This window comes from Candidatus Contendobacter odensis Run_B_J11, from assembly GCF_000531125.1.
In the GTDB taxonomy this organism is placed as follows: domain Bacteria; phylum Pseudomonadota; class Gammaproteobacteria; order Competibacterales; family Competibacteraceae; genus Contendibacter; species Contendibacter odensensis.
The window spans coordinates 1-46,888 of the sequence record NZ_CBTK010000077.1 but is presented as its reverse complement, the minus strand read 5'-3'; the positions used below and the strand labels follow the sequence as shown (position 1 = coordinate 46,888).

The window sequence follows — 46,888 nt, the reverse complement described above, 5'->3', positions numbered from 1 at the left end:
ACCCGAGCGTTTGAGAAACAGGTGTTGTTAGCCTGTGTCAATAGTACGGTTTGGGATGTCCGTATTAAAGAGGGAATGGGCTATGAAGCGGTACGAGGAATTATTGATCGCTCTATTGCTAATGGTGTTGATTGGCAGGCGATTAAACATCTTAAAATTATGGTTCTTCGAGGGGTCTTGTGGAGAAGGTCTCTCAAAGACGGATGGTGACCCGCTGCGCCGGCTCGTGGTGGGGTTAATAGCGATGAAAATCAATCTATTATTGATGAGCAATCCGCCGAAAGTCTTATTGATGAGACACTAAGAGATTGTCTAAAAACTAAGACATTGAATTTTAGTATGTTTTTTGCAAAAATAAGGGGTGAAAGTGGGGCGGAAATAAAAAAATTATTTTAAGCGTAACCATTTTATTCGAGGTGATGTATGCCATGGCCAAAAGAAGTCCCTGCCAAAAGGTATCCCAGTGATCTCACTGATGAAGAATGGCAGCTCCTAGAACCTGTTTTTGAAGAAGTGGAGCCTTATACCACCGGACGCCCTAGAGAAAAGGATTTGCGGGAGATTGTCAATGCGATTTTTTATTTGAACAAGACGAGAAGGTGATTTCTTCATGACAGAACAATACCGGATGATTTTGGTTTCAAAAGCTTAAAGTAAGACCAATAGGAAGCTTTTATAATACATTGATTGTAAAAGACTTTTCAAGAGACCGGGAATTGCTGCTCATGTTGTATGTGGGGGAAAGTGCCCCGCTAAACCCCTCGAATCGCCGCCATGCATGAACTTTCGCTCTGTGAAGGCATCATCGAAACCATTACCACCCAAGTCCATCAGCGCGGATTCAAACGGGTGCTGCGGGTGTGGCTGGAAATCGGCGAACTGGCTAATGTCGAACCGGAGTCCTTGCGCTTCGCCTTTGCAGCGATCCGCTGCGATACCATTGCGGCAACAGCGGAATTGGAGATCATTACTTTGCCGGGGCGCGCCCATTGTCTGGATTGCGCGCAAACCGTGGCGGTACAACAGCATTTTGATCCCTGTCCACTCTGCGGCGGTTATCAATGGCGACTGCTGAGCGGTACGGAAATGCGAATTAAAGAACTGGAGGTTGAGTAAATGTGCAGCGTATGCGGTTGCGGTAACGGTGAAATTAGCATTAACGCCGATCATCACGCCCATGATCACTCTCACGATCACAGTCATGATCATGATCACACTCACGGGCATGGCGCTGATGTACTTTCCCACAGCCCCATGACCGAGAGTCGCCTGGTCGCGATTGAGCAGGATATTCTGGCGAAAAACGATGGATACGCGGCGGGCAACCGGCGACTGTTTGCGGCGCGGAGTGTGTTTGCATTGAATTTGGTCTCCAGCCCCGGTTCTGGCAAAACCACGCTGCTTAGCCGCACAGTTCAGGTGTTGCGTGATGAATTTCCAGTGGCGGTGATCGGCGGCGATCAGCAAACCGCCCACGATGCCGAGCGCATCCGTGCCGCCGGAGCGCCCGCGCTACAAATCAACACCGGTAAAGGTTGCCACCTTGATGCTCACAGTATCGGTCACGCCCTGGAGCAATTGCCATTACCCGAAGGCGGAACCTTGTTTATCGAAAATGTCGGTAACTTGGTCTGTCCCGCTGATTTTGATTTGGGCGAAGCCTGCAAGGTGGTGATTTTGTCGGTAACCGAGGGTGAGGACAAACCGCTGAAATACGCCAACATGTTCGCCGCTGCCCGGTTGATGCTGCTCAATAAAATCGATTTGCTGCCTTATGTGGAGTTCGATGTGGCCCGCTGTCTAGAATACGCCCGGCGGGTCAATCCCGATCTCCAAATTCTGCAACTGTCGGCTCGCACCGGCGAAGGGATGGGCGCTTGGCTGGACTGGGTGCGCCAAGGGCAACAAACCGCAGTGGCGCAGCAGATTGAGGTGTTGGAAACGGAGTTAGCCGCCGCCCGAGCGCGGTTGGCGCGCAGTAGCAGTTAACGCTGCTTATTCCCAGCCACGCCCACACTCCTATCGAGATTCTTAAGGTCCCGCCTGCTGTCTACGCTGCACGATTTCCTCCGGTAAATTTTCCGGCATCGAGTTGGAATGGGTATCAGCTCGTCGAGGCAAGCGGCCTGAAGGTGATGCGGGGACTTGGAGCGTGCAATTTGCGGCCCTCGGATTCGACCCGTGGCGTCAAGGTCTGGTGCCTGTTCAACAACTCGCAGTAACCGTCCCGTTCCGCTGCCAGCCATTCGATCCAGTCGGCCACGCCGGCTCCGGATCGGGCGGACAGATGCAGCGTGGGCACCATCGAAGCCAGATGGCGCAAACACCGCTCGGCTCGATCCGGCGAGAATTCAGGCAGATAAGGCAAGAGGTCGGTCTTGCTGATCAGCATGAGATCGGCGGCCCGGAACATGACCGGGTATTTGGCAGGCTTGTCGTCGCCCTCGGTCACCGACAGCAGGATCACGTTGCGGTGATGACCCAGATCGAAACTGGCAGGACACACCAGATTACCGACATTCTCGATAAACAGAATATCGAGCTGCGCCAGATCGAGCTGATCGAGGGCGCCATGAATCAGGTGCGCGTCCAGATGACAGGCGGTACCGGTGGTGATCTGGTGGGCGGGAACTCCCAGGGCGCGGATTCGGTCGGCGTCGTTCTCAGTCTCCAGATCGCCCTCGATGACGCCGATCCGAAGCCTGCCCTCCAGGACACGGATGGTCGCCTCCAACAGCGACGTTTTGCCGGAACCGGGCGAAGACATCAGGTTGATGGTCAGGACGCCCTGCGCATCAAGCCGGGCCCGATTGATCCGGGCCTGGCGGTCATTGTGTTCCAGCAGGCCGTTCAGAATCTTCTCCGGGGTGGAACCCGATGCCCCGCGATTCAGGGGAGGACTGAGCAGGTGACGATTACCGTCGCTAAGGTTACATCCACAGGTATTGCACATATCAATCGGTCTTTATTGGGTTGACGAACTACAGGGTTAACGGCTCATTTTTGACCAGTTCAACCCGCGCGAGGATCAGTTCATGCCCACGGATCAGTTGGGTATCGAAGCTATCGCAGGCGAGGCAACATAGGTTATTGGGCGGGGTGTCGGATTCGGCACCGCACCAGCGGCAGGACACTCGGGGTGTCGTCACCTCGGTGATCAGTTCCGCCGCATCGGCGACGGTTCCGGCTCTGGCTAAGGTAAAGGCGCTTTGCAGCAGTTGCGCCTCAACCCCGGAAAGTACCCCGACCTGGACCTCAACCCGCGCCACGGCGACCGCATGATGGGTGTTGGTCAGGTCGGTGAGCTGATCGATTAAATTCTGGCAGAGCGAGAGTTCATGCACTCACTGCATCCCCGGCCAGTATCTGATCGAATAGCTCCCAGGACTCCCGCGCCTCCTCAGCACTGATTTTTTGCAGGGCGTAACCGGCGTTGATCAGCACCCAGTCTCCCACTCCGACCGGCTCGTCCTGCAACATGAAGAGGCTGACATCGCGCCCAGCGCCTTTGGCCGAACAGCGGGCATCAAAACCGTTGATGTGAGTGATCTGCATCGGAATAGCAAGGCACATGATCGGAGTATCCCAAGGTCAGTGGACAAAGGTTTATGCGCCGACGAGGAGATAAAGGCCGGTCGCGGCGATAGCTGCCCCGCCAACCCGCGTCAGAATCCGCATCCGGCTCGCGGATATGCCCAGCCCGACGCCAATCAGATGCAGGCACCCGGTCGCCAGCACGAATCCGGCCCCGTAAGCCAGTGGAGCGCCCGCCTGCGGCATTTCCAGTCCATGCGCATAACCATGAAACAGCGCAAATGCCGATACCACGATCACGCTCACTGAGGGGGGCAACTTGATCGAACCCGCAATCATCAGCCCCAGAAATATCACTGAGGCTGCAATCATGGCTTCGACCAGCGAAGCGTCAATCCCGATGTTCGCAATTAAGGCGCCGCCGGCCATCATCGCGACAAACGCCAGAGGCACCTGCCACAAGGCTTTTCCGCCCAGTTGCGCGGCCCAGAAACCCACCGCGATCATGGCTAACAGATGGTCAATTCCCAGGAGGGGATGCGCCAGTCCCTCGCCAAATCCGGCACCATGAGCGCCAAAAGTGTGTGCGGAAACGCTATTGGCAAACAGGAATCCGATACCGGCGACGCCGGATAAAAGCAGTGTTCTCGTTTTCATGACAATGACCTGTAGCTGTGGTTGACCTCTACTTGAACCAGGGGCTGGCCTTCTGAATCCACGATATGGACGGCGCAGCCGATGCAGGGATCGAAACTATGGATCGTGCGCAGGACTTCCAGCGGTTTTTTGACATCGGCCAGGACATGACCGACTAACGCATGTTCGTAGGGACCTTCGATGCCTTTGGCATCGCGGGGACCGGCATTCCATTGGCTGGCAACGATACACTGATAGTTATCGATCATGTAGGTGGTGGGATTTATTTTTACCCAGTGTCCAAGCGCGCCCCGCGGTGCCTCGGTGAAACCGAATCCGACGCTCTTGGGCCACGATTTGGGCTGCGTCAGGCGGGTAAAGGTGTTGGGATTCCAATAAGCGCCCGCCTTGTTGGCTTCATAGCGTTGATACCAGTTCGCCATTTGGTCGGCGATGATCTTGGTTTCCAGCATACGGCAGAAGATTCGGCCCAGAGTTGAATTGAGCTGATCGAAACCAAGTTTCAACGCGCCAGTCCAGTATTGCGCGACGCCGGTGCGTACTTGTTTGTCGGTATCCAACGTGTTCCGCGCATGCATCATCAGGATATGGGCCAGAGGCCCGACTTCCATCGGTTGACCGTTGTAGCGCGGCGACTTGATCCAGGAATACCGCTTTGATTCATCGAGCATGTAGCTCGCGCTATCGGGAGCCGGCCCGGTGTAGTTGAGTACCGTCGAACCCACTGAAGGGTGTGCGCCAGCATCCGAACCGCTATACCAGGCATGAGCGACATTCTCAGTCACCTTGGACTCGTCGAAGGGAAACAACCCATTGAGATTATTCGCCCAAATAACCCCAGGTGGAAATACATAACCGGCTGGATAATCAATAGCGCCATCCACAAACTCTTTTTTAACGAGTGCTGGATCCGGGAACTCACCAAAACACAGAAAGTTTCCTTCGGTTGCGCCGTAATCCGCCCACTCCTTGTATTTTGTCGCCACCAAAACCACGTCGGGGAGATAAACCTGGTCAACAAAGGTTTTCATCGTATCAACCGACTTCTTGATAATCGCTAACCCTGCGGTGTTGAGCGAAGTTCCACCTTTATCCTCACTGACAGGACCGGTGTTGCTGCTCAGGGTACAGGGCATGCCACCGACTACCAGATTAGGGTGCGGGTCTTTGCCGCCAAAGATCGTATGAAGCTTTACCACTTCCCGCGCCCAGCCGAGTGCTTCCAGGTAATGGGAAACCAGTAACAGGTTCTCTTCCGGGCTTAGCTTGTAAGCGGAATGACCCCAATAGCCATTGGCGAATAAACCGAGTTGCCCCCGGTTTACCAAGCCATTCAACCGGTCCAGAACATTCTGGAAATAAATGGCATCGGGAAGCTTGCCATTATTAGGCTTGTAGTTAGGATTATTTTTTGCGGACAAACTGGCGGTGTTAGCGGGAATAGCTTTCAGGGCACTCACCACATCCACCCAATCCAAGGCATGGAGATGGTAGAAGTGCATAACGTGATCGTGAACATATTGAGCGCCGATCATCATGTTACGGATGTAGTCGGCATTTTTCGATACTTTGATGCCGATAGCGTTTTCCACGGCGCGTACTGAGGTCAACCCATGCACCACGGTGCATACCCCGCAAATCCGTTGGGTAAACGCCCAGGCGTCTCGCGGATCGCGGCCTTTGAGGATTTGCTCGACTCCCCGCACCATCGTACTTGCACTGAGGCCGGGATCTTTAATCGTGCCCCCTCCCTTGCCGTCGGGTATGGCGTAAGCCTGTATCCGCAAGTGACCCTCAATACGAGTCACGGGATCGATGATGACATTCGGTGTAGCCATTTTCGTTCTCCTAGCCTTCTATTTTTGCAGGTGTGCGCAGTACAAATCACGGAATCAATTTGGCCGAAACCCACTCAATCATCGTCGCCACCATGAGCTAATTGAACGTAAAAGCCCTTTTTGCCATTCAAGTTAATGCGATCCCAGAAGTCCGGCTCCGCGCAACCGATACAGCCATGTCCTGACATCATCGGAAAACTGGTGCCCTGGTTCCACTTAATCGTCGAACAGGCGTTATGAGTGGCCGGACCTTTACAACCCAGCTTAAACAGGCATCCGCCTTTTCGGGCATTGGCATCGTCAAAAGTCAGGGCAAAAGGCCCATCCTCGAAAGACTCTTCGCGATAACATTCATCGTGAACCGTTTTCTCATAGAACATCGTGGGTCGGTAGAGACTATCCAGACTTGGCATTCCGCTGGCCAGGTAATACAGGATGACGCCGGTAATCACCTCTGGAATTGGCGGGCATCCGGGTACGTTAATCAAAGGCTTCCTGATGCCAAGACTCGCCATTAACTCGCTGATCGAAACAGCGCCGGTCGGGTTAGGATCAGCTTTGGGTAGCCCACCGAAACTCGCGCAAGTCCCCACCGCGATAATTAAGCCTGCATTTTTTGCCGCATCGCGGAATCGGGCGACCCCGCTTCTACCCCCGCTAACGAAATAACCGCTATCCCATTTGGCAGGAATCGATCCGTCCACCACCAGCACATAACCTGGCTTGCTGGTGACGGTCTTGAGCAAATCTTCCGCCTGATAACCGGCCGCTGCCATCAGGGTTTCCTGATAATCCAGCGAAATCATGTTGAGAATCAGATTGTCAATGGTGGTGCCGCCCCGAAAGGCGAACGAGTTCACCAGCGACTCCAGACAGCCGGTGCATTCCTGAAACGACATGTAGACGACCGATGGTTTTGTCGGAGCGGTCGCCGCTGCTGCCAGCTTCGGTATCATGGCTTGCGGCAAAACCATCAGCGACGCCATGCCGGTGCAGAACGACAAAAAACCCCGCCGGCTGATGCCGAGTTCGAGTAATCGGCTCACGGTGGCTTCGTCGAGAATGGTGTCCTCGGCCAAATTCACCGGGGCCTTCGATCTTTCGGGCAGATCCAGATCTTTATTCATTACCGTAACTCCTCGTGGTTGCTTACTCGGCTCCAGGATGGTTCAGCTACATCAATCCTAGATCAATATGAGTCTAGTTCAACGTCGTCGGCGATTCTTCATGCGATGTAAAGTCTGCCAAAATTTGGTCAAACCGTTTCAAACCAGCACGCATGTCGGCAATATGAGGCTTCAGAATTTCCGGGATTTCGGTGATTTCGATGATTTCGGTAACGATAGCCCCCTGCTCGTTAAGGTGAGTCAACCACCACACGCCGGGATATCGCGTTTCCCTAACCTCGACTTTTACCGCAGCATCAACTACGGCGGTCACCTCGCCCGAAGACAACGCATCCTTGAGATATTGATAGGTTTCCGCCCGCATCCGTGGCCGTTGTCTCAAATCTATCGCGCCGGTCTTCCCTGAATTAATCAGTTGCGCGATCAATGCCCTAATCTCGTTCAGAACCGTTTTAGCAATGGCAAGATTGCTCTCTTTGTTGTCGTTAAGATCAACACAAACTGGAATGTCGCTTAAATGGGGCATTGCGTACTCACTCCGTACCATTTCGATACTATATGAATAATTTTATCGCTCGCTTTAGCCACACTTTGAGCCAACGAAGGCGATAATTCGGTTTCCCAGTCGATTATCGAGGGCTGGATTCCTACCAGCGCTCGGTGCCGGGGCATTTGCCCCATCAAGGTCATCATCTGCACCAAATCCACCAAGCCCACTTCGTGTACGCTCGAGGTCTGATTCTGGCTGAGGAACCCATCCATTTCCTTGTTCAAAAAGAGCTGAACCTCACCGGCACTTTTCCCGATGTTGGCCGCATCCACCACGATCAACGCATCCGTTCCGGCCAGACGATCAATGAGCAGATAGCCCAAGGTTCCTCCATCCAGGATTTCGATAGTTCCCCCCGTGAACGCGAGAGCAGCAGGCTTGGCCAGCAAGTCGCGTATCACATGGATGCCCACTCCATCATCTCCCATCAATGGATTGCCGATGCCCAATATCACACAGCGATGGACATGGGTTAATAAATCCTCAGAGTCCATAGCTGGATCTACATCATTCATTTTTGGGAACCTCAAAAAACTTTGTTTTAATTAAAAGTTGTTTTAAGTCAATTAGTTAATTATAATCATACTCGGATTCCTTAACTTTTAAGGAATGTTTATACTGCGTGAACCTTAACTCAAACTGAATTTTGCCAGGTCACCCCCTTTTGCAATGGAACCGCACTTTAATGAGTGAAAGACAGAATCAGTGTCAACCCCATATATATGGCAATCCTATTTGAGTTGCGGAAACATGGCACGGGCTTCCGGCTCGTGAACAGAACACCAGTGATCTAAGCTTAGGGGAGCGCGGTGCGGGCACCATGTCCGCGCCTCCTTTCACCATCACACGCCGTCTTTCTGGAGAGCCATTGCTCATGTGCCTCGCTATTCCCGCCCAAGTCATTGAAGTTGTTGATGCTGAACACGCCGTAGTGGATACCGGTGGTGTACGCAAACTGATTTCCACCGCGTTAGTGGACGATCTCACCGTCGGCGAATACGTCATCGTCCATGTCGGTTATGCCCTCAACCGTTTGGACCCGGAGGAAGCCGCTGAAACGCTGCGCCTGTTCACGGAATTTGCCGCAGTGGCGGATCCGGCCTGACGCTCCGCCATGAAATATATTGATGAATTTCGTGATGGTCGCTTGGCGCAAGGTCTCGCCGCCCGCATTCGCCAGGAAGTGAATCCAGAGCGCGGCTATGCGCTGATGGAATTTTGCGGCGGTCACACTCACGCTATTTGCCGCTACGGCATCGAGGATTTGCTACCGTCGAATGTGCGGTTGATTCATGGCCCCGGTTGTCCGGTGTGCGTGTTGCCAAGTGGACGCTTGCAAGCCGTAATCGAATTGGCCGAACGGGAGCGAGTGATTTTGTGCAGTTACGGCGATTTATTACGGGTGCCCGGCGCGCAAGGTGACACTCTGCTTCAAGCCAAGGCGCGGGGGGTAGATGTGCGCATGGTTTATTCGGTCAGCGATGCGCTGGATATTGCCCGCGCTCATCCTGATCAGCCGGTAGTGTTTTTCGCTATTGGCTTTGAAACCACCACGCCGCCAACCGCTGTTGCCATTCTGCACGCCAAGGCTGAAGGGCTGCACAATTTCAGCGCCTATTGCAATCACGTTCTCACTCCACCGGCATTACGGGCCATTCTGGCGACGCATCATACGGCTGAATCGCCTGCGCCAATTCAACTGGATGGCTGTATCGGCCCGGCTCATGTCAGTACCATTATCGGCAGCGATCCCTATCAATTCGTTGCCACTGAATATCACCGCCCGCTGGTCATTGCCGGCTTCGAGCCGCTGGACGTGTTGCAGGCGATTTTATTACTGATTCGCCAGGTGAATGCGGGTGAGGCCCGGATCGAGAACGAATACACCCGCGCTGTTAGCCCGGAAGGCAATCGCAAGGCGCAAAGCATCGTCGCCGAAGTGTTTACCTTGCGACCGAGTTTTGAATGGCGCGGCTTGGGCGAGTTACCGAATAGCGCGCTGACGATCCGGCCCGAATATGCCGAATGGGATACCGAACGCCGCTTTATCGTGCCGGTGGTGGCGACCACCGACCACAAAGCCTGCGCCTGCGCCGAAGTGCTGCGCGGGGTCAAGCGCCCGGAACAGTGCAAAGTGTTTGCTACCGTCTGTACCCCCGATCATCCGCTTGGGTCCTGCATGGTATCGGCGGAAGGCGCCTGCGCTGCCCATTACCACTATGGCCGCTTCCGCACCCCATCACCCGGCGTATCTGCATGATCCCTTCGCGCAAGTTATTCACCCGCAAACTCGATTTTATTCACGGCAGCGTCGAACTCAGTCATGGCGGCGGGGGTCGGGCCATGGCGCAATTGATTGAGGAAGTGTTCCTGACGGCTTTTGATAATGAATGGTTGCGGACTCAGGATGATTGCGCCCAATTCAATGTTCCCGCTGGGCGGCTGGTAATGGCGACTGACAGCCATGTGGTATCGCCGCTGTTCTTTCCCGGCGGTGACATTGGCTGTCTGTCGGTTCACGGCACGATTAACGATGTGGCCATGGCTGGAGCGCAACCGCTATATCTCGCTGCCAGTTTCATTCTCGAAGAAGGCTTTCCGCTGGCGGATTTGCAGCGCATTGTCGATTCAATGGCGCAGGCAGCGCGGCAAGCGGGAGTGCCGATAGTGACCGGCGATACCAAAGTGGTCGAGCGTGGCAAGGGCGACGGGGTGTTTATTACCACTACCGGCGTTGGTGTGGTTCCGCCTGGAGTGAATATTTCCGCCAGCCGGGCGCAACCGGGCGACGCCATTTTGCTTAGTGGTTCGCTGGGCGATCACGGCATGGCGGTGATGGCGCAACGGGAAAATCTGAGTTTCGACGCGCCGATTGTGTCCGATACTGCCGCGTTGCATGGTTTGGTGGCGACAATGGTGGCGGTTGCGCCAGAACTGCATTGTCTGCGCGATCCCACTCGCGGCGGTTTGGGCAGCGCCCTGAATGAAATCGCCCAACAATCCGGGGTCGGAATGCGATTGCACGAGGCCGCGATTCCGGTGCATGAACCGGTGCGCGCCCTGTGTGAATTTCTGGGATTGGACCCGCTTTATGTCGCCAATGAGGGCAAATTATTGGCGATTTGTCCGGCGGAATGCGCCGATCCGTTATTAGCGGTGATGCGGGCGCATTCATTGGGGCAGGAAGCGGCAATCATTGGATCGGTAGTAACGGATGCGCACGGCTTCGTGGAGATGGAAACCGTATTTGGCGGGCGACGCTTGGTGGATTGGCTGAGCGGAGAGCAATTACCAAGGATTTGTTAAAAGATGAGCATGAACGAAACCGACGATTTAGTAGCGTTTGCCAATTGCGGCGGTGGTTTGCTGATTATTGGGGCCAGTAATCTGGGCGAAGTGCAAGGGTTAAGCGCCGCTGATATTAGCCGATTGAATCAATTACTCTATTATTCATCGCTATAACAGAACTCTGTCTATCGCAACGTGACACATCACTACTTTTTACAGGACTACCCAAGCGAGGTCTCCGCACGCTTCGGCGGCGGGTCCAGATGCAACAACCCTTACCGCCCTTCTATCGCGTCTGTCCCGTCATGAGAAACTGATAGGTGCTGAGGCAGGCGCTAGACGCGACGGCGGCGGACCGCGAAAGCTAACGAGGCAATTCCAGTCAGAAATAGCGTAAGCGCCCCCGGCTCACTGACACTTTGCCCTGATCCGGTTCCAGGATTATTCCCGGTCCCATTGCCACCAAATTCTGGAAAAGGAATAGGATCGTTGTTGGGGATATCACCGGTAACGGTGAGACCATAGTGTGCGAAAGACCCAAAACCTAGGAAATCGATTCGGCCGATTCCAGCTTGGGTCGGATCGGTATTGAACAAAATGATTTTACCGGCTCCACCCAACCCCACCGGTGAATTTTCCAACTGCGTATAAGTCCAACGAAATACAGTGTTGGGAAGAATATCGTAATCGGCTGGATTATCTACTCCGCTACTGCGAACCCCGACCAGGCTGGTCTCAAAAACTGCTTGGTGGCCTTTGGTTAGGAGGTTTGGGGCATCCGCAAAACGTAATCCCCAGCCGTCCGCAGCTTCGCCTTTCCAGTTATCGGCCTTACGTCCCTTGGGGAGGCTCAAGTTTTCGTCATACACCAGCGGGCTTAAATCGGTGATGAGTCCATCTGGGCACTTGTCAAAAATACTGATGTAGCAACCGATTCCAGGATCCGGGCCAAAGTTACGTCCGAAGATACCATCGACGGTAGCGAGGTCAGCACTATTAGCACCTTCAGGAAAAAAAAGAAGGGATTCTCCCTCCATGCCAGGTGCTTGTCCGGTACCGAATTGTACAATCTTTGAGAGCCAATTGAAGTGATCGTAATCATTCAGATTGGCCGCTTCTTTCGGGGTAAAACCAAACAGAGGGGTAGGATCGACCCTAATGGCATTAGGGTATTTGATGCCACCGGGTGGGCTGACCGTACCTACCTCCGGCTGGATAGTACCAGACAACACATCATAAGTTGTCCAAGGGCGAAATTGATAGCCACCTCCCCCGGTATACGTGGAGTCATTGGAAAAAGAGACGACTTTACCCTTATCATCGAACTTTTTACTATCGACTGAAAAGTCAACGGTTGTGCCGCCTAGCAATGGAGTTATAGCACTCTCGTATTGGCTGGCCCAATTAGAATTTCCGCTGCTACGAAACGAATCAAAGCGAGGTACGTTATTGAAAGCTACTCCAAGACTTGGACTAGGAGTAAGCGGGTAGTGATCTCCAGTGGTACCATAACAGGAATTATAGTATTCGCACCGCCACCAAATAACCTTATTTACTTGGCTGGTCTGTCCAAAAGCGGAAAGTTTGTAAGTCTCGTCAACGTGCCCCGCTTGTTGCCCAAATGATATGCTCGCTTGTACATCCCAGCTCACCTTATAGGGGAGGGTAACGCCTGCACTGTAGCCAATCAATTCGCCATTTTTTATATTACCAGCGGGCACTGCAAAACCAGCGCCAGTACCGCCATCTGCGGAGTATTGCCATGGCCCAGTAGCGGATGCGCCCTTATAAGGGTATGGATATGGGTATGGGACAGAGTGCGACAATGGGGCAAAAATCGAGGCCAGCGTAGCTGCCGCAAAGAGAGAATACTTTTTCATCACTGTCTCCTAATGATCGTTCAAAGTGATTTGTGAATGACCACCGAAAACAAAGCAATTATTATTCCGCAATAATAAAATAATAATAATCAATAAGTTAATTATTAAGCGATATTCATGACTGTAAAATATAACAGTGATCTTTTAATAGAGAAATTCTCGGTAAGCTATTTAATTTTTATGGTTTATTGCAAATGCACAATAAGTTATTGTTATTAAATCATTGGGTTGGTTTTTAGTAACGGGCTAATTCAATAGCTATGCGGTTAAGAGTCCCTACTTATTGCAGCGTAAAATTTTCTGACAAAAACGGCGGCATTATTCGTGTTCCCAACCCGAAAACTCGAATCAGAGCCATTAATAACGTACTTCCAAGAGGGGATTTATGAAAACTATTTTATTTATATCAATGAATTAAAACTTTTTGTGGCGATATTGGGCGGATTTGAAGGCGGTGTAAAAAATCCTGACAATGATGCTTGGGATAGAGTGAAAAGCCCCTTCCCAGCGCTGGGAAGAGGCTTTTTTGTGAGCGCGGCGGACGCAATCCCGCTGCTGAAACTCTCACATATTCGGGTAATTCGGCCCGCCGCCGCCTTCCGGCGTGATCCAGTTGATGTTCTGGGTGGGGTCCTTGATGTCGCAGGTTTTGCAGTGGACGCAGTTCTGGGCATTGATCTGCAACCGTGGCGTGTTCTCGCTATCCCGCAGGATTTCGTACACCCCCGCCGGGCAATAGCGCTGCTCCGGTGCATCGTATAGCGCCAGATTAATCCGAATCGGCACCGTCGCATCTTTCAGGGTTAAATGGCAGGGCTGAATTTCTTCGTGATTGGTGTTGGCGATGAACACCGACGACAGCCGGTCAAAACTCACCTTGCCATCCGGTTTGGGATACTCAATCTTCGGGCACTCGCTGGTCTTCTTTAGCGCGGTGTGATCGGCGTGCTGGCGCAGCGTCCACGGCGCTTTGCCCCGAAACACATAAGTTTCCAGCGCCGAATAGGCAATGCCGAGCCACAGCCCCCAGCGGAACGAAGGCCGAATGTTACGCACCTCCTTCAGTTCCTCCCACAGCCAGCTTTGCCGTAATTGTGCCGGATAGGCGATAACTTCATCGCCGCTGCGCCCGGCGCTCACCGCCGCGAACACTGCTTCCGCCGCGACCATCGCAGATTTCATCGCCGTATGGGTACCCTTAATCTTGGGCACGTTGAGGAAACCGGCGGTATCGCCGATTAACAGGCCGCCGGGGAAGGTCAACTTGGGAATGGACTGCAATCCACCCTCACTCAGCGCACGGGCGCCGTAGGCGATGCGTCGACCCCCCTCGAAGGTGGGACGGATGTCAGGATGCGTCTTAAAGCGCTGGAATTCCTCAAAGGGGCTGAGGTACGGATTTTCGTAGTCCAGCCCGATCACGAAGCCGACCGCAACCTGGTTATTTTCCAGATGGTAGATGAAGGAACCGCCATAGGTTTTGGAGTCCACCGGCCAGCCGACGGTGTGGACGATCTTGCCCGGCTGATGTTGCGCCGGATCGACTTCCCACAGTTCCTTGATGCCAATGCCGTAGGCTTGCGGGTCGGCGTCCTCGCGCAGTTTGAAGCGGTCGAACAGGGTCTTGGTCAGCGATCCGCGACAGCCCTCGGCAAACAGGGTGTAACGGGCGCGCAGTTCCATCCCCGGCGCGAAACGCTCGGTCGGTTCGCCCTGCCGGTCGCGGCCCATATCGCCGGTCGCCACTCCAACCACGACCCCATCGTCGTTGTAAAGCACCTCGGCGGCAGCAAAACCGGGGTAGATTTCCACGCCCAGTTCCTCCGCCTGCGTCGCCAGCCAGCGGCAAAAATTGCCCAGACTGATGATGTAGTTGCCGTCATTGTGCATCTGCGGCGGAGTGGGCAGCCGGTACGAGGTTTCGCGGGTCAGCAACAGAAAATGGTCTTTCGCCGCCGGAGTGTTGAGCGGCGCGCCCCGTTCCTTCCAGTCCGGGATCAGCTCGTTCAGGGCGCGTGGTTCCAGCACTGCGCCGGACAGGATATGCGCGCCGACCTCGGAACCTTTCTCGATGACGCAGACATTGATGTCCTGGTCGTGTTTTGCCGCCAGTTGCTTCAGGCGGATGGCTGCGGTCAGGCCGGCTGGACCGGCGCCGACAATAACCACGTCATATTCCATACTTTCGCGTTCCACCGGGCACTCCTTCATTCGATTTCGGGTTGAAGTAGGCGGGAAACGTGATTGCGTCTCCCGCTGAGGATGAACATGATCGGTTTGACGGTTGGGAGCCGGCTAGGCTGAAACCCGCTACCCCTCCCGGCGTAATAACCGTTATTAAAGACAATTCGTGGGGAAAACGCATCCCGAATTTATCCATTGCGGCGGCATTGCATCCGGGAGTCGCAAGGGTGCGTACACTCAAGCAGTCTATGCTGCTTTATTTGACTCCCGATTCCGCTACCGTTCTGGAGAACCTGCATGAACCTTAACCGATTCTCCATCCTGCTGCTGCTGGCCGGCCTGATCGCCACTTTCTTCGCGCTCGATCTCGGCCGCTTTTTCAATCTTGACACCCTCAAAGCCCAACAAGCGATGCTGGCGATCTATCAGGCGGAGCAACCGGTGCTGACGGTGCTGCTGTTTTTCACCGGGTATGTGGTTATCACCAGGCTGTCAGTGCCTGGCGCGATGTTTCTGACGCTGGTCGCCGGGGCAATTTTCGGCCTGGGGTGGGGCACAGTACTCGTTTTTTTCGCCTCGACGCTTGGCGCAACGCTGGCATTCCTCGCCGCCCGTTTGGTGCTGCGCGATGCGTTACCGGCTAAATCTTATCCGGCAGCGTCTTCACTACCCGCACCGTCTCGACGCTGACCTGAATCACTTGAGCGATTAAGCGCAAGATATAATGCGGATCGTCGGGGCGATTGGGATCGTTGATAATTCCGCTGCGCGGGTCAGTCTTCACCTGATATTGCTCAATCACCCAATCCAGCGCCGAGCGATTGCCGAGCCGATAGTCAAAGGTTTCAGCGGGAATGCCAGTCAGCATCAGCCAGTCGTTGTAAATCAAGGCGGTTTTATCCGGGTTCAGGCGCATTTTCCGCACTTGCCAATCCTGCGACTGGCCAGGCGCATAAATGCGTTTCAATGGATATTCCGGCTGCTGTTCGTAATCGACATGCAGCGCCGCCAATTCCTGTCCGGCGTGGCAAAAGGCCCGGAAATCCGGGGCGTAAGGAATGCGTGGCAATTCACGGCGGAGATTGGCGGCGTATTTCTGGCGGTATGCGGGATGATGCAGCAAGCCGTAGACGTAGTGAAAAATAGCCCATTTATCAATGCTGGAATCGTGGTAATGCTGGCGAAAAGCATCCAGCGCCCAATCGCTGATGTTCTCCCGGCGGTTTTGCCCGTCTTCGCTGTAGGTGTAGAAGGGGAAGCATTGGTTAGCATCTACGGTAATGATCGATAAATTGGGAATAATATTCGTACAGATACACCAATAACCGGTTCTTCCTCCAATACTGGGTAGACAAATAACTCTGTTTTCCTGCTCTGATGACACATCGGGAAAAATGGAGGGAAAAACATAGACCTCTTCGTTCATTACCCTGTCAAAGAAAAGACTCTTTTTGCTGAATGGGCGATATAAAGAGTTTCTTATTTTATCCTTATGAAATTCAGCAAACTTACAGCGCTCTAAATCCAGTTTAAGATCGCGACTCCAACTAATTTTTCTATCGTCATAAGAAACAAAATCGTCTATCTTGGGTTTTTCAATCAGACTTTTCCACTTCAAAACATGATCGTTATAGCTTTCCATCGTCTTTTTAATATTTTTGGCAAGCTCAATAGCGCTGAAATTATAAACCCAGGTATCTCGATTAGTTTTAACGCCATTGCTAAAAATCCTGAAGATCACGCCTTCGGTTTCTTGCGTATTGGCTTTTTGTTCTTTGCTGCCCAGCGCGGCAAAGCTCTCAAAATCAGCCTGTAGCCCTTCAGTCAGCCAAGTCTCTTTTTTATCCGGCTGAATTTCTCGCCACTCCACGTTTGCGTAGTGATCCTGCTGTTCCAGAAATTTATATTTCTCCTCTTTGCGCCAGAACTCATCAGTGCGGGCGTAATAAATACGGGTTGACTTCGATAGTTCCTTTTTCACCAGAAAGCTGATGCACACGCCGACTTGAATCCCAAATACATTATGGGTAGTGCCGGACAATTTAGGATTTTTACGCACGTTGCCGCCCAAATCCAATAAATAAATACTGGAGAACTCTTCAGCCAGGCGTTTACGCATTCCATCAAAAGCAATCCCTTCCAGGAAGCCATTATTAGTGACGAAAGCGATCATACCCTGCGGCTGTTTCCGCAACCGCTCGGTCGCCCAGGCAAAGGCTTTAACATACGGATCGCTCAGCGCATTCTTATTAGTGGCTTTGGAACCTGCTGCATAGCGTTCGGCCACCCAGCGATCCACCACCGGGTATTTACGATTCTTGTTATTGTCGTTTTCATTAACCTGTCCGGCGTTATACGGCGGATTGCCGATAATCACGAAAATGGGTGCGGCTTTTTGCTGGTTCACCCGCTCGGTATTTTCCGCTGTGAGAAACCCAAACGCATGTTGGCGATCTTCCGCCAATTCAAAGGTATCCACCAGACACAAGCCTTCAAACGGCTGATAGTCGCCGGTGGCTTCAAAATAGGCATGTTCGATATTCAGGCTGGCGATGTAATAGGGCAGCAGCAACAATTCATTGCAATGCAGCGCCTCGGCGTACTTCTCTTTCAGCGCCACCGGATCGATCTCCCGCAAAATCCGGGTGATAAAATTGCCGGTTCCAACAAATGGATCGAGAAGATGCACCCCGCGATCCGACAGCGACCGGCCAAATTCCCGCTGCAACAGTTCCGCCACCGACCGCACCATAAAATCGACCAGCGGTTGCGGGGTGTAAACAATGCCGTGAGTATCGGCGACATCAATAGCAAAGCCCTGAAAAAACTGCTCGTAAACCGCATTCAGAAAACTCTGCTTTTCCCGATAATCTTCAATCGTCGCGGCGGTGATTTCGAGTGCCCGATAACAATGATCCAGACCGCGTAAAAACTGTTCACGACTGAACGAACGGGCAGTCAACGCGGCAATCACTTTCTCGATTTCGCGGGCGATCACATTCTTGGCGACAAAATCGGGATTGTTAAACACTTTGCGAAAAATCCGCTCGGTTAATACATGCTGAATCAGCATTTCTTCAACTGCTCGCACGGATAGATTCGGATTCACCGCATCGCGGCATAATTGAAAAAATCCCTCAAACGCCGCCACGAATCCCGGATTTTTAAGCCGCTCCTGGGCAATAATCGCCAGCAACGCTTGCCCCAACTCCTGCACTTTGCCTTTGAAACCAATAACGGCTTCCTGCCATTGCGCATAAGCAGGCGGCTGATAACCGAAAAACTGCTGCAAACCCTCAATCAACGCCTCTGGCTGGCGCATATCCACATCGAAGGTTTCTCGCCCGTTCTGCCACAAAATCAATCGTTCTGGCGATTGAAACAGGATATTGTCTTTGGGATAACCGGCAGCGAATTTCTTCGGAATCTCCCGTTGTAAATCATCCTGATTGTCTTTGGCTTCCCACACGCCCAACCGCAACATGAAACTATCCACAATCACCCCATCCACCCGCAACGGTCGGCGATTAAGACGCGGCAGCGGATATTGCTCAATCAATCGCAAATGGGGAAATTGTCCGGCGCAATGCCGTAATAAACTGGCGAAAGCTGGAGCAGTGGCCCCTTCGTGAACGGCTCCTGCTTGACGCAGGCTTTCAACTTCCTGGTAATAACCGCGAATCGCTTTATGGTTCGGCTTGAGATTCAGCATGAGAGCGTTAAATCCGGTAGTTGTAGCCTGGGCATCTCGCCCGAATTTCCGGCAGCGGGACAGGCCCTGAACGGTTTTTGAACCAGTAGCAAAAGTTTGGTTATTTTGTTTCTGGATTGAACAAGTGTAGTGAACGCAAACACCCTGCTCAAATTCGTTTGGGCAGCAATTCGCGCCAGTCGGGCTAAAATGAATCCAGCAAGGTTCAGGTTCTCACCAATCCATCCCACGAGGTTTTCAATGGCTGACATCTTCACCCGTATCCTGCGGATTGATCTACCCGAAGCGCTGCAATGCGATGACTCCGGCAAGAATCCGGCTTTTTCCATCACCTTCGTCGCTGACGGGATGATTCCGTTCGCCCAGTTGATCCTGCATGCCCCAGACGGGCAACGCCTGATCAACGGCGAGGCGCTCAAGGAAACCATCGTCGGCAGCGAATACCACTACACCGCCCACATTGCCGCCGGGCTGCTATGGCCGGGCGAGATCAATGTGCAGGCGGAAGGTTGCCGCAAAGCCGATATTCGCCAATCGGGCGGCGGCGACTGGCTCAAGGAATTCCGCCAACTGCGAATCGCGCCAAGCGCCAAGGCCAAGCCAGTGATTCGGGTGGCGAGCGGGCCGGGCGATACAGCGGTCAAGCTGTATTTCGGCATTCACAAACACATGCACCAGCCCTATTACAACACCACCGACCGCTATTACTGGGACGGTGAAAAGGATGGGATTTTCGGGGCGCGAGGTGGCCCTTACACTTACTTCATCCCGACTGCCGCGCGCCAATACATCGGCGGCGGTCTGCCTCACGCCGGACTGTCCACCAGTTGGAGCGGTTCACTGATCGAGCAACTGGATCGCTGCGCCGCCGAAGGACTGTGCGGCGGGCGTTTCAGCGGCTGGAATAACGATCTGCGCGCCGTTGCTCAGGAAAAGACCGCGCTGGGTCATCCACGAGTGGATTTCAGCGCCTTCGGCTTTTTCCATCCGCTGATGGCACTGATCCCGGCCCGCGACATCGTGAAGCAGGTCGAATGGCATCGCGGCATCATCCGCACTGCGTTCGGCATCGAAGCCTCCAACGTGATGTTTCCGCCGGAGACGGCGTTTCATGTGCGGATGATTCCTGCGCTGAATCAGGCCGGGGTCAAAGCGGTGATCTATGACTCCATCCATCGCTTCCGGGCGTGCCAGGACTATCCCTACGCCGGAATCAACGAGGGCATGTTGCCGCCCAATCCCGCTGAGCAGGTCAATCCACCGGTGAATGACTGGCTGCAATTGCGCAATATCTGGGCCGGTTCGCGGATTTCGCCGAGTCTATTGCGCCCGGAATATGTGCAATACGAAGACCCGGACGGCAAGGTGCACAAAATCATCGCAGTACCCGCCGAACGCTATATCGGCAACGAAGATGCGCGGGGCGGTTTCGGGGCGCTGCAATATCCCGATGTGCTGGGCCAGGTTTATAACCAGATTGTCGATACGGGTAACTTTGATCCTAAACATCCGCCATTCTTCCTGCTGCATTCCGATGGCGATAACCACGGCGGCGGCGCCGACAGCTATTACAACCACAACACCGGGCAACTGGTGCACTGGTTACAGGAGGACGCGCGGTTTGAACTGACCACAGTGAATGATTATCTGGACCGTTTCCCGCCCGATCCTTCACAGGCCGCGCACATTGAGCCGGGTTCATGGAGCGGCGCCGATAACGGCGATCCGCAGTTCATGAAGTGGTTCAGCCGTTACGACCAGCCCTATTCGCCCGATTTGAATTCCTGGGCGGTGCTGACCGCGTTCCAGAACGTGGTTCACTCGCTGGAGGACGCCGATCCCGGCAAGCCGTGGCTGGACGATATTAACTGGCTGATGCTGGCCGCCGAAACCAGTTGCTACTGGTACTGGACCGGGCAGCATGTTTGGGATCAGCAGGTCACCAACGCCGCTAACAAAGGCTATGGCATGGTCAAGAGCGCGGTGGATGCGCTGCTGGCCGCCGGCAAGGATCGCACCGGCCCGACTATTTTCGCGCCGTGGGTGACGCCGGAAAATCCGGGTGGCAAGCGCTGGGGCCAAGGCTGTTTGCTCGACGCGCCGCGTGAAGGAACGGTGCATAGCTTCGTTCACGACATCAGCGGCCTGAAACGGGTGACGCTGGTACTGCGCACCGCCACCGGTGAAACCAGCATCGCGATGACCGATAACGGCCCCTATCCGTCGCAGACTGGCGCAGCGATGACCGCGCATTACTTCACCGCCAAGTTGCCTATCGGCGTGGGTGATGTGCGCTATTACCTCGAGGCGGAGGATGGTAAGGGCAATGTTTCACGCGGGGCGCTGGAACGGGTGTATTTGGCGTAGGCCGCCTTAAACCCAGGACTTTTGCTTCATCCCCACGATTCGCGCCTTTTGCGAACAGCTCAAGGCGCATGACAAAAATGGCAAAGCCATGCCATCGCCTGCGCCGCTAGACACAAGCGCTCTGCAAGCGATTCGAGAGCAGGAAGCAGGATTGAGGCGCTGGGGAAAGTCTTAAAGACCGCGTTCTACGAGTGCAACCGCTGTTATGCTAATCGCATCGCCCGAACCGAATTGCATCGAAGCTATGTAGAGCAGCAAAGCCGGGAATGGATGGGTGAAAAGCGATTAGAGTATTTGCAGTACAGCATGAGCAGCAAAGCATCCTAAAACGGATACCTGCGATTACTTTGCGCGGGAAGCGTGGAGAAACTTAATCGCATTATCAAAGAGGGGGATACTCTGGAAGCGGTGTACAAGGAAGACAAGGATGCGCTGTACCAGTGGAAGATGGTCGGGGATGGGGTACACTCCCAGCCTATGTTACTGACTCCTATCCTAACCCTGATTGAACAACGTGTCACAGAGGCCGCCCAGCGATACTCGAAGCAAATAGAATCGTTGCCTTTTGATCAGGCGCTAAAAATTGTCCAACAAGCAATTTTTCCTCCTGTAAATTTTCCTGTGATCGGAATTGTGGGGCAGGCAGGTAAAATGAATATCACTTGGTTGGATCAATAGGTTAGATGCAGTCAACGCCTTAGCCTGGCGCTGCTAACCCTCGCCATCACAGGAAAATTTACAGGACCCAATTTTTCGAGCAAGAAATAACAGGAAGTTATCCGGTCGGAGTGTTGCGACATGAAGACATGAAGACATGAAGACATGAAGACATGAAGACATGGATACGCTAGGGACAAAATCCAGTGCGGTCAAACTTTCTGCCCGTTCCTTAAAGGAACATTTGGAAAAGCATCCAGAAATTCAGTTGCAGGACTACCAAAAAATCCCGCATATTCTGGATCAAGGGGAGGTTTGGCAACTACACAATAAGCCTGAACGCCTGATTTACTTGCTCATTGATAGCGTCGTGTATCGCGCTGCGCTGAAACGGACTCAATCGGGTGATGAAAACTTTTTCTTGACCCTGTTCAAGAATACGAAGAAAAAGCCGCCCTTGGGCGCGGTGAAGGTGCGCTAGTGGGTGCGAGGTTGGCGACCCCCGTTGGCTCATCAGTGCATAGAGCAAAGGCCAAGTCAGCCTGATAACCGCCCACTAGGTCATTTCAGTATACTCATCCTCTAGTAAATTCAACAGGACTTTCGCTTTCCGTCATTCCCGCGTCAGCGGGAATCCAGTAAGCCACTGAAAAAATTGGATACCCGCTTTCGCGGGTATGACGAATTTAAGGGGCTTGGCGAAAGTCCTGTTCAACTGCAACCATGACCCTACCCCAACCCGCCATCATCGGAAACGCCACACTGTACCTCGGCGATTGTCTGCTGCCGGGTTGAAGCCGCGCAACAGCAAACCCGGATAGAATGGGAGGTCGCTTAACGGCACCGCATTCTCAAAGAAGGGGATACGCTGGAGGCGGTGTACAAGGAAACCAAGGATGCGCTGTACCAGTGGAAGATGGTTGGGAAAATTATGCAGGATGATTTGCGACAACAGATCAATAGCCAAGCGTTTGCCGGTTTTTTTGATGGGCATTCACTCGTCAATGAATTCCCGGTCGCTGTTCTTAGTCAACAGGATTAGTCGTTGCTGACCTCTGCAACCCCCATCAACGGTCTCTACGGCATAGTCGAAAACCGACCGGTGGCAAGGCCACTGGAGTGAGGTTGGAGTGATGGATGTTATGTTGGAACTGCTGGATCGGGATTGCATTGTGGCGGGACTGACGGACGCAGCCCGCGCCGGGCTAAGTCAGTTGGAGGTGTATCCGGTGCTGGATTCCACCAACAGCTATTTGCTGTCCAAGGTTCATGAGGATTGGCCGAGCGGTTCGGTCTGCCTGGCTGAACAGCAGCAGGCGGGGCGGGGCCGGCAAGGACGATCCTGGCTGTCACCGTTTGCTGCGGGTCTGGCTGGTTCGCTGCTGTGGCGATTCCCCGTATCGGCGGCGGCACTCAGCGGCCTGAGTCTGGCGACCGGCATCGCCGTAGCCCGCACTCTGCGTCAGATCGGCGTCACCGAAGTTGGGCTGAAATGGCCCAATGATGTGTGGTGGCGCGGGCGCAAGCTGGGCGGTATTCTGCTGGAATCCGGCGGTAAAGCCGGCGCGTTTTATGTGGTGGCCGGGGTCGGTTTGAATGTGGCGCTGCCGAAGTCGCAGGCCATAGCGATTGATCAGCCTTGGGTGGATTTGGCGGAAATCCTGGGCGTGGATCGGTTATCGCGTAACTCTTTGGCTGCTTTGTTAATCAGCGAATTAATCGAAACCTTTGCCCGATTTCAACACAGCGGCTTTACCGATCTGGCCGCTGAATGGGCCTGCTTCGATCGGGTGGCAGGACAGCCAGTGCGCTTGAATTTACCGAATACCCCCGTGATCGGAACTGCCCGAGGAGTGGATGCGACGGGTGCTTTATTGCTGGAAACCGCCGATGGTCGGATCACACCCTATATTGGTGGTGAAATCAGCTTGAGGATTGCACGGTGATGGTGTTGGCGGATGTGGGTAATAGCCGGATCAAATGGCTGATCGACGAACGCGGTCAATTTCAGGCGCGGGGCCAAGCCAGCCACGGCGCGGAACATTGGGCGGAGCTGGCGGCGCGGCTGTGGGGATCGCTGAAACGTCCAGCACGAGCGATCATCGTCAACGTGGCGGGAACCGAAGCGCGTGCAGGTTTAGCAAGCTGGATTTGGAAAAACTGGGCCATTGAGGCGGAATTCGTAGTTTCGACGGCGGCGGCGTGTGGCGTCCGCAACGCTTATGCCGAACCGGAACGGCTGGGCGCAGATCGCTGGGTGGCGATGATCGCGGCGCGGGCGATCACCGGGCAAAATTGCTGTGTGGTGGATTGCGGCACCGCGATCACGATTGACGCCTTAGCCGCTGATGGACGGCATTTAGGTGGCGTGATCATTCCGGGAATGCGGCTGATGCGCGAGGCGTTGTATCGGGACACCCAGCAAATTCCCCCAGAGGACGGGCAGACGCGACTGTTCGGTCAAAGCACCCGCGACGCGGTCTGGGGCGGATCAGCCTATGCGGTCGCTGCTGCGATTGACGGCATTACTGCACGAATGGCAGTCGTTGCCGGCGAGGGCCCCCGGCTGCTGACCGGCGGTGATGCCGGAGCGGTGTTGCCTTTCCTGCAAGCCTCGTATCAGTGGGAACCGGATTTGATCTTTCAGGGGCTGCGCGTCATTGCCGGGCCGGATGCGGCGTAGCGAGAGCTGCGACGTTTGGGCCATGAACCCGACCCTTCCGCTGTTGGCCTTATGCACCATGTTGGCGGGTTGCGCCACGCCGGCAGGTCTGACTCTCCCTGCGCCTGCCACCCGTTCGTCGGTTGAGTCTGTGGCTTCAACCCCGCCGCCGTCCACTGCTACCGCGTTATCCTCCGATCCGGCCTTCATCGCCGAACGCGCCCAACAGGCGTATGCCACCGGTCGCTGGGATGTGGCAGAGGGCTACTACCTGCAATTGATCCGTTTGACCCCGAACGATGCCGCACCGTGGTTCCAGTTGGGTAATCTTTACGCCGAACAAGGCCGGTTGGATTCGGCGCAACGGGCTTACCGGGAGTCCCTGCGCCGCCGTGACGATGCCCGCACCTTGCATAATCTCGGTCTGGTGCAGGTGCGGCTGGGGGTCGGAGCCTTGCGCGAGGCGCAAAAGCGGTTACCGCCGAATGATCCCACCCGCCAGGAAACCCGCGAGTTGCTGCAAACCCTGCTGGAAGCAGCGATGCCGTAGGTCATAGTTTCGCTTGCCGTTTTACAGTGCGGTACAATTCGAGCTTGCATCGCCCTGCCGACCCCACCGACTTGATTCCACCATGTCCAACTGTAATTCCTTTGCCGACCTGTTCAACGCTGCCGCTTCGGCGAATGCTTCCGTGACGCGACAGTGACGCCATGCGCGCCCTCTTCGATTTATTCCTCGATATTTGCCTGTTCCGCAAGGGGCCACAGGATGTGCCGGCCTCGGCGATGCTATTAAAAGTATGCGCGCTGGCTTACGCACTCTCCGGTTTTGTGGTGCTGCGATTGAGTACGCCGTCCTCGATAGCGATCCCGCAAATTCTGCTGGACCTGGCGCTGCTGGCCGGGTTGCTCTATCTGGCGTTGTCGCTGCGCCGATATCCCCAACGCTTCGGGCAGACCCTGAGCGCTCTGACGGGGGTCGGGGTGCTGATGGCGGTGTTGGCATTGCCATTGATGGTCTGGATCGTTCAGCAAGGCCCCGAAGGGGATTCGGTTTTACCCTCGATGCTGCTGCTGGGATTGATGGGCTGGAGCATCGCGATCATGGCTCACATCCTGCGTCACGCCCTCAACATTCCGCTCTGGGTCGGCACTATCTACGCCATTAGTTATACCTTCATATCCTGGACCATGACCGGCTGGATCGGCTAGTCATCAGCACCCATGATTGCTAATGGCTACGCTCAAACCGCCCCTGTCAGCCGCTCCAGCGCCTCGCGATACTTGGCGACGGTTCGGGCGACAATCTCCGGCGGCAGCTCCGGTCCCGGCGGCTGTTTATCCCAATCCAGCGTTTCCAGATAATCGCGCACGAACTGCTTATCGAAACTGGGTGGATTGACGCCGGGCTGGTACTCATCCGCCGGCCAGAACCGTGAAGAGTCCGGGGTCAGCGCCTCATCCATCAACACCAGTTGATCGTGCTCGTCCAGCCCGAACTCGAACTTGGTGTCGGCAATAATGATGCCCCGCGCCAAGGCGTAGTCCGCCGCTTCCCGATACAGTTGCAGACTCACCGCCCGCACCCGCTCTGCCAACTCGACTCCGATCTGCCCGGCGATGGTCGCAAAGCTCACATTCTGATCATGCGCACCCAGCGCCGCCTTAGTGGAGGGCGTGAAAATCGGTTCGGGCAAGCGGTCGGCCAGTCGCAATCCTGCCGGTAAGGCGATGCCGCATACCTCCCCACTGCGCTGGTAATCCTTCCAACCTGAACCGATCAGATAACCCCGCACGATAGCCTCTACCGGCAAGCCTTTGAGCAGTCGCGCCACCACCGCCCGATCGGCGATGCGGGCGCGTTCGCCGGGATCAGGCAACACCTGCGCCAATGTCCTCCCAGCGAGTTGCAGATGATTTGGGATGATGTGGCGGGTACGGGCAAACCAGAAATTGGAAACCGCGGTCAGCACCGCGCCCTTGCCGGGAATTGCCGTCGGCAGGATCACGTCAAAAGCCGACAGCCGGTCGCTCGCCACCATCAGCAGGTGCCGGTCATCCAACGCGTACAGATCGCGGACCTTGCCGCGATAAACCAGCGGCAGACTCTGAATATCGGGCGGGGCGATAGTGGACACGGCCATGAATGGACAACTCCTTGGTTAAATAAAACGCTTGAAGTTGAGGATTTTAACCCAAGAATCTCGCCCGGCTACTTTCCTTCGTCATTCTGGGGAAAGAAGGAAAGTTGCTGTAACCCCAAGGGCCGACAGGGGGCGCACTGGCTGTTCGCGCTGATTTTCCGCACTGTTGCACTTTCGCCGATCCGGTATGCTTGCACCATGCATATCAACGACCTTTTACTTTCCAGCGATCTGCTGTTGTTCGCCGACTTCATCTGGCTGCTGGTACTGGTGCAGGCGGTGCGATCCGCCCCGTGGCGCGCTTTTCTGGCCCATTCCACCCGCCAGCATGTGTTCGCGGGCGCTTCGCTCGGACTGTTTCTGATCTGGAGCTTCGCCGTCGGCGTCCGTCCAGCGCTGGGTTTCCACTTTCTGGGCGTCACTGTGTACACCCTGATGTTCGGCTGGTCGCTGGGCGTCATCGGGGTCGGCCTGGTGATGGTGGCCGTGACGTTCACCACCGGCGACTGGTCGGCGCTGGCGTTGAACGCCTTATTGATCGGGGTACTACCGGTTTCGGTCAGTTACGGCATTTATGCCCTGGTTTACCGCTATCTGCCGCACCACTTGTTCATTTATATTTTCCTGTGCGCCTTCTTCAATGCCATGCTGGCCGCCGCTGCGACGGTGCTGGCGCTGGTGGTTCTGCTCGTCGCTACCGAAACCTATAGCTTCCACCGCATCAGCAGCGACTATCTGCCCTTTGTGCCGCTGTACCTGTTTCCGGAAGGGTTGCTCAATGGGATGACGATCACCGCCCTCATCGGAGTGCGGCCCGACTGGCTGAAAACCTACGACGACGCGATCTATCTAAAAGGTTAATCCGCACGGTTCCGATCTCTGGAGCCAGGCATTTCATTTGATCCAGCGAGGCATCAAGATCATCGTGTTTGGAAAACTGTTTGGTGGAGCGTTCGGGTTTATGGTGGGCGGACCCTTGGGGGCGCTGATCGGGGCAGCGGTCGGCCATAATTTCGATCAGGGCGATCAGAAAAAAGTGGCAGCGCCGACCGCTGCCGAGGGCGGCGATCATACCCAGATTACTTTTATCATCACCGCATTCCAGGTCATGGGGCACCTCGCCAAGGCGGATGGCCGGGTGTCGGAGCAGGAAATTGCTACCGCCCGCGCCCTCATGGATCACATGCAATTGAGCGCTGGACAGCGGCGTACCGCGATTGACTGTTTTACCGAAGGCAAACAACCGGATTTTGCCCTGGACGCCGCGCTCGAAGCCTTCCAGCGCGCTTATCGTAGCCGTCCCGCGCTGGTGCAACCGTGGTTGGATGCGTTGCTGAATGTCGCCTATGCCGACGGCAGTCTTCATCCGCAGACGCATACCCGACTGCTTTACATCACCGAACAACTGGGTATTGCCCGCCTGCAATTTGAAGCCTTGCACACCCTGTTTCGCGCCCAGCGCTGGACCCAGCAACATACTTCGGGCGGGCACGGCAGCGATGATCACGCACACCGGCAGCGGCCCCACGACCGACGCCCGACCACCGCCGTCAACTCCACAGCTCAGGCCTATAGTGTATTGGGATTGAAGCGTGACGCCAGCCCTGACGAAATCAAACTGGCCTATCGCCGCCTGATCAAGCAGCACCACCCCGACAAGCTGGCGGCCAGCGGGGTTTCGTCGGCAGTTCTAGCTCGCGCTACCGAAAAAACCCGCCAGATCACCGCAGCTTACGATTACATCCGCGAAGCGCGTGGATTTTAAGTGGAACAAAGGGTTGAAACGATCTCCGAGTGATGGAACGGCCAGCAAGCATCCGGCCTGTTCCTTCCTCACTGCCGCCCGGCGCAATGCTGTTAAAATAGCGACGCACAACCCGTTCCGGGCGCAGCCCCGCGCCCCCATTCCCCGCCTGTGAGAGCACATCATGACCACCATTCGCCAGGAAGATCTCGTCCAGAGCATCACCACCACCATTCGCCAAGACGATTTCATTCAGAGCATCGCCGACGCCTTTCAGTACATCAGCTACTACCACCCGGTTGACTATATCAAGGCGCTGGCGCAAGCCTACGAGCGCGAAGAAAGCGCAGCGGCCAAGGACGCTATCGCTCAAATTCTGATCAACTCGCGGATGTGCGCCGAAGGCCATCGCCCCATCTGCCAGGACACGGGTATCGCGCTGGTTTTCCTCAAAGTCGGGATGGATGTGCGCTGGGATGCAACGCTGAGTGTGCAGGAGATGGTGAACGAAGGAGTGCGCCGCGCCTATCTCGACCCGGATAACAAACTGCGCGCCTCGGTGCTGCTCGATCCGGCCGGCAAGCGCGTCAACAGCAAGGACAACACCCCAGCGGTCGTGCATTACGAAATCGTCCCCGGTCACCATCTGGAAGTGATCTGTGCAGCCAAGGGTGGCGGTTCGGAGGCGAAATCCAAGTTCGCGATGCTGAATCCGTCCGATAATCTGGTCGAATGGGTGCTAAAGACCGTGCCAACCATGGGTGCCGGCTGGTGTCCGCCAGGCATCCTCGGCATCGGCATCGGTGGCACCCCGGAAAAAGCGCTGCTGCTGGCGAAAGAATCGCTGATGGCGCCGGTGGACATTCAGGAATTGATTGCACGCGGCCCCTCCAACCGCGCCGAGGAATTGCGTATCGAGCTGTACGAGAAGGTCAACGCGCTCGGCATTGGCGCTCAGGGTTTGGGTGGCCTGACCACGGTGGTGGATGTCAAGGTGCTGGACTATCCGACCCACGCCGCCAATTTACCTATCGCGATGGTGCCCAACTGCGCTGCGACCCGTCATGTGCATTTCCACCTTGACGGTACTGGCCCGGTGAAGCTGGAACCACCGAGTCTGGCCGATTGGCCGAAGTTGACCTATGCGCCAACCAACGCACGCCGGGTCGATCTGTCCACCGTGACCCGCGCGGAGGTAGCAAGCTGGAAGCCGGGCGAAGTGCTGTTGCTGAATGGCAAGCTGCTCACCGGTCGCGACGCCGCTCACAAGCGGATGACCGACATGCTGAATCAGGGACAGAAATTGCCGGTGGATTTCACCGACCGCTTCATTTACTACGTCGGCCCGGTCGATCCGGTGCGTGACGAAGTGGTCGGCCCTGCCGGTCCCACCACTGCCACCCGCATGGATAAATTCACCCGGCAAATGCTGGAACAGACCGGCCTGTTGGGCATGGTGGGCAAATCCGAACGCGGTCAGATCGCGATTGACGCGATCAAGGACAACCAGGCGGTTTACCTGATGGCGGTGGGCGGCGCGGCGTATCTGGTCTCCAAGGCGATTAAAGCCTCCAAGGTTCTGGCCTTCGCCGATCTCGGCATGGAGGCGATTTACGAGTTCGAGGTGAAGGATATGCCGGTCACTGTTGCGGTGGACTCGCAGGGATCCAGTGTGCATAAGACCGGGCCGAAAGAATGGCAGATCAGGATCGGCAAGATTCCGGTGGTAGAAGCCTAAGTTTAAGCGGCTGACCAAGCACACGGCGGGGGAGAAAAATCGGGTCGTGATCGTGTTTTCAGCGCGATTCCTCCCGCTCCGCCCGGCGTTTGTGTTTTTCGAGGCTCTGGTTAAACAGATGAATGACTTCGGTGGCGGTGCGCAGAATATCCGGTGGACTAAAACCGGCGTCAGTGAGTTCACGGTAGACGGTCTTGGCTACGATCTTGGCCAGCTTGGCCGGATCGGGGTTGATCGCGGGAGGAGAAGCAGCCCCGCTGGATCGGGAATCCACGGCTATGGCGTGTTGCAGGAAACGGGAATTGAGCAGGTTTTGCAACTGCACCACATGAATGGATTTACCCACGAACCGGGCAAATACCTGCAACAGGTTGAGGTCGGTTTGGCGGAAACAGCGGTTGTCGCTGGGATTATTCACGTTTATCACGCCGATAACCCGGTTGCTGAGCCAGATGGGCACCGCGATCAGGCTGGGGTTGGCCGTGTCGCTACGACGGGCCACCGCCGCGAATTCGGAGTGAGTCACATCTTCAACCAGCAGTGGCTGACCGCTGGAGGCGACACGCCCGGCAATGCCCTGATGAAGTCGCACCGACTCCTGTTGCGCGACCGCCGGGAGATCACCGTAATAGGCGTAAACCCGTAATACCGGCGCGGCTACTTCCTCGTCCTCCTGGATCAACATAATAGAGCAGTTGTTGACCTGAAGCAGATGCGCTGTCATGGTCGCCAATTCCCGTAAGCCGTGATCGAGGTTAATCTGCTGCTCTAATACGTTCGACAACCCGATCAATTTGATCAGAAAATCAGGATCGATGTGCATGGCGCTCACTTTACACTTCCTTATTTCATTTGGATTTCAGGACGACCTTTTTCGCAATAGGGTAACCATGGATACACGAGTATCCTTTCAGAAACCTGATTCACTCCATTAGAATTGAGTCGCAACAAAAACCGCCTTCCCCCTCACGGAGAAAGACGGCTGTCGTAGATATTGAAGCTGGATTTAGAACAGATTGCCCCAAGGCACGACCGAGAGGAAGCTCAGCCACGCGGCGGCAATCAGGATGAAGATGATGATCAGCGGGAAGTTCTGGAAGGTAAACATGGAAATTATCCTTAGTGACTTATAGTGGGAATGCGGCAGTTCCCGGTATCTTGATTTATAAGGATTTTTTCGTGTAATCCATGTTACATATCGAAAAAATACCTTTAGAACCATCTTGCTAAAAAAAGAGACCGGGAACTACTCATGGAAATACTAAACGCTTTCTCTCATTCATCCAAGGATTTATCATCTTTGCGCCCCGCACGGTAGCGCGGAATGCACGGATCGTCGTCATCCATCAGGATTCGATGGGCCGGACCTTCCAGATCATCGAATTGTCCGTTCCGAACGGCCCACAGAAACGCCCATAACGCCATGCCCACAACTCCCAAGGCCATCGGAATCAGCAGGTATAGAATCCGCATGATGCTATTACCTCCGTTGTTCACTCCGCAGCATAACCTTCACTGTTTGAAGAAGATACCGTCTTGACGGCTCACTGTACAACAGCGAAGTTGGGGTCGAACGGTTGACTGGGTTTCAAGAAAGCAAAGGCGATATGAATCAACTTTCTCATAGCGATACAGGAGATAACTTTGCCCTTTCTATATCATTTTCCATTGGTAGCTTACTCAGGTATCCACATTCGACTCTACAAGAATTCTCGAAGAACAAAATAATAGAAAATAAGCATCTTAATCAATTCCTATATATGATCAATAACTGGGAAGAGTATGTATTAAACTATTTCACGCATCGATTCACGAGCAGTATTATTAAAGGTATTAGTAACTCCATCAAAACAGTGAAACGCATGGATTGCTATTCTCGCAATTTTGTCAACTTTAAGCAACAAATACCGATCGTTTTTGCCTAGTTTCACAATAATACTCGAAGGACCAATTTAATGACACTACCCAAATCCATACTGCTGATTGACGGTTCTTCCTGGCTGCACCGGGCATTTAATGCGTTGCCAGCATTGAGTACAAAATCCGGTGAACCCACCGGCGCACTTTACGGCGTGTTGAACATGCTGCGTCGGCTGTTGGCTGATTATCAACCCAACTACTTGGCAGTGATCTTCGACGCGCCCGGCAAAACCTTTCGCCATGAGCAATTCGCCGATTACAAGGCGCATCGCCCACCGCTGGACCCGCTGCTGATCGCGCAGATCGAACCGCTATACGCCTGCATCCGTGCCTTGGGATTGCCGCTGTTGCAAATCTCAGGAGTCGAAGCCGATGACGTGATCGGCACCCTGACCCACCAGGCGACAGCGCGGGGTCTGCCCGTATTGATCGTCAGCGGCGATAAGGATTTAGCGCAACTGGTCGATGAGCAGGTGCGAATGCTGGACACCATGAAGAATGTGGTCACCGATGTAGCCGGAGTAAAGCAGAAGTTCGGAGTGCCGCCGGCGCTGATCGTGGATTACCTAGCGCTGGTCGGCGACAGTTCCGACAACATCCCTGGTGTGAACGGGGTCGGGCCAGTGACCGCCGCCAAGTGGCTATGCAAATACGGCTCGCTGGACGCGCTGATCGCCAACGCTGCCGCCATTTCCGGCAAGATCGGCGACAAATTGCGGGCGGGATTGGAACAATTGCCGCTGTCCCGGCAACTGGCGACTTTGGATTGCAACGTCGCGCTGCCGCTGGCATTTGAGGAGTTGCAGCCCGCGCCGCCGGATGTCGCCGCGCTGCGGGCACTGTATGAACGCTATGAATTCCGCTCCTGGCGGCGCGAACTGGCGACGGAGACCGTGGCGAATACCGTGCCTGCACCGCACGTTGATCTCGTTGAACCGGAAACCGCCGATCCAGCGAATTACCAACTGGTGCTGGATCAGGCTGCATTCGACGCTTGGCTGGAGCGGTTGCAAACAGCGGAGCTGTTCGCGTTCGATACCGAAACCACCAGCCTGAGTTATCTCAACGCCCGCATCGTCGGCGTGTCGTTCGCGGTGCATCCGGGTGAAGCCGCTTACGTGCCATTGGCGCATGATTATCCCGGCGCGCCGGATCAGTTGAATCGGGAGTGGGTGTTAGAGCAGTTGCGCCCGTTGCTGGAAGATGCGGAGCGACCAAAGCTGGGCCAGCATCTCAAATACGATGCGCACGTGCTCGCCAATCACGGTATCGCGCTGCGCGGTATCCGCCACGACACCCTGCTGGAATCTTATGTGCTGGATTCCACCGCCTGGCATGATCTGGACTCGCTGGCGGAACGGCATCTGGGGTTGCGCACTATTCACTTCGAGGATGTGGCCGGCAAGGGCGCGAAGCAATTGAGCTTCAATCAGGTCGCGCTGGAACAGGCCGGCCCCTACGCTGCCGAAGATGCCGACGTGACCTTGCGCCTGCATCGTTGTCTGTGGCCGCGACTGGAACAGGAACCCGGCTTGCGACATCTGTATGAAGCGCTGGAAATCCCGCTGATTCCGGTGTTGCTGCGGATGGAGCGGATCGGAGTGCGCGTCAACGCGGCGGCGTTGCGCCAGCAAAGCGGTGAATTGGCGCAACGGTTGTGGGCGTTGGAACAACAGGCGTATGCGCTGGCTGGCGAGAGCTTCAATCTTGGTTCACCCAAGCAATTGCAGATGATCCTGTTCGAGCGGATGGGACTGCCGACCGGTAAAAAGACCGCAACCGGCCAAATCTCCACCGCCGAAGAGGTGTTGCAGGAACTGGCGCTGGACTATCCGCTGCCACGGCTGATTCTGGAACACCGCACATTGAGCAAGCTGAAGTCCACTTACACCGACCGACTGCCCGGCCAGATTCATCCCCACACCGGCCGGGTTCACACCTCCTACCATCAGGCCGTCGCCAGCACCGGGCGGCTGTCGTCCTCCGATCCCAATTTGCAAAACATCCCGATCCGCACCCTGGAAGGCCGGCGCATCCGCCAAGCCTTCGTGCCGGAACCCGGTTGGATGATGCTGGCAGCGGATTATTCACAGATTGAGCTGCGAATCATGGCCCATTTGTCCGGCGATGAAGGTTTGTTGCGGGCTTTCGCCGCTGGCGTCGACGTGCATCGCGCCACCGCCGCCGAGGTGTTCGGCGTGGCGCTGGAGGCGGTGAGTTCCGATCAGCGGCGCAGCGCCAAGGCGATTAACTTTGGGCTGATTTATGGCATGTCCGCGTTTGGGCTGGCCCGGCAACTCGGCATCGAACGCGGCGCGGCCCAGGATTATGTGAACCGCTATTTTGCCCGTTATCCGGGGGTCAAGGCGTATATGGACGACACTCGGCGTCAGGCTGCTGCGGTGGGCTACGTCGAGACGGTGTTTGGCCGTCGGCTGTATTTACCCGACATCCGCGTTCGCAACCCGCAGCTTCGGCAAGCCGCCGAACGCGCCGCCATCAACGCGCCGATGCAGGGCACCGCCGCTGACATCATCAAGCGGGCAATGCTGGCGGTGGATCGCTGGCTGCAACAATCCACCTTCCCGGCGCGAATGATCATGCAGGTGCATGATGAACTGGTGTTTGAGGTCGCTGGCGAGTCGGTCGCTGAAGCCGGTGAGCGGATTCGGGCGGCGATGATTGCGGCGGCGGAATTGCGGACGCCGCTGGAGGTGGATATTGGCGTGGGCGCTAATTGGGATGAGGCGCATTGAGCAAAGTGGCGCGACGGATCATGGCTGTTCCCTGGGCCTCACCGACTATCACAATGACCCCTGCGCTGGAGGAAAAACTTTATGTCCGCGACCAACTTCAACACCAAGAATGACACCCTCAGAAAATTACTGGGCAACGGCCTGACCTATCGTATTCCCCGCTTCCAGCGCGATTACAGTTGGGGAGAAGACGAATGGGACGATCTCTGGCAGGACATTCTCGGCACTATCGCGGTAGGCGGAGAACCGGCGCACTACATGGGCTACCTGGTTCTGCAATCGGCGGATGACCGGGTTTTCGACGTTATCGACGGCCAGCAGCGGTTAACCACCCTCAGTATCATCGTGCTGGCGGCGCTCAAGAACCTGCAACGCTTGATCGATGAAGATAAAGATCCTGATCGCACCCAACAGCGTTTTAACCAGCTTCGCCAAACCTATATCGGCTACCTCGATCCCGTCACTTTGGTGCCTCGGTCTAAGCTCACTCTGAATCGGAATAACGACAACTACTACCAGACCTATCTCGTCCCTTTGGCCGAGCACCTGCCACAGCGCAGAATCCGCGCCTCGGAACATAGTCTGCGCAAAGCCTTCGAATGGTTCGACCGGCACGTTCGCGACTACGTCAAAGCCAACCCATCAGAGGATGTCGGCAGGATCATCGCCCAACTCATCGAGAGTATGAGCGACCGGCTTTTCTTTACCGTCATTACCGTGACCGACGAACTGAATGCCTACAAGGTGTTCGAGACCCTTAACGCCCGTGGCGTCCGTCTTTCCGCCACCGATTTGCTGAAGAACTACCTGTTTTCGGTGCTGCACCGGCAGCGGGAACACGAGCATGAACTCAAGAACCTGGAAGATCGTTGGGAAAACATGGTGGGGCGACTGGGCAGCGAAAGCCTCCCGGATTTCCTGCGGATGCACTGGAATAGCCGCAATGCTTTCGTGCGCCAGTCCGAGTTGTTCAAGGTCATTCGCGGCCAGGTGGACACGCGCGAGCAGGTGTTTGAGTTGTTGCGCGGCATGGATGAGGATGTGGACCTGTACCTTGCCCTGACCAGCCCGGAGGGTTCGCAGTGGCCCCCGGCGTGGCGCGACCATGCCAGCAAATTGCGGATGTTCAGCGTGCGGCAGCCCTTTCCTTTGCTGATGGCTGCCAAGCGCCGTCTGACGGACCCCGAATTTGAAATCCTGCTGCGCGCCTGCGTGATGATTTCCTTCCGCTACAACGTGATCGGCGGTCTGCATACCGGCGACCAAGAGCGGGTTTATCACAGCGTGGCGCAGCGTATCGCCAACGGCACGCTCACGACATCGGCCAGCGTGCTGGATGCGCTGAAAAGCATTTACCCGGCGGATGAAGCCTTCCGTGCTGCTTTTGCCGACAAATTTATCAAGACCACCGCCAGCCGCAACAAGAAAATCGTGCGCTACATTCTCTGTGCGCTGGAGAAACAAGCCTCTGGCCAGGATTTTGAGTTTGAGAGCGCCAGCTACAATCTGGAGCACATCCTGCCGCAAAACCCCGTGGCCGGGTGGGAAACGTTCACCGATGAGGAACTGGATGCTTTCGTGTACCGACTCGGCAATATGGCGCTGATGGAAACCGGACGTAATCGTGAGGTCGGCAACGCCGATTACACTGCCAAGAAAGCCGCCTACGCAGTCAGCACGTTCTCGCTGACCCACAAGGTGGCCGAAGAAAATGAAGACTGGACACCCTCGCGCATCGAGGCCAGGCAGCGGGCGCTGGCCAATATCGCTACCTGCGTCTGGCGCGTGGCCCAACTGGCTTGAATGGTGGAGCTGTAGCCGGTATGCGCACCTCAGTTCCAGAAAAGATCATCAAGATCATCAATGAAATCGACGCCAAAGGAAACGCCAAGCTGACGCGGCTGACCGTGTTGAAAAAATGGTTGGAGCCGCCGGGGCGGTTGCCTGCCTTTGGCCTGTGGATGGCAGCCTGCGCTGCCTCGCGCAAAAGGGAGGCGACCGAAACTGCCGGGAAATTGTTCGACGAAGCCCACGCTTTGTTAGCAGCGTATGAAATAGGCGCGCCCGGTCCCAGCCGATTTGCGGCAGAAGATTTATACAAGCGGCTCCAAAGGTTTCAGAGCGAATACCAGAACCGGAACTGGGCAACGGTTCGTATTATTCGTCATTGGGATCTGCTGCTGGTGGAGGAGGGGCTGGCCCTTTACTTGCGGCATCATGCTTCACCGTCCCATGGCTATAAACTGGCCGCAGACTACTGCCAGCATCACGACTTGCACTACGGCAACAGCTTGAGTGGGCCTTCCCGCCTCAAACTGGAAGAAATGGTCCGCTTCATGTTTGCCCTTGAAGCGGTAGAGAACGGCGTGGCGTGAATCGGTGACGGTTTACGAGGCAACAAAAATTGGGGTAGGTGGCAACTATGATAAGGCACATTAAAGGGAGTGCCATATGTACATTGGTAAAGTAATACTGAAAAACATCCGTGGTTTTTCAGATCTGCAATTCGATTTTGTGCGACCTGACGGCGGTTACGCCGGCTGGACGGTATTCACAGGCGACAACGGTTCTGGCAAGAGCACTTTACTCAAGGCTATTGCAGTCGGGCTGACCGGAAAGGACACCGCACGGGCGTTGCAGCCGAGCTTTCACCGTTGGATACGCCAAGGAGCAGAGGACGACGAGGCGTCGATCCAGTTAGAGATTGTTCGTCAGGGAGAAGACGATACTCTTACCGATTCTGGGAAAAAACCAGGGAAAGCATTCCCGGCAAAGATCACGCTGAAGAGCGGTGGCAAGGAAACTACCCTCCAATCTGCAATACCGGTCAAGAAGCCGAAAAACTATTCCACCCCGGACCGCACCATCTGGTCCACCGACGCAAAGGGATGGTTTTCTTGTGGCTACGGCCCGTTTCGCCGGGTGTTTGGAGCATCACCGGAGGCGGCCCGGCAAATGGTCGCGCCTTCCACCGAGCGTTTTGTCACCATGTTTCAGGAGGCCGCATCGTTGGCCGAAGTGGATCAATGGTTGCGAAACCTGAAACACAAGGAGTTGGAAAACAAAGCTGCCGAGCGTGAACAATTGACGTTGCTCCTGAACATCCTCAGGGACGAACTTATGCCCAACCAGATCACGCTGGATCGTGTCGATTCGGATGGGCTATGGCTAAAAGATCGGAATGGTGTGCAGCTTTCCTGGAGGGAGATGAGCGATGGTTACCGTGCGGCGCTGGCTCTTCTAGCTGATATTCTGCGCCACCTCATCAATGCCTATGGTATGGACGGCTTGACTGAGCAGGGTCCAGACGGCAAGTTTTTTATCAAGCGCAGCGGCGTGGTGCTGGTCGACGAAATCGATGCTCATCTGCATCCTGAATGGCAACGGGAAATTGGTTTTTGGCTCAAGCGGCATTTTCCCAACATCCAGTTTTTGGTCACCACGCATAGCCCGATCATTTGCCAAGCCGCCGACGAGAAAGGGCTTTTTGTGCTACCTGAACCCGGCAGCGATATTCCTCCCCAGCAATTGAATGACGAGGAATACCGGAAGGTTATCGCTTCGCGCCCCGACACCATCTTGCTAACTTCCGCCTTCGGCCTGCAAAACACTCGCTCACCCCGAGCGGTGGAAGGACGGGCGGAACTGGCGAAGCTGCGAGCTAAACAAAGGGCAGGAGGAAAACTAACTGCTGAAGAGGCTAACAAGGATAAGCAGTTGGAGATCTTCGTTGCGGATGAAGAGGAGTTGTAGTCGATGCGCCATGTGATTCGGGCGCATCTGAAGGCAGATGTCGAAAATAAGCTGAAGAAAAGGCAGAATGAGGTCAATCGCAAGCGCACTGGTGGTTCTCTGGACATTGAACGGGAATGGAGGAACGCCCGCAAGACTCACCCGTTACAGGTTGTGCTTGCTACTCTCAAAGGCATGATGGGGGTGCGTGAACGTTGCATGTACTGCTTGGACTCGCATGGCACGGACATAGAACATTTCTGGCCCAAGATGCCATACCCCGAAAAGATGTTTGTATGGCCGAATCTGCTGCTGTGCTGTGCCGAATGCGGGCGTTTCAAGGGAAGTCGGTTTCCTCTTTCCGACGATGACCAGCCCTTGTTAGTCAATCCGACTGTGGAAAACCCTTGGCAGCATCTGGATTTTGATCCCATCACTGGAAACATGGTGGCGCGGTTTGATGTGCAGGTGAACGACTGGTCGCCGAAAGGGCTAAAGACCGTTGAAGTGCTTCAACTGGATCGCCGGGAAGCCTTGGCGTCTGGTTACCGAAAAACTTTTATGCGCCTCTCTGCTCTGGTTGAGCAATACCTTGCCACCGGCACGCCGACCGCCACTGATCTAATAACCGAGTTATGGGAGGGTGATGATCATGGCCTGCTGAATTGGTGTTTCTTCGGCAGCGGGCAGACTATGCCGCCTTTTGGCACGTTGCGCGCCAACCATCCTCAAGCTTGGGCCGAGTCTATCGCCGCTCTCGAAATGCTAGTAAATCCGTGATTCGTATTCAGGACTTTCGCTTCATACGGATCGACCTGAAGATGTGGTGCGAACGCGGGCATAGCCCGCGCTGCGATCCGCTGTTTTCCAAGATTTATATACAACGGCTCCTCAATTCACCGCCCGCCGGGCGATACCCTTGGGTTTACGCTTCTTGAGGCGTAGCGCTTCCTTTTGCCGCTTTTCCGCCAGTTCGATCAGAATCTGCTGGGAGCCACGCAGGTCATCGTTTTCGCCCGGCATTCGCTGCACATAGCTGCCATCGGATTGCATGTCCCAAGCAGTGCGTCGGTCATTAAGCTGCACTTCCAGAATCTGCCGTAACTCCTGCTTCAATTCTGGATGATCCACCGGCGTTACCACTTCAACCCGGCTTTCCAGATTGCGCTTCATGCAATCCGCCGAGCCGATGAAATACTCTTCGGTCTCACCATTGAGGAAATAATAAATCCGGGTATGCTCCAAAAACCGCCCGACGATGCTGATCACCCGCACCCTCTCTGACAGCCCCGCGATACCCGGACGCAGCCGGCAGGTATCGCGCACGATTAAATCCACCTTGACCCCAGCCTGTGAAGCTCGATACAGCGCTGCGGTAATGTCCTTGTCTTCCAGCGCGTTCATTTTGAACTGAATCAGTGCGGGCTTAGCTGCCTTGGCATGGTTAATCTCGCGCTCGATCTTATCCAGCAGCGCCGGTTTCAGCACCTTGGGCGCCGGCAGCAACTTCCGGTAGTTACGCTTGGGGACATAACCGGTGGTCAGATAATTGAACAGCTCGGTCAAATCCTCGCCAATCGCCGGATCGCAGGTCAGCAGACCCAGATCGCAATAGAGGCGGGCAGTGCCGGCGTGATAGTTGCCGGTGCCGATATGGGCATAACGGCGCAGGCCGTTGAAATCGCGCCGCACTACCAGAATCACCTTGCTGTGAGTTTTCAGTCCCACCACGCCATAAGTGACATGGATGCCGGCTTCCTCCAGCCGGTTGGCCCAGCGGATATTGGCCGCCTCGTCGAAGCGCGCTTTCAATTCCACCACTACCGTCACCTGCTTGCCGTCCTGCGCGGCGTCGATCAGATACTCGATGATCTTGGAATCCGACGAGGTGCGATACAAGGTCATCTTGATCGCCAACACTTTCGGATCGTCGCTGGCTTCCAGCACAAACCGCTCCACCGAAGTCGCAAACGACTCATAAGGATGCTGCAACAGGATCGGTCCAGTATCGCGGATGATATGAAAGATGTTGCGCTTTTTGTCGCCCAGCTTGGGATGATCGAGCGGATGTTGTGACGGATCGTGCAGTTCGGGTCGGTTGATGCCGACAACCTGAAACAGATCGCGCAGCGCCATCATCCCGTCGACTTCGAAGACCTCAGTAGCCTCTTCCAACCCCAGTTCAGCGGCCAGCATCCCTCGGTGGTACGGATCCATGTTTTTTTCCACTTCCAGCCGGACAATGGGCGCGAACCGACGTTCGCGCAGTTCCGACTCGATCATCACCAGCATATCGTCGGCCTGGTCCTCGTCGCGCTCGGCAATCGCGTTGCGGGTGACGCGGAACAATTCACAGGCTTCGATCACCATGCCCGGAAACAGCAGATCGAGATTGTGGGCGATCACCTCCTCCAGCGGGACGTATAACTCCTCGTCGCCGACCTTGAGAAAGCGCGGAATGCCCGAACCTACCGGCACCTTGATTCGTGTCAGCCCGCTGGATTCATCGTTGGCATAGCGCACCGTCACCAACAAATTGAGCGACAGGTTGGACAGGAACGGGAACGGGTGCGCCGGGTCCATGGTCTGCGGCGTGACCAGCGGGAAGATATTGCGCAGGTAGTAATCGCGCATTTGCTTACGCTGCGGCTCCGCCAGCCGCTGGTAGCTGCGCAGCACGATGCCCTGCGCCTTCAACAGCCGGTGCAGATGGGAGGATAACAGCCGCTGCTGCTCCACAATGTCGCGCACCACCACCAGGCATTCGCTCAACTGCTGTTCGGGGCTGCGCCCGTCTACCGTCAGTTCCCGCACCCGTGCCCCGATTTGCTGCTTGAGGCCACCAATGCGCTTCATGAAAAACTCGTCCAGATTGGAGCTGACAATAGCCAAAAACTTGACCCGCTCCAACAGCGGAGTGCGCTCGTCCTGCGCCTCATGCAGCACCCGCTGATTGAACGCCAGCCAGGTCAACTCGCGGTTCAGATACCATTCTGGTGCATCGGGATTGAGGATTGGCGGCGGTTCGTCCGGCGTGCCCGGCGCTGCCACGAGCGGCTGATCATCGTGTTTGTGGCGGCCAGGGCGTGATCGCGTTTTAGCCACTTCAACCACTTCGGTCACTTCAGCCATTTCAGCCATTTCAGCCACTTCGGCTACTTCGGCTACTTCGGCTACTTCGGCTACTTCGGTCACTGCAACGCCTTGGAATGAACTCTCAGCTTGTTCGATCATGGTCCCCGCACCTTTGGATGGTTTTTAGTGAATTCAAGAGGATTTCGACCCGCCAGCCAGCGCTGCTTCCATCCGCTCGCACAGCGTTCGCAGCACTTCAATTCGGGTATGGCGCTTATCGTTCGCCTCAATCAGGGTCCACGGCGCCTGGCGGGTGCTGGTGTGTTCGACCATATCGTTCACCGCCAGCTCGTAGCTCGCCCAACGCTCGCGGTTGCGCCAATCTTCGTCAGTCAGCTTCCACGCCTTGTACGCGATCTGCTCGCGTTCCTGGAACCGCCGCAACTGCTCCTCCGGGGTGATATGCAGCCAGAATTTCAGCAACACGATCCCGCTCTCGACCAACTGCGCCTCGAAATCGTTGATCTCGGCATAGGCGCGCTGCCATTCGCGGGTGCGGGCGAAGCCCTCAATTCGCTCCACCAGCACCCGCCCGTACCAACTCCGATCATAGATGGTGACATGACCGGCCCGTGGCAAATGTCGCCAGAACCGCCACAGATAATTGTGGGCGGCTTCCTCGTCAGTGGGGGCGGCGATCTGGATTACCTGATAGTCGCGGGCATCCAGCGCACTGGTGATGCGCCGAATGCTGCCGCCTTTGCCGGCGGCGTCCCAACCCTCAAACATCAGCAGTGTTGAAACCTTGCGGTCGCGGGCGCTGCGCTGCAACTGATTCAGCTTAGCCTGATACCGTTTCAAACTGGCGTCATAGTCGTCCTTGGCCAGGGTTTTGCTCATATCCAGATGCGACAACACCGTCACCCGCGCTGATCCGTTGGGGTCTACCGCCGGAACTGACGAGTGGGCAGTAGCTTCACTATTACCGTCGCCCCGCCCCGCCTTGACCTCATCCAGCCGAAACCGAATCGCGTCGCGGAGGGTGGTCGCTACGGTGACGCTGCGATAACGCTCGTCGTAGCCCTCGACGATTTTCCACGGCGCCAGCCCGGTGCCGGTCTTCATCAGGGTGCGTTCGGCGGCGGCAATGAACTGGTCGTACATTTCCCAGTGCCGCCAGTCGCGCTTGGAAATCTGCCAGTGCAGCAGTGGACTCTTTTCCAGCTTGCGCAGCCGCTCTTTTTGCGCATCCTTCGACAGGTGCATCCAGAACTTCAGGATCAACGCACCGTCGTTGGCTAAAGTCTGCTCGAAGGTCTTAATCCGCTCCAGCCGCTCGTCAAACTCGGCCAGGCTGGTATGCCCGTACACTTGATCGAGGATCGGCAGCGAATACCAGGAACTCAGAAACAGCCCAATGCGACCATTGGGCGGCAATTCCCGCCAGAATCGCCAGTATTCCGGGCGGTCGCGCTCCTCGTCGGAGGGATCGCCAAAGGCCCGGGTGATCAGCCAGCGCGAATCCATCCATTCGTGCAGTTTGTTGACTGTTTCACTCTTGCCGGCACCGTCGACCCCGGCGAACACCACGATGACCGGAAACCCAGCATCCCGCAGTTCCATCTGCATCATCAACAATTCCTGCCGCAACTGCGGAACCTGCTGGTGGTAATCCTCTTTGGGCAGCTTGCGTTGCAATTCAGCGGTTCTAAACATCAGTGTCCTCATTCACATGGATTCGGAAGGGGGGGCAATCAGGCCGCTGAGGCGGTTGCGATTGGGCGGTTTATGCTAATCTTAACGAGGTTGACCGACAGACGCTTGACTCTCCGGCGAAAACCAGACGGTCGCCGACCCTCATCAATCTGAATAAGCCTTCAATAAAATCAAGGAGAAGCTGATGAAGCGGCGATTATTAGCCGGTCTGATTCCAGCAGCGCTGGCCCTGCTATCCGGGCCGGTTCAGGCCGACATCTACGCTTTCGTGGATGGTAACGGAGTCCGGCATCTGAGCAACGTCCCTAATGATCCCCGCTACAAACTGGTGATGCGCACCCCGGCCTACCGCAAGGAATCCGCCCAATCCGCCTCCAGCTTCGCCCCCAGCAATCTGTACGCGCCGGGCGGCGCTTCGATGACGCCGCGCAATTATTATACCCAGCCGACTGGACGCACCCGCTTGTCGCGGATCAACGAAGGCAATCGTCAGCGGTTCACTGCCGATATTAACCGCATTGCGGCGCAGTACCGCCTGGAACCGGCGTTCATGCACGCCGTGATCAGCGCTGAATCAGCTTATAACCCGTGGGCGGTGTCTCCCAAAGGCGCCATGGGGCTGATGCAACTGATGCCCGGCACCGCCGAACGCTTCGGTGTCGGCAACCCCTACGATCCGATTGCCAATATGCATGGCGGCGCCCGCTATCTACGCTGGCTGCTGGACCGGTTCAACGATCCCCGGCTGGCGGCAGCCGGCTACAACGCGGGTGAGGGCGCAGTGCAAAAGTACGGCAATCAGGTTCCGCCCTATCAGGAAACCCAGACTTATGTGGTCAAGGTGCTGAACTACTACCAGCAATACCGACAGGGTGGCCTGTATAACACTGCGTATAACACCAGCGCGGGCAGTAGTCCCCTGGCGCTGAATCGCAGCAGCGATGCGGGCGGAAATTACGCGGGTAATTTCTACTCACGCGGTCCCGGTGTCGTCGTGATCACTCCACGCACCGGCAACCGCCCCGCCAGCCTGACCAATCTTTCCGCTCAATCCGCTTCAACCACCCAACCGCGCACCTATCTACCACCCAACGGCAATCGGGTCATCAGCGGCAGCAGCAGCGCGGGTATGAGCCGGCCTGCCGTCACGGTTAACCCGCCCGCCCGATCGGTCACGCCTGCCGCTGCTAGCCCTCTGTTTGCGGGCAACGACAAGTAATCAAGGCATGAACCAGCGCCGTAGCCGGCGTGGCGCTTCTTATCTGAATCCAGCCGGAACTCCCAGCGGTTCCGGGTGGCGCTTGCCGCGTCGTGGATGGATACCGTTACTGGTTGCCATGCTGACCATTGGCATAGGCGGCGATGCAAGCGCGACGGAATCCTTATCTGCGTGGCGGGAGGCGTTTCAGAATGCAGATCAAGCGCTGCGCAACGGGGTCTCGGTAGACTACGCCTCACTCCGTACCTATCCGCTTTATCCTTACCTGCGCTATCAGGAACTCAGCCGCCGTTTGCCAGAATTACCCGCTGCCGAAGTCCGCGAGTTTCTGCAAACTTACGCCGATTCACCCTTGGCCGAACGCTTGCGCGGCATTTGGCTGCGCCAGCTCGCCACCGCCCGGCGCTGGGACGATTATGGGCGTGACGCAGTTCCCAGCCGCGATCCCGAACTGGACTGCTGGCGGCGGCAAGCCTTATTGAATAGCGGGCAGAAAGAATCGGCGCTGCTGGGTTTCTCCACTCTTTGGCTGCGCGGTACGGCGCTTCCGGTCGCCTGCGATCCGGTGATCACCGTTTGGCGCAGTCAAGGGGGGATCACACCGGAATTGCTCTGGCAGCGGTTCGCGCTGGCGATGGATCGCAACAGTTTGGGGCTGGCGAAAACCTTGCGTGAAGCGATGCCTGCTGCCGACCGGAAGCTGGCCGACCATTGGCTGGTTATTGCCGACGATCCGCCACGATTGCTGGAAAACGGGCGCTTTGATTTCAGCGATCCGCGCACCGGGTTGATTGTCAGCGATGGTTTGGAACGCTGGGGTAAGCGCGATGGGCTGGCAGCGGCAGCGGCGCTTGATACCCTCAAGCAGCGTGACCCACAACTGGCCCCCCGACTGGTAGAGGTGGAACGATGGCTGGCCTTGTGGATTGCCAGCGACTATCACCCGACGGCATTAGCGCGGCTGGCGGCGGTACCGGATACGATGGTGGATCGTGATGTGCGGGAATGGCGGGTACGAATCTGTTTGCGGCAGGGCGACTGGCCGGCGGCGTTGTACTGGCTGGATCAACTGCCGGCGGAAGAACGCGACAGTCCGCGCTGGCAATACTGGCGGGGCCGGACGCTGGAGGCACTGGGTCGCGTGGAAGAGGCTAAACCGATTTATCAGAGCATCGCCCAGCAGCGCGATTATCACGGTTTTCTGGCCGCCGACCGGCTCAGTACGCCCTATGCCATTCCCAGCACTCCGCTGACGATTCCCGCGACCGAACTGGATGCGTTGCTCACCGGTTCGCCGGGTTTGCAGCGGGCGCGGGAGCTGTACATTCTCGGACGGGAGCTGGAAGCCGACGCGGAATGGCGGCAGGCCACCCAGGGTTTCGACCGTCCGGCGTTGCAACAAGCCGCAGTGCTGGCACACCGCTGGGACTGGCATCCGCAAGCCATTGCTACTATCTCCCGCGCCGAGCATTGGGACGATCTGGAGTTGCGGTTTCCGCTGGCCTATCGCGAGGGGGTCATCAATAACGCTCGCACCGATACGGTCGATCCCGCTTGGGTATATGCGGTGATCCGGCAGGAAAGCAGTTTCCGGCCTGATGCCCGTTCGCCGGTTGGGGCATTGGGGTTGATGCAGATCATGCCCGCGACGGGTCGGCAGATTGCCCAGGAATTGCGGGATGTCTCCGCCGACAATCCTCCTCTATTGCGCCCTGACATTAACATTCGTTATGGCGTCCACTACCTGCGGCAGATTCTGGAGCGGTTGCAGGACAATCCGATGCTGGCCACCGCAGCCTATAACGCCGGCCCGAACAAAGTGGCGCAATGGTTGCCGGCCCGTGACACCGTGCCCGCCGATGTGTGGGCGGAAACCATCCCCTATCGCGAAACTCGATCCTATGTACAGCGGGTTATGGAATACGCCGCTATTTATCAGCGCCGACTGGGTGCGCAAAGCCCCGAAACGACTCTCGGCGCTCGGATGAAACCGGTATTGCCGCCGGAAGCAACCCGCCCCAATGGTTAAAACCCTACCCTTTCATTAGTAGGACTTTCGCTTTCCGTCATTCCCGCGTAGGCTGGAATCCAGTAAGCCGCTGAAAAGATTGGCCCGTGCTGAATTTGGCGCGCAATGACCGGATGACCCGTGCAACGCTAGACTCGCTGGCGACTTCCGCAACTATCCCTGAAGTGGCTGATTTTCTTCAGAGAGTGAAGCGACGCTATCAAGACCAATGGCCGATCAGTTCTATGGATGATTTGCAATCGCTGTTGTCCAATTTGTTAAGCCAGCCGCAAGCCGCACTCTATAAGCTTGGGGATCGCTATAGCTCTCCTATGCAGGTTGTGGAATTTTTAGATACCATTCTATTTTTCTAAAATTAA

46 protein-coding genes and 1 pseudogene are annotated in these 46,888 nt (G+C 55.8%); 29 read left to right on the top strand and 18 right to left on the bottom strand.

From position 1 onward, the window contains the following. The 4 genes and pseudogenes from BN874_RS25430 to hypB (BN874_RS06595) all read left to right on the top strand — a co-directional run. A pseudogene (locus BN874_RS25430) lies at window positions 1-210 on the top strand (ISL3 family transposase); the annotation flags it as partial. Window positions 211-423: 213 nt separating this feature from the next. Continuing rightward, a complete protein-coding gene (locus BN874_RS23365; protein WP_081756197.1) occupies window positions 424-603 on the top strand; it encodes an IS5 family transposase in 180 nt (59 codons plus the stop codon). Window positions 604-774: 171 nt separating this feature from the next. Next, a complete protein-coding gene (gene hypA / locus BN874_RS06600) occupies window positions 775-1,116 on the top strand; it encodes a hydrogenase maturation nickel metallochaperone HypA (protein ID WP_034431625.1) in 342 nt (113 codons plus the stop codon). Then, on the top strand, window positions 1,117-1,989 hold the full coding sequence (hypB, locus tag BN874_RS06595) for a hydrogenase nickel incorporation protein HypB (RefSeq protein ID WP_034431624.1): 873 nt from the start codon (window positions 1,117-1,119) through the stop codon (window positions 1,987-1,989). 115 nt (window positions 1,990-2,104) lie between these two features. Here the strand turns inward: hypB (BN874_RS06595) and hypB (BN874_RS06590) are convergent, their stop codons facing one another. The 8 genes from hypB (BN874_RS06590) to BN874_RS06555 form a co-directional block, all read right to left on the bottom strand. Beyond that, on the bottom strand, window positions 2,105-2,953 hold the full coding sequence (gene hypB / locus BN874_RS06590) for a hydrogenase nickel incorporation protein HypB (RefSeq protein WP_034431623.1): 849 nt from the start codon (window positions 2,951-2,953) through the stop codon (window positions 2,105-2,107). A 28-nt stretch (window positions 2,954-2,981) separates the two neighbouring features. Then, window positions 2,982-3,344 (bottom strand): hydrogenase maturation nickel metallochaperone HypA/HybF, encoded by a 363-nt coding sequence (locus tag BN874_RS06585; RefSeq protein WP_034431622.1) that lies wholly within the window; start codon window positions 3,342-3,344, stop codon window positions 2,982-2,984. Beyond that, complete coding sequence (locus BN874_RS06580; RefSeq protein ID WP_034431621.1) at window positions 3,337-3,573, bottom strand: HypC/HybG/HupF family hydrogenase formation chaperone; 237 nt, start codon at window positions 3,571-3,573, stop codon at window positions 3,337-3,339. The genes BN874_RS06585 and BN874_RS06580 overlap by 8 nt, the downstream gene beginning before the upstream one ends. A 33-nt stretch (window positions 3,574-3,606) precedes the next feature. Further along, window positions 3,607-4,191, bottom strand: a complete 585-nt coding sequence (locus BN874_RS06575; RefSeq protein ID WP_034431620.1) for a HupE/UreJ family protein — start codon at window positions 4,189-4,191, stop codon at window positions 3,607-3,609. Then, the gene (locus BN874_RS06570) at window positions 4,188-6,029 is read right to left on the bottom strand and encodes a nickel-dependent hydrogenase large subunit (RefSeq protein WP_034431618.1); all 1,842 of its coding nucleotides are present in this window, start codon (window positions 6,027-6,029) and stop codon (window positions 4,188-4,190) included. The genes BN874_RS06575 and BN874_RS06570 overlap by 4 nt, the downstream gene beginning before the upstream one ends. Before the next feature lie 74 nt (window positions 6,030-6,103). Beyond that, window positions 6,104-7,156, bottom strand: a complete 1,053-nt coding sequence (locus BN874_RS06565; RefSeq protein ID WP_081756196.1) for a hydrogenase small subunit — start codon at window positions 7,154-7,156, stop codon at window positions 6,104-6,106. A 73-nt stretch (window positions 7,157-7,229) separates the two neighbouring features. Further along, window positions 7,230-7,682: a hydrogenase expression/formation C-terminal domain-containing protein gene (locus BN874_RS06560; RefSeq protein ID WP_034431617.1), complete on the bottom strand. Its 453-nt coding sequence runs from the start codon at window positions 7,680-7,682 to the stop codon at window positions 7,230-7,232. Next, window positions 7,670-8,221 carry a hydrogenase maturation protease gene (locus tag BN874_RS06555; protein WP_051497511.1) on the bottom strand — a complete coding sequence of 184 codons (552 nt, stop codon included), beginning with the start codon at window positions 8,219-8,221 and terminating at the stop codon, window positions 7,670-7,672. Before BN874_RS06555 ends, BN874_RS06560 begins: the two co-directional genes overlap by 13 nt. Window positions 8,222-8,580: 359 nt before the next feature. Between BN874_RS06555 and BN874_RS06550 the strand changes: the two genes are divergently transcribed. Genes BN874_RS06550 through BN874_RS24300 form a run of 4 tightly spaced genes read left to right on the top strand, consistent with a single transcriptional unit; the run spans window position 8,581 to window position 11,168 of the window. Continuing rightward, complete coding sequence (locus tag BN874_RS06550; RefSeq protein WP_034431616.1) at window positions 8,581-8,811, top strand: HypC/HybG/HupF family hydrogenase formation chaperone; 231 nt, start codon at window positions 8,581-8,583, stop codon at window positions 8,809-8,811. A 9-nt stretch (window positions 8,812-8,820) separates the two neighbouring features. Further along, window positions 8,821-9,966, top strand: coding sequence for a hydrogenase formation protein HypD (hypD, locus tag BN874_RS06545; RefSeq protein ID WP_034431615.1), 1,146 nt, complete (start codon window positions 8,821-8,823; stop codon window positions 9,964-9,966). Then, the gene (gene hypE / locus BN874_RS06540; protein WP_034431613.1) at window positions 9,963-11,012 is read left to right on the top strand and encodes a hydrogenase expression/formation protein HypE; all 1,050 of its coding nucleotides are present in this window, start codon (window positions 9,963-9,965) and stop codon (window positions 11,010-11,012) included. The genes hypD and hypE overlap by 4 nt, the downstream gene beginning before the upstream one ends. Before the next feature lie 3 nt (window positions 11,013-11,015). After that, window positions 11,016-11,168: an AlbA family DNA-binding domain-containing protein gene (locus BN874_RS24300; protein ID WP_154724780.1), complete on the top strand. Its 153-nt coding sequence runs from the start codon at window positions 11,016-11,018 to the stop codon at window positions 11,166-11,168. Window positions 11,169-11,329: 161 nt separating this feature from the next. Here the strand turns inward: BN874_RS24300 and BN874_RS24295 are convergent, their stop codons facing one another. Both BN874_RS24295 and BN874_RS06530 read right to left on the bottom strand, forming a co-directional pair. After that, on the bottom strand, window positions 11,330-12,874 hold the full coding sequence (locus BN874_RS24295) for a hypothetical protein (protein WP_154724779.1): 1,545 nt from the start codon (window positions 12,872-12,874) through the stop codon (window positions 11,330-11,332). Between the two features lie 564 nt (window positions 12,875-13,438). Further along, complete coding sequence (locus BN874_RS06530) at window positions 13,439-15,055, bottom strand: electron transfer flavoprotein-ubiquinone oxidoreductase (RefSeq protein WP_034431638.1); 1,617 nt, start codon at window positions 15,053-15,055, stop codon at window positions 13,439-13,441. A 300-nt stretch (window positions 15,056-15,355) separates the two neighbouring features. Here BN874_RS06530 and BN874_RS06525 point away from each other — a divergent pair, with 300 nt between their 5' ends. Then, window positions 15,356-15,748 carry a TVP38/TMEM64 family protein gene (locus BN874_RS06525; protein ID WP_051497510.1) on the top strand — a complete coding sequence of 131 codons (393 nt, stop codon included), beginning with the start codon at window positions 15,356-15,358 and terminating at the stop codon, window positions 15,746-15,748. On the opposite strand, the gene BN874_RS06520 is transcribed toward BN874_RS06525, so the two are convergent. Both BN874_RS06520 and BN874_RS06515 read right to left on the bottom strand, forming a co-directional pair. Further along, window positions 15,699-18,770, bottom strand: a complete 3,072-nt coding sequence (locus tag BN874_RS06520; RefSeq protein WP_034431611.1) for a type ISP restriction/modification enzyme — start codon at window positions 18,768-18,770, stop codon at window positions 15,699-15,701. The two genes, BN874_RS06525 and BN874_RS06520, sit on opposite strands and share 50 nt — an antisense overlap. Then, window positions 18,764-19,021 (bottom strand): hypothetical protein, encoded by a 258-nt coding sequence (locus tag BN874_RS06515; RefSeq protein ID WP_034431610.1) that lies wholly within the window; start codon window positions 19,019-19,021, stop codon window positions 18,764-18,766. The genes BN874_RS06520 and BN874_RS06515 overlap by 7 nt, the downstream gene beginning before the upstream one ends. Here BN874_RS06515 and BN874_RS06510 point away from each other — a divergent pair. From BN874_RS06510 to BN874_RS06500, 3 genes are all read left to right on the top strand, one after another. Continuing rightward, on the top strand, window positions 19,011-21,137 hold the full coding sequence (locus tag BN874_RS06510) for a polysaccharide deacetylase family protein (RefSeq protein WP_034431609.1): 2,127 nt from the start codon (window positions 19,011-19,013) through the stop codon (window positions 21,135-21,137). The two genes, BN874_RS06515 and BN874_RS06510, sit on opposite strands and share 11 nt — an antisense overlap. A 360-nt stretch (window positions 21,138-21,497) precedes the next feature. Beyond that, window positions 21,498-21,815: a hypothetical protein gene (locus BN874_RS06505; RefSeq protein ID WP_034431608.1), complete on the top strand. Its 318-nt coding sequence runs from the start codon at window positions 21,498-21,500 to the stop codon at window positions 21,813-21,815. 160 nt (window positions 21,816-21,975) lie between these two features. Then, the gene (locus BN874_RS06500; protein ID WP_034431607.1) at window positions 21,976-22,275 is read left to right on the top strand and encodes a hypothetical protein; all 300 of its coding nucleotides are present in this window, start codon (window positions 21,976-21,978) and stop codon (window positions 22,273-22,275) included. A gap of 264 nt (window positions 22,276-22,539) precedes the next feature. Here the strand turns inward: BN874_RS06500 and BN874_RS24290 are convergent, their stop codons facing one another. Then, window positions 22,540-22,788 (bottom strand): hypothetical protein, encoded by a 249-nt coding sequence (locus BN874_RS24290; protein ID WP_154724777.1) that lies wholly within the window; start codon window positions 22,786-22,788, stop codon window positions 22,540-22,542. A 139-nt stretch (window positions 22,789-22,927) separates the two neighbouring features. Here BN874_RS24290 and BN874_RS06495 point away from each other — a divergent pair, with 139 nt between their 5' ends. The 4 genes from BN874_RS06495 (at window position 22,928) to BN874_RS06480 (ending at window position 25,668) form a co-directional block, all read left to right on the top strand. Then, complete coding sequence (locus tag BN874_RS06495) at window positions 22,928-23,740, top strand: biotin--[acetyl-CoA-carboxylase] ligase (RefSeq protein ID WP_051497509.1); 813 nt, start codon at window positions 22,928-22,930, stop codon at window positions 23,738-23,740. Then, entirely contained in the window at window positions 23,740-24,477 is a 738-nt protein-coding gene (locus BN874_RS06490; protein ID WP_051497508.1) for a type III pantothenate kinase, read from the top strand. Before BN874_RS06495 ends, BN874_RS06490 begins: the two co-directional genes overlap by 1 nt. A 22-nt stretch (window positions 24,478-24,499) precedes the next feature. Next, window positions 24,500-25,006: a tetratricopeptide repeat protein gene (locus tag BN874_RS22285; protein WP_051497507.1), complete on the top strand. Its 507-nt coding sequence runs from the start codon at window positions 24,500-24,502 to the stop codon at window positions 25,004-25,006. A gap of 161 nt (window positions 25,007-25,167) precedes the next feature. Next, window positions 25,168-25,668 carry a hypothetical protein gene (locus tag BN874_RS06480; protein ID WP_034431605.1) on the top strand — a complete coding sequence of 167 codons (501 nt, stop codon included), beginning with the start codon at window positions 25,168-25,170 and terminating at the stop codon, window positions 25,666-25,668. Window positions 25,669-25,700: 32 nt separating this feature from the next. On the opposite strand, the gene BN874_RS06475 is transcribed toward BN874_RS06480, so the two are convergent. Continuing rightward, window positions 25,701-26,600, bottom strand: coding sequence for a phosphoribosylaminoimidazolesuccinocarboxamide synthase (locus tag BN874_RS06475; protein ID WP_154724775.1), 900 nt, complete (start codon window positions 26,598-26,600; stop codon window positions 25,701-25,703). A gap of 198 nt (window positions 26,601-26,798) precedes the next feature. Between BN874_RS06475 and BN874_RS06470 the strand changes: the two genes are divergently transcribed. From BN874_RS06470 to BN874_RS06460, 4 genes are read left to right on the top strand one after another with little or no spacing between them, the layout of a single operon-like run. After that, window positions 26,799-27,461: an energy-coupling factor ABC transporter permease gene (locus tag BN874_RS06470; protein WP_034431604.1), complete on the top strand. Its 663-nt coding sequence runs from the start codon at window positions 26,799-26,801 to the stop codon at window positions 27,459-27,461. 37 nt (window positions 27,462-27,498) lie between these two features. Beyond that, the gene (gene djlA / locus BN874_RS06465; RefSeq protein WP_051497506.1) at window positions 27,499-28,365 is read left to right on the top strand and encodes a co-chaperone DjlA; all 867 of its coding nucleotides are present in this window, start codon (window positions 27,499-27,501) and stop codon (window positions 28,363-28,365) included. 13 nt (window positions 28,366-28,378) lie between these two features. After that, window positions 28,379-28,519 carry a hypothetical protein gene (locus BN874_RS24285; protein ID WP_154724774.1) on the top strand — a complete coding sequence of 47 codons (141 nt, stop codon included), beginning with the start codon at window positions 28,379-28,381 and terminating at the stop codon, window positions 28,517-28,519. Between the two features lie 9 nt (window positions 28,520-28,528). Beyond that, window positions 28,529-30,082 carry a fumarate hydratase gene (locus tag BN874_RS06460; protein WP_051497505.1) on the top strand — a complete coding sequence of 518 codons (1,554 nt, stop codon included), beginning with the start codon at window positions 28,529-28,531 and terminating at the stop codon, window positions 30,080-30,082. 58 nt (window positions 30,083-30,140) lie between these two features. On the opposite strand, the gene BN874_RS06455 is transcribed toward BN874_RS06460, so the two are convergent. Beyond that, window positions 30,141-30,905: a GAF domain-containing protein gene (locus tag BN874_RS06455; protein WP_034431603.1), complete on the bottom strand. Its 765-nt coding sequence runs from the start codon at window positions 30,903-30,905 to the stop codon at window positions 30,141-30,143. Window positions 30,906-31,357: 452 nt separating this feature from the next. Beyond that, complete coding sequence (ccoS, locus tag BN874_RS06450; protein ID WP_034431602.1) at window positions 31,358-31,555, bottom strand: cbb3-type cytochrome oxidase assembly protein CcoS; 198 nt, start codon at window positions 31,553-31,555, stop codon at window positions 31,358-31,360. Between the two features lie 134 nt (window positions 31,556-31,689). On the opposite strand from ccoS, the gene BN874_RS26375 reads away from it, so the two are divergent. The 6 genes from BN874_RS26375 to BN874_RS22280 all read left to right on the top strand — a co-directional run bounded on the left by BN874_RS26375 (window position 31,690) and on the right by BN874_RS22280 (window position 39,270). Further along, window positions 31,690-32,007: a transposase gene (locus tag BN874_RS26375; protein WP_154724772.1), complete on the top strand. Its 318-nt coding sequence runs from the start codon at window positions 31,690-31,692 to the stop codon at window positions 32,005-32,007. Between the two features lie 30 nt (window positions 32,008-32,037). Then, window positions 32,038-34,758: a DNA polymerase I gene (gene polA, locus BN874_RS06445; RefSeq protein WP_034431601.1), complete on the top strand. Its 2,721-nt coding sequence runs from the start codon at window positions 32,038-32,040 to the stop codon at window positions 34,756-34,758. 81 nt (window positions 34,759-34,839) lie between these two features. After that, entirely contained in the window at window positions 34,840-36,561 is a 1,722-nt protein-coding gene (locus tag BN874_RS06440; RefSeq protein ID WP_034431600.1) for a DUF262 domain-containing protein, read from the top strand. A gap of 20 nt (window positions 36,562-36,581) precedes the next feature. After that, entirely contained in the window at window positions 36,582-37,133 is a 552-nt protein-coding gene (locus tag BN874_RS06435) for a hypothetical protein (RefSeq protein WP_034431599.1), read from the top strand. Window positions 37,134-37,209: 76 nt separating this feature from the next. Continuing rightward, the gene (locus tag BN874_RS06430; protein WP_034431598.1) at window positions 37,210-38,511 is read left to right on the top strand and encodes an AAA family ATPase; all 1,302 of its coding nucleotides are present in this window, start codon (window positions 37,210-37,212) and stop codon (window positions 38,509-38,511) included. 3 nt (window positions 38,512-38,514) lie between these two features. Beyond that, complete coding sequence (locus tag BN874_RS22280) at window positions 38,515-39,270, top strand: HNH endonuclease family protein (protein WP_051497504.1); 756 nt, start codon at window positions 38,515-38,517, stop codon at window positions 39,268-39,270. Window positions 39,271-39,381: 111 nt separating this feature from the next. Here the strand turns inward: BN874_RS22280 and ppk1 are convergent, their stop codons facing one another. Both ppk1 and pap read right to left on the bottom strand, forming a co-directional pair. Continuing rightward, complete coding sequence (gene ppk1 / locus BN874_RS06420) at window positions 39,382-41,724, bottom strand: polyphosphate kinase 1 (protein WP_230314351.1); 2,343 nt, start codon at window positions 41,722-41,724, stop codon at window positions 39,382-39,384. 33 nt (window positions 41,725-41,757) lie between these two features. Continuing rightward, the gene (gene pap / locus BN874_RS06415) at window positions 41,758-43,281 is read right to left on the bottom strand and encodes a polyphosphate:AMP phosphotransferase (protein ID WP_034431597.1); all 1,524 of its coding nucleotides are present in this window, start codon (window positions 43,279-43,281) and stop codon (window positions 41,758-41,760) included. Window positions 43,282-43,465: 184 nt separating this feature from the next. Here pap and BN874_RS23360 point away from each other — a divergent pair, with 184 nt between their 5' ends. The 3 genes from BN874_RS23360 (at window position 43,466) to BN874_RS06400 (ending at window position 46,882) form a co-directional block, all read left to right on the top strand. Continuing rightward, window positions 43,466-44,500: a lytic transglycosylase domain-containing protein gene (locus BN874_RS23360; RefSeq protein WP_081756193.1), complete on the top strand. Its 1,035-nt coding sequence runs from the start codon at window positions 43,466-43,468 to the stop codon at window positions 44,498-44,500. Window positions 44,501-44,507: 7 nt separating this feature from the next. Continuing rightward, the gene (locus tag BN874_RS06405) at window positions 44,508-46,529 is read left to right on the top strand and encodes a transglycosylase SLT domain-containing protein (protein ID WP_081756192.1); all 2,022 of its coding nucleotides are present in this window, start codon (window positions 44,508-44,510) and stop codon (window positions 46,527-46,529) included. A gap of 86 nt (window positions 46,530-46,615) precedes the next feature. Further along, on the top strand, window positions 46,616-46,882 hold the full coding sequence (locus BN874_RS06400) for a hypothetical protein (protein WP_034431596.1): 267 nt from the start codon (window positions 46,616-46,618) through the stop codon (window positions 46,880-46,882). Window positions 46,883-46,888: the final 6 nt, after the last annotated feature.

Excerpts from the sequence above, each read along its gene's own strand:
- BN874_RS23365 (WP_081756197.1), top strand. The coding sequence starts at position 424 with ATGCCATGGCCAAAAGAAGTCCCTGCCAAAAGGTATCCCAGTGATCTC.
- hypA (WP_034431625.1), top strand. The coding sequence starts at position 775 with ATGCATGAACTTTCGCTCTGTGAAGGCATCATCGAAACCATTACCACC.
- hypB (WP_034431624.1), top strand. The coding sequence starts at position 1,117 with ATGTGCAGCGTATGCGGTTGCGGTAACGGTGAAATTAGCATTAACGCC.
- hypB (WP_034431623.1), bottom strand. The coding sequence starts at position 2,953 with ATGTGCAATACCTGTGGATGTAACCTTAGCGACGGTAATCGTCACCTG.
- BN874_RS06580 (WP_034431621.1), bottom strand. The coding sequence starts at position 3,573 with ATGTGCCTTGCTATTCCGATGCAGATCACTCACATCAACGGTTTTGAT.
- BN874_RS06575 (WP_034431620.1), bottom strand. The coding sequence starts at position 4,191 with ATGAAAACGAGAACACTGCTTTTATCCGGCGTCGCCGGTATCGGATTC.
- BN874_RS06570 (WP_034431618.1), bottom strand. The coding sequence starts at position 6,029 with ATGGCTACACCGAATGTCATCATCGATCCCGTGACTCGTATTGAGGGT.
- BN874_RS06565 (WP_081756196.1), bottom strand. The coding sequence starts at position 7,156 with ATGAATAAAGATCTGGATCTGCCCGAAAGATCGAAGGCCCCGGTGAAT.
- BN874_RS06560 (WP_034431617.1), bottom strand. The coding sequence starts at position 7,682 with ATGCCCCATTTAAGCGACATTCCAGTTTGTGTTGATCTTAACGACAAC.
- BN874_RS06555 (WP_051497511.1), bottom strand. The coding sequence starts at position 8,221 with ATGAATGATGTAGATCCAGCTATGGACTCTGAGGATTTATTAACCCAT.
- BN874_RS06550 (WP_034431616.1), top strand. The coding sequence starts at position 8,581 with ATGTGCCTCGCTATTCCCGCCCAAGTCATTGAAGTTGTTGATGCTGAA.
- hypD (WP_034431615.1), top strand. The coding sequence starts at position 8,821 with ATGAAATATATTGATGAATTTCGTGATGGTCGCTTGGCGCAAGGTCTC.
- hypE (WP_034431613.1), top strand. The coding sequence starts at position 9,963 with ATGATCCCTTCGCGCAAGTTATTCACCCGCAAACTCGATTTTATTCAC.
- BN874_RS24300 (WP_154724780.1), top strand. The coding sequence starts at position 11,016 with ATGAGCATGAACGAAACCGACGATTTAGTAGCGTTTGCCAATTGCGGC.
- BN874_RS24295 (WP_154724779.1), bottom strand. The coding sequence starts at position 12,874 with ATGAAAAAGTATTCTCTCTTTGCGGCAGCTACGCTGGCCTCGATTTTT.
- BN874_RS06530 (WP_034431638.1), bottom strand. The coding sequence starts at position 15,055 with ATGGAATATGACGTGGTTATTGTCGGCGCCGGTCCAGCCGGCCTGACC.
- BN874_RS06525 (WP_051497510.1), top strand. The coding sequence starts at position 15,356 with ATGAACCTTAACCGATTCTCCATCCTGCTGCTGCTGGCCGGCCTGATC.
- BN874_RS06520 (WP_034431611.1), bottom strand. The coding sequence starts at position 18,770 with ATGCTGAATCTCAAGCCGAACCATAAAGCGATTCGCGGTTATTACCAG.
- BN874_RS06510 (WP_034431609.1), top strand. The coding sequence starts at position 19,011 with ATGGCTGACATCTTCACCCGTATCCTGCGGATTGATCTACCCGAAGCG.
- BN874_RS06515 (WP_034431610.1), bottom strand. The coding sequence starts at position 19,021 with ATGTCAGCCATTGAAAACCTCGTGGGATGGATTGGTGAGAACCTGAAC.
- BN874_RS06500 (WP_034431607.1), top strand. The coding sequence starts at position 21,976 with ATGGATACGCTAGGGACAAAATCCAGTGCGGTCAAACTTTCTGCCCGT.
- BN874_RS24290 (WP_154724777.1), bottom strand. The coding sequence starts at position 22,788 with ATGCCCATCAAAAAAACCGGCAAACGCTTGGCTATTGATCTGTTGTCG.
- BN874_RS06495 (WP_051497509.1), top strand. The coding sequence starts at position 22,928 with ATGGATGTTATGTTGGAACTGCTGGATCGGGATTGCATTGTGGCGGGA.
- BN874_RS06490 (WP_051497508.1), top strand. The coding sequence starts at position 23,740 with ATGGTGTTGGCGGATGTGGGTAATAGCCGGATCAAATGGCTGATCGAC.
- BN874_RS22285 (WP_051497507.1), top strand. The coding sequence starts at position 24,500 with ATGAACCCGACCCTTCCGCTGTTGGCCTTATGCACCATGTTGGCGGGT.
- BN874_RS06480 (WP_034431605.1), top strand. The coding sequence starts at position 25,168 with ATGCGCGCCCTCTTCGATTTATTCCTCGATATTTGCCTGTTCCGCAAG.
- BN874_RS06475 (WP_154724775.1), bottom strand. The coding sequence starts at position 26,600 with ATGGCCGTGTCCACTATCGCCCCGCCCGATATTCAGAGTCTGCCGCTG.
- BN874_RS06470 (WP_034431604.1), top strand. The coding sequence starts at position 26,799 with ATGCATATCAACGACCTTTTACTTTCCAGCGATCTGCTGTTGTTCGCC.
- BN874_RS06460 (WP_051497505.1), top strand. The coding sequence starts at position 28,529 with ATGACCACCATTCGCCAGGAAGATCTCGTCCAGAGCATCACCACCACC.
- BN874_RS06455 (WP_034431603.1), bottom strand. The coding sequence starts at position 30,905 with ATGCACATCGATCCTGATTTTCTGATCAAATTGATCGGGTTGTCGAAC.
- ccoS (WP_034431602.1), bottom strand. The coding sequence starts at position 31,555 with ATGCGGATTCTATACCTGCTGATTCCGATGGCCTTGGGAGTTGTGGGC.
- BN874_RS26375 (WP_154724772.1), top strand. The coding sequence starts at position 31,690 with ATGAATCAACTTTCTCATAGCGATACAGGAGATAACTTTGCCCTTTCT.
- polA (WP_034431601.1), top strand. The coding sequence starts at position 32,038 with ATGACACTACCCAAATCCATACTGCTGATTGACGGTTCTTCCTGGCTG.
- BN874_RS06440 (WP_034431600.1), top strand. The coding sequence starts at position 34,840 with ATGTCCGCGACCAACTTCAACACCAAGAATGACACCCTCAGAAAATTA.
- BN874_RS06435 (WP_034431599.1), top strand. The coding sequence starts at position 36,582 with ATGCGCACCTCAGTTCCAGAAAAGATCATCAAGATCATCAATGAAATC.
- BN874_RS06430 (WP_034431598.1), top strand. The coding sequence starts at position 37,210 with ATGTACATTGGTAAAGTAATACTGAAAAACATCCGTGGTTTTTCAGAT.
- BN874_RS22280 (WP_051497504.1), top strand. The coding sequence starts at position 38,515 with ATGCGCCATGTGATTCGGGCGCATCTGAAGGCAGATGTCGAAAATAAG.
- ppk1 (WP_230314351.1), bottom strand. The coding sequence starts at position 41,724 with ATGATCGAACAAGCTGAGAGTTCATTCCAAGGCGTTGCAGTGACCGAA.
- pap (WP_034431597.1), bottom strand. The coding sequence starts at position 43,281 with ATGTTTAGAACCGCTGAATTGCAACGCAAGCTGCCCAAAGAGGATTAC.
- BN874_RS23360 (WP_081756193.1), top strand. The coding sequence starts at position 43,466 with ATGAAGCGGCGATTATTAGCCGGTCTGATTCCAGCAGCGCTGGCCCTG.
- BN874_RS06405 (WP_081756192.1), top strand. The coding sequence starts at position 44,508 with ATGAACCAGCGCCGTAGCCGGCGTGGCGCTTCTTATCTGAATCCAGCC.